This is a genomic window from Pseudomonas sp. CROZ-RG-20F-R04-15 (assembly GCF_022662375.1).
In the GTDB taxonomy this organism is placed as follows: domain Bacteria; phylum Pseudomonadota; class Gammaproteobacteria; order Pseudomonadales; family Pseudomonadaceae; genus Aquipseudomonas.
In genome coordinates this window covers 1-56,240 of record NZ_JAKNQL010000024.1, presented here as the reverse complement: position 1 = coordinate 56,240, position 56,240 = coordinate 1, and the positions used below count along the sequence as shown (strand labels likewise).

At 59.4% G+C, this 56,240-nt stretch carries 54 protein-coding genes; 24 read left to right on the top strand and 30 right to left on the bottom strand.

Annotation, left to right across the window (positions count from 1 at the left end):
* Window positions 1-19: 19 nt before the first annotated feature.
* Window positions 20-790 (bottom strand): alpha/beta fold hydrolase, encoded by a 771-nt coding sequence (locus L8H52_RS25270; protein ID WP_242209250.1) that lies wholly within the window; start codon window positions 788-790, stop codon window positions 20-22.
* Window positions 791-902: 112 nt separating this feature from the next.
* On the opposite strand from L8H52_RS25270, the gene L8H52_RS25265 reads away from it, so the two are divergent.
* Window positions 903-1,847, top strand: a complete 945-nt coding sequence (locus L8H52_RS25265; protein ID WP_242209249.1) for an aldo/keto reductase — start codon at window positions 903-905, stop codon at window positions 1,845-1,847.
* 19 nt (window positions 1,848-1,866) lie between these two features.
* On the opposite strand, the gene L8H52_RS25260 is transcribed toward L8H52_RS25265, so the two are convergent.
* The gene (locus tag L8H52_RS25260) at window positions 1,867-2,760 is read right to left on the bottom strand and encodes a LysR family transcriptional regulator (protein WP_242209248.1); all 894 of its coding nucleotides are present in this window, start codon (window positions 2,758-2,760) and stop codon (window positions 1,867-1,869) included.
* A gap of 97 nt (window positions 2,761-2,857) precedes the next feature.
* Here L8H52_RS25260 and L8H52_RS25255 point away from each other — a divergent pair, with 97 nt between their 5' ends.
* Window positions 2,858-3,334: a cupin domain-containing protein gene (locus L8H52_RS25255; protein ID WP_242209247.1), complete on the top strand. Its 477-nt coding sequence runs from the start codon at window positions 2,858-2,860 to the stop codon at window positions 3,332-3,334.
* Between the two features lie 510 nt (window positions 3,335-3,844).
* On the opposite strand, the gene paoC is transcribed toward L8H52_RS25255, so the two are convergent.
* The 4 genes from paoC to L8H52_RS25235 form a co-directional block, all read right to left on the bottom strand.
* Window positions 3,845-6,043 (bottom strand): aldehyde oxidoreductase molybdenum-binding subunit PaoC, encoded by a 2,199-nt coding sequence (gene paoC / locus L8H52_RS25250; protein ID WP_242209246.1) that lies wholly within the window; start codon window positions 6,041-6,043, stop codon window positions 3,845-3,847.
* Entirely contained in the window at window positions 6,040-6,996 is a 957-nt protein-coding gene (locus L8H52_RS25245) for a xanthine dehydrogenase family protein subunit M (RefSeq protein ID WP_242209245.1), read from the bottom strand. Before L8H52_RS25245 ends, paoC begins: the two co-directional genes overlap by 4 nt.
* Window positions 6,993-7,616, bottom strand: coding sequence for an aldehyde dehydrogenase iron-sulfur subunit PaoA (paoA, locus tag L8H52_RS25240; protein ID WP_242209244.1), 624 nt, complete (start codon window positions 7,614-7,616; stop codon window positions 6,993-6,995). Before paoA ends, L8H52_RS25245 begins: the two co-directional genes overlap by 4 nt.
* A 290-nt stretch (window positions 7,617-7,906) precedes the next feature.
* The gene (locus tag L8H52_RS25235; protein WP_242209243.1) at window positions 7,907-9,661 is read right to left on the bottom strand and encodes an L-lactate permease; all 1,755 of its coding nucleotides are present in this window, start codon (window positions 9,659-9,661) and stop codon (window positions 7,907-7,909) included.
* A gap of 243 nt (window positions 9,662-9,904) precedes the next feature.
* On the opposite strand from L8H52_RS25235, the gene L8H52_RS25230 reads away from it, so the two are divergent.
* The gene (locus L8H52_RS25230; protein WP_064120858.1) at window positions 9,905-10,108 is read left to right on the top strand and encodes a hypothetical protein; all 204 of its coding nucleotides are present in this window, start codon (window positions 9,905-9,907) and stop codon (window positions 10,106-10,108) included.
* A 109-nt stretch (window positions 10,109-10,217) separates the two neighbouring features.
* Window positions 10,218-11,282: a hypothetical protein gene (locus tag L8H52_RS25225; protein WP_242209242.1), complete on the top strand. Its 1,065-nt coding sequence runs from the start codon at window positions 10,218-10,220 to the stop codon at window positions 11,280-11,282.
* A gap of 71 nt (window positions 11,283-11,353) precedes the next feature.
* On the opposite strand, the gene L8H52_RS25220 is transcribed toward L8H52_RS25225, so the two are convergent.
* Complete coding sequence (locus L8H52_RS25220; protein ID WP_242209241.1) at window positions 11,354-11,629, bottom strand: hypothetical protein; 276 nt, start codon at window positions 11,627-11,629, stop codon at window positions 11,354-11,356.
* A gap of 286 nt (window positions 11,630-11,915) precedes the next feature.
* Between L8H52_RS25220 and L8H52_RS25215 the strand changes: the two genes are divergently transcribed.
* Window positions 11,916-12,998, top strand: a complete 1,083-nt coding sequence (locus tag L8H52_RS25215; RefSeq protein ID WP_242209240.1) for a hypothetical protein — start codon at window positions 11,916-11,918, stop codon at window positions 12,996-12,998.
* Window positions 12,999-13,000: 2 nt separating this feature from the next.
* A complete protein-coding gene (locus L8H52_RS25210) occupies window positions 13,001-13,354 on the top strand; it encodes a DUF1428 domain-containing protein (protein WP_242209239.1) in 354 nt (117 codons plus the stop codon).
* A 162-nt stretch (window positions 13,355-13,516) separates the two neighbouring features.
* Here L8H52_RS25210 and L8H52_RS25205 read toward each other — a convergent pair whose 3' ends face one another.
* Window positions 13,517-13,711 carry a hypothetical protein gene (locus L8H52_RS25205; RefSeq protein WP_242209238.1) on the bottom strand — a complete coding sequence of 65 codons (195 nt, stop codon included), beginning with the start codon at window positions 13,709-13,711 and terminating at the stop codon, window positions 13,517-13,519.
* Between the two features lie 108 nt (window positions 13,712-13,819).
* On the opposite strand from L8H52_RS25205, the gene thpR reads away from it, so the two are divergent.
* A complete protein-coding gene (thpR, locus tag L8H52_RS25200; protein WP_242209237.1) occupies window positions 13,820-14,341 on the top strand; it encodes an RNA 2',3'-cyclic phosphodiesterase in 522 nt (173 codons plus the stop codon).
* A 244-nt stretch (window positions 14,342-14,585) separates the two neighbouring features.
* On the opposite strand, the gene L8H52_RS25195 is transcribed toward thpR, so the two are convergent.
* The 5 genes from L8H52_RS25195 to L8H52_RS25175 form a co-directional block, all read right to left on the bottom strand.
* The gene (locus tag L8H52_RS25195) at window positions 14,586-15,683 is read right to left on the bottom strand and encodes a polyamine ABC transporter substrate-binding protein (RefSeq protein ID WP_123594281.1); all 1,098 of its coding nucleotides are present in this window, start codon (window positions 15,681-15,683) and stop codon (window positions 14,586-14,588) included.
* Between the two features lie 181 nt (window positions 15,684-15,864).
* Window positions 15,865-16,740, bottom strand: coding sequence for an ABC transporter permease subunit (locus L8H52_RS25190; protein WP_034155531.1), 876 nt, complete (start codon window positions 16,738-16,740; stop codon window positions 15,865-15,867).
* Window positions 16,737-17,651, bottom strand: coding sequence for an ABC transporter permease subunit (locus tag L8H52_RS25185; protein ID WP_034155532.1), 915 nt, complete (start codon window positions 17,649-17,651; stop codon window positions 16,737-16,739). The genes L8H52_RS25190 and L8H52_RS25185 overlap by 4 nt, the downstream gene beginning before the upstream one ends.
* Complete coding sequence (potA, locus tag L8H52_RS25180) at window positions 17,648-18,790, bottom strand: polyamine ABC transporter ATP-binding protein (protein ID WP_077572275.1); 1,143 nt, start codon at window positions 18,788-18,790, stop codon at window positions 17,648-17,650. The genes L8H52_RS25185 and potA overlap by 4 nt, the downstream gene beginning before the upstream one ends.
* Before the next feature lie 365 nt (window positions 18,791-19,155).
* Window positions 19,156-19,917 carry a gamma-glutamyl-gamma-aminobutyrate hydrolase family protein gene (locus L8H52_RS25175; RefSeq protein ID WP_242209236.1) on the bottom strand — a complete coding sequence of 254 codons (762 nt, stop codon included), beginning with the start codon at window positions 19,915-19,917 and terminating at the stop codon, window positions 19,156-19,158.
* Window positions 19,918-20,199: 282 nt separating this feature from the next.
* Here L8H52_RS25175 and L8H52_RS25170 point away from each other — a divergent pair, with 282 nt between their 5' ends.
* The 6 genes from L8H52_RS25170 to L8H52_RS25145 all read left to right on the top strand — a co-directional run bounded on the left by L8H52_RS25170 (window position 20,200) and on the right by L8H52_RS25145 (window position 27,867).
* Window positions 20,200-21,576 (top strand): glutamine synthetase family protein, encoded by a 1,377-nt coding sequence (locus tag L8H52_RS25170; RefSeq protein WP_007918694.1) that lies wholly within the window; start codon window positions 20,200-20,202, stop codon window positions 21,574-21,576.
* A gap of 282 nt (window positions 21,577-21,858) precedes the next feature.
* Window positions 21,859-23,349, top strand: coding sequence for an aldehyde dehydrogenase (locus tag L8H52_RS25165; RefSeq protein WP_064389317.1), 1,491 nt, complete (start codon window positions 21,859-21,861; stop codon window positions 23,347-23,349).
* 49 nt (window positions 23,350-23,398) lie between these two features.
* Window positions 23,399-24,682 carry an FAD-binding oxidoreductase gene (locus tag L8H52_RS25160; protein WP_242209235.1) on the top strand — a complete coding sequence of 428 codons (1,284 nt, stop codon included), beginning with the start codon at window positions 23,399-23,401 and terminating at the stop codon, window positions 24,680-24,682.
* A 414-nt stretch (window positions 24,683-25,096) separates the two neighbouring features.
* On the top strand, window positions 25,097-25,645 hold the full coding sequence (locus tag L8H52_RS25155; RefSeq protein WP_007950154.1) for a cupin domain-containing protein: 549 nt from the start codon (window positions 25,097-25,099) through the stop codon (window positions 25,643-25,645).
* 408 nt (window positions 25,646-26,053) lie between these two features.
* Window positions 26,054-26,320 (top strand): hypothetical protein, encoded by a 267-nt coding sequence (locus L8H52_RS25150; protein WP_242209234.1) that lies wholly within the window; start codon window positions 26,054-26,056, stop codon window positions 26,318-26,320.
* Window positions 26,317-27,867 (top strand): glycosyltransferase, encoded by a 1,551-nt coding sequence (locus tag L8H52_RS25145; protein WP_242209233.1) that lies wholly within the window; start codon window positions 26,317-26,319, stop codon window positions 27,865-27,867. Before L8H52_RS25150 ends, L8H52_RS25145 begins: the two co-directional genes overlap by 4 nt.
* 86 nt (window positions 27,868-27,953) lie before the next feature.
* Here L8H52_RS25145 and L8H52_RS25140 read toward each other — a convergent pair whose 3' ends face one another.
* A complete protein-coding gene (locus tag L8H52_RS25140; protein ID WP_242209232.1) occupies window positions 27,954-28,244 on the bottom strand; it encodes a fructose-bisphosphate aldolase in 291 nt (96 codons plus the stop codon).
* A gap of 567 nt (window positions 28,245-28,811) precedes the next feature.
* Between L8H52_RS25140 and L8H52_RS25135 the strand changes: the two genes are divergently transcribed.
* Window positions 28,812-29,096, top strand: a complete 285-nt coding sequence (locus L8H52_RS25135; protein WP_038365626.1) for a hypothetical protein — start codon at window positions 28,812-28,814, stop codon at window positions 29,094-29,096.
* Window positions 29,097-29,174: 78 nt separating this feature from the next.
* Here L8H52_RS25135 and L8H52_RS25130 read toward each other — a convergent pair whose 3' ends face one another.
* The gene (locus L8H52_RS25130; RefSeq protein WP_242209231.1) at window positions 29,175-29,606 is read right to left on the bottom strand and encodes a hypothetical protein; all 432 of its coding nucleotides are present in this window, start codon (window positions 29,604-29,606) and stop codon (window positions 29,175-29,177) included.
* 165 nt (window positions 29,607-29,771) lie between these two features.
* On the opposite strand from L8H52_RS25130, the gene L8H52_RS25125 reads away from it, so the two are divergent.
* The 3 genes from L8H52_RS25125 (at window position 29,772) to L8H52_RS25115 (ending at window position 31,780) form a co-directional block, all read left to right on the top strand.
* Window positions 29,772-30,161: a hypothetical protein gene (locus tag L8H52_RS25125; protein ID WP_242209230.1), complete on the top strand. Its 390-nt coding sequence runs from the start codon at window positions 29,772-29,774 to the stop codon at window positions 30,159-30,161.
* A 15-nt stretch (window positions 30,162-30,176) separates the two neighbouring features.
* Window positions 30,177-30,599: an HD domain-containing protein gene (locus L8H52_RS25120; protein WP_242209229.1), complete on the top strand. Its 423-nt coding sequence runs from the start codon at window positions 30,177-30,179 to the stop codon at window positions 30,597-30,599.
* Window positions 30,600-30,757: 158 nt separating this feature from the next.
* Window positions 30,758-31,780, top strand: coding sequence for an AbrB family transcriptional regulator (locus tag L8H52_RS25115; RefSeq protein WP_242209228.1), 1,023 nt, complete (start codon window positions 30,758-30,760; stop codon window positions 31,778-31,780).
* 280 nt (window positions 31,781-32,060) lie between these two features.
* Here the strand turns inward: L8H52_RS25115 and L8H52_RS25110 are convergent, their stop codons facing one another.
* Complete coding sequence (locus L8H52_RS25110; protein WP_242209227.1) at window positions 32,061-32,837, bottom strand: NAD(P)H-dependent oxidoreductase; 777 nt, start codon at window positions 32,835-32,837, stop codon at window positions 32,061-32,063.
* Between the two features lie 85 nt (window positions 32,838-32,922).
* On the opposite strand from L8H52_RS25110, the gene L8H52_RS25105 reads away from it, so the two are divergent.
* Complete coding sequence (locus L8H52_RS25105; RefSeq protein ID WP_242209226.1) at window positions 32,923-33,816, top strand: LysR family transcriptional regulator; 894 nt, start codon at window positions 32,923-32,925, stop codon at window positions 33,814-33,816.
* A gap of 255 nt (window positions 33,817-34,071) precedes the next feature.
* On the top strand, window positions 34,072-34,857 hold the full coding sequence (locus L8H52_RS25100) for a DeoR/GlpR family DNA-binding transcription regulator (RefSeq protein ID WP_242209225.1): 786 nt from the start codon (window positions 34,072-34,074) through the stop codon (window positions 34,855-34,857).
* Between the two features lie 132 nt (window positions 34,858-34,989).
* Here the strand turns inward: L8H52_RS25100 and L8H52_RS25095 are convergent, their stop codons facing one another.
* From L8H52_RS25095 to L8H52_RS25080, 4 genes are all read right to left on the bottom strand, one after another.
* Window positions 34,990-36,273 carry an FAD-binding oxidoreductase gene (locus tag L8H52_RS25095; protein ID WP_242209224.1) on the bottom strand — a complete coding sequence of 428 codons (1,284 nt, stop codon included), beginning with the start codon at window positions 36,271-36,273 and terminating at the stop codon, window positions 34,990-34,992.
* A 148-nt stretch (window positions 36,274-36,421) separates the two neighbouring features.
* Window positions 36,422-37,786: a glutamine synthetase family protein gene (locus L8H52_RS25090; protein ID WP_242209223.1), complete on the bottom strand. Its 1,365-nt coding sequence runs from the start codon at window positions 37,784-37,786 to the stop codon at window positions 36,422-36,424.
* Between the two features lie 408 nt (window positions 37,787-38,194).
* Window positions 38,195-39,538 (bottom strand): chromate efflux transporter, encoded by a 1,344-nt coding sequence (chrA, locus tag L8H52_RS25085; RefSeq protein WP_242209222.1) that lies wholly within the window; start codon window positions 39,536-39,538, stop codon window positions 38,195-38,197.
* A 473-nt stretch (window positions 39,539-40,011) separates the two neighbouring features.
* Window positions 40,012-40,947 carry a LysR family transcriptional regulator gene (locus L8H52_RS25080; RefSeq protein WP_242209221.1) on the bottom strand — a complete coding sequence of 312 codons (936 nt, stop codon included), beginning with the start codon at window positions 40,945-40,947 and terminating at the stop codon, window positions 40,012-40,014.
* A gap of 286 nt (window positions 40,948-41,233) precedes the next feature.
* On the opposite strand from L8H52_RS25080, the gene moaB reads away from it, so the two are divergent.
* Entirely contained in the window at window positions 41,234-41,773 is a 540-nt protein-coding gene (gene moaB / locus L8H52_RS25075; RefSeq protein WP_242209220.1) for a molybdenum cofactor biosynthesis protein B, read from the top strand.
* Window positions 41,770-42,975, top strand: a complete 1,206-nt coding sequence (gene glp, locus L8H52_RS25070; RefSeq protein WP_242209219.1) for a gephyrin-like molybdotransferase Glp — start codon at window positions 41,770-41,772, stop codon at window positions 42,973-42,975. Before moaB ends, glp begins: the two co-directional genes overlap by 4 nt.
* Before the next feature lie 134 nt (window positions 42,976-43,109).
* On the opposite strand, the gene L8H52_RS25065 is transcribed toward glp, so the two are convergent.
* The 3 genes from L8H52_RS25065 to L8H52_RS25055 form a co-directional block, all read right to left on the bottom strand.
* Entirely contained in the window at window positions 43,110-44,006 is an 897-nt protein-coding gene (locus tag L8H52_RS25065; RefSeq protein WP_242209218.1) for a bestrophin family protein, read from the bottom strand.
* A 36-nt stretch (window positions 44,007-44,042) separates the two neighbouring features.
* Window positions 44,043-45,041: a GTP 3',8-cyclase MoaA gene (moaA, locus tag L8H52_RS25060; protein ID WP_242209217.1), complete on the bottom strand. Its 999-nt coding sequence runs from the start codon at window positions 45,039-45,041 to the stop codon at window positions 44,043-44,045.
* A 323-nt stretch (window positions 45,042-45,364) separates the two neighbouring features.
* Window positions 45,365-46,216 carry a CAP domain-containing protein gene (locus tag L8H52_RS25055; RefSeq protein WP_242209216.1) on the bottom strand — a complete coding sequence of 284 codons (852 nt, stop codon included), beginning with the start codon at window positions 46,214-46,216 and terminating at the stop codon, window positions 45,365-45,367.
* Window positions 46,217-46,415: 199 nt separating this feature from the next.
* On the opposite strand from L8H52_RS25055, the gene L8H52_RS25050 reads away from it, so the two are divergent.
* The gene (locus tag L8H52_RS25050) at window positions 46,416-47,036 is read left to right on the top strand and encodes a cell wall hydrolase (RefSeq protein ID WP_242209215.1); all 621 of its coding nucleotides are present in this window, start codon (window positions 46,416-46,418) and stop codon (window positions 47,034-47,036) included.
* On the opposite strand, the gene L8H52_RS25045 is transcribed toward L8H52_RS25050, so the two are convergent.
* Complete coding sequence (locus tag L8H52_RS25045; protein ID WP_242209214.1) at window positions 47,033-47,920, bottom strand: LysR family transcriptional regulator; 888 nt, start codon at window positions 47,918-47,920, stop codon at window positions 47,033-47,035. The two genes, L8H52_RS25050 and L8H52_RS25045, sit on opposite strands and share 4 nt — an antisense overlap.
* Before the next feature lie 103 nt (window positions 47,921-48,023).
* Between L8H52_RS25045 and L8H52_RS25040 the strand changes: the two genes are divergently transcribed.
* Window positions 48,024-49,436 (top strand): MFS transporter, encoded by a 1,413-nt coding sequence (locus L8H52_RS25040; RefSeq protein WP_242209213.1) that lies wholly within the window; start codon window positions 48,024-48,026, stop codon window positions 49,434-49,436.
* A gap of 47 nt (window positions 49,437-49,483) precedes the next feature.
* On the opposite strand, the gene L8H52_RS25035 is transcribed toward L8H52_RS25040, so the two are convergent.
* From L8H52_RS25035 to L8H52_RS25015, 5 genes are all read right to left on the bottom strand, one after another.
* Window positions 49,484-50,161, bottom strand: coding sequence for a hypothetical protein (locus L8H52_RS25035; RefSeq protein WP_242209212.1), 678 nt, complete (start codon window positions 50,159-50,161; stop codon window positions 49,484-49,486).
* Between the two features lie 53 nt (window positions 50,162-50,214).
* Window positions 50,215-51,618 carry a heavy metal sensor histidine kinase gene (locus tag L8H52_RS25030; RefSeq protein WP_242209211.1) on the bottom strand — a complete coding sequence of 468 codons (1,404 nt, stop codon included), beginning with the start codon at window positions 51,616-51,618 and terminating at the stop codon, window positions 50,215-50,217.
* Entirely contained in the window at window positions 51,615-52,286 is a 672-nt protein-coding gene (locus L8H52_RS25025) for a heavy metal response regulator transcription factor (protein WP_064119333.1), read from the bottom strand. The genes L8H52_RS25030 and L8H52_RS25025 overlap by 4 nt, the downstream gene beginning before the upstream one ends.
* Before the next feature lie 9 nt (window positions 52,287-52,295).
* Window positions 52,296-52,553: a DUF2790 domain-containing protein gene (locus L8H52_RS25020; protein WP_242209210.1), complete on the bottom strand. Its 258-nt coding sequence runs from the start codon at window positions 52,551-52,553 to the stop codon at window positions 52,296-52,298.
* Between the two features lie 260 nt (window positions 52,554-52,813).
* A complete protein-coding gene (locus L8H52_RS25015) occupies window positions 52,814-53,527 on the bottom strand; it encodes a murein L,D-transpeptidase catalytic domain family protein (protein WP_186625430.1) in 714 nt (237 codons plus the stop codon).
* Between the two features lie 151 nt (window positions 53,528-53,678).
* Here L8H52_RS25015 and L8H52_RS25010 point away from each other — a divergent pair, with 151 nt between their 5' ends.
* Window positions 53,679-55,295, top strand: a complete 1,617-nt coding sequence (locus tag L8H52_RS25010) for a L,D-transpeptidase family protein (RefSeq protein WP_242209209.1) — start codon at window positions 53,679-53,681, stop codon at window positions 55,293-55,295.
* 3 nt (window positions 55,296-55,298) lie between these two features.
* Here L8H52_RS25010 and L8H52_RS25005 read toward each other — a convergent pair whose 3' ends face one another.
* Window positions 55,299-55,814, bottom strand: a complete 516-nt coding sequence (locus L8H52_RS25005; RefSeq protein WP_242209208.1) for a DoxX family protein — start codon at window positions 55,812-55,814, stop codon at window positions 55,299-55,301.
* Between the last annotated feature and the right edge of the window lie 426 nt (window positions 55,815-56,240).

Below are 56,240 nucleotides of genomic sequence, written 5' to 3'. Positions count from 1 at the left end.
TGGGCTTTTTCGACTTGGTTCAGCGATTCAACACATTCCCCATCCACTGCAAATACTGCGCACGGTCGGAAATCGAGTTATGCCCCGAATCCGGCACCACTTTGAGCAGTGCCACGCCTTGCGGGAAATTCTCCAGCAAGCGCAGCGTGCTGGCGCGTGGAATCACCTCGTCGTCGCTGGCCGCGAGCAGCAGCGTCGGCACACGGATATGCGCGGCGTACTTGCCCGATTCAAAGCGATCCTTGAGCAACCACTTCACCGGCACCCACGGGTATTGCCGTGCTGCGATTTCTTCGAGGCTGTTGTAAGGCGTCACCAGAATCAGATTTTGCACTGGCCGTTGGCTGGCCAGACGCACGGCGACGCCCGATCCCAGGCTGCGGCCAATCAGCGAAACCTGCGGGTGACTGGCATACACCTGGTCGAACAGCGCCAGCGCATCCTCGGCAATCGCTTCCTCGGACGGTGAGCCACCGCTGCCACCAAAGCCGCGATAGTTGAGCAGATACACCGCGTATTCAGGAAACGCCTCGGCAAACTCCGGCAGATTGCGCGATACGTCCTCGGCATTGCCGCCGAAATAGATCAGCGCCCGCGGCCCGACGTGCTCGCGGGTGATCACTGAAACCCGCGCGTCCGGCATCGACAGGATCAGTTGTGAGTCGCTGCTGCTGACAGCATTGGGCTGCGGAAAATAGATCAGCGAGCGCTGAAAAAAGAACAGCGCCGCGCACAGCACCAGGTACACGGCAACGATCAATGCGACGAGTGACATCAGGGTTCGGGACATTCGGCTACTTTTAACGGTGTGTGAAGGATCGCTGTCGCAGTGTAGTTCAGCCCTGCAACCGGGCCGCTCGCCCACACAACATGCAACAGATCCACGCAGCAGGGGAACCAGCATGAGCCACACTGAGGGTTACTCCCGTCGCCGATTGCTCACGCTGGCTGCCGGGGTTTCGGCGGTCTTCACCCTTGATCGGGCGCTGGCCTCTGCCACGACACCCGCGACCACCGGAGGCCACGCCATGCAGACCCGCGCCATCCCGTCCAGCTCCGAATTGCTACCCATCGTGGGCTTGGGCACCTATCGCGGTTTCGATGTCGCCCCCGGTGATCCGGCCTATCGGCAATTGCCGGCGGTGCTCGATGAGCTGTTCAAAAAGGGCGGAACGCTGATCGACAGTTCACCGATGTATGGCCGGGCAGAGGAAACCACCGGTGAACTGTTGTCGATCCACGAACCGCGTTCGCCGGCGTTTCTGGCGACCAAAGTGTGGACGCGCGGACGCGAGGAGGGCATCGCGCAGATGGAGCAATCGTTCAGTCTGCTGCGCACCGAACGCATCGACCTGATGCAGATCCACAACCTGCTCGACTGGCAAACCCATCTGCCGATCTTGCGTGAATGGAAAGCCCAGGGACGGATCCGTTACATCGGCATCACCCATTACACGCCCTCGGCCTACGAAGAAGTCGAAGCGGTGCTGAAGGCCGAGCCACTGGATTTTCTGCAAATCAATTACGCCCTTGATGACCGAGGCGTGGAAAAACGTATCCTGCCGTTGTGTCGCGAGCGTGGTGTGGCGGTGATCTGTAATCGACCTTTTGGTGGCGGTGGTTTGCTCGCCCGACTCAAAGGCAAACCGTTGCCAGGCTGGGTTTCCGACGTGCAGGTCAACAGTTGGCCGCAACTGGCGCTGAAGTTTCTGCTCTCGCATTCGGCGGTGACGTGCGTGATTCCCGGTACAGGCAATCCGCACTACATGGCTGATAACGCAAAGGCCGGGTTCGGGCCGATGCTCACCGATGCGCAGCGGCATCAGTTGATTGCGTTGCTGGGTTAAACGATCGCTTAGACGGCGCTCAGCCGCGATAGCGCAACGCCTCCAGCAACAACGCAAACGCCGGCGCAGCCTGACGCCGGCTCGGGTAATACAGGTGATAACCGGAAAATGTAGGGCACCAATCCTCCAGCACTTGCCGCAAACGACCGTCGGCCAGATACGGCGCGACGATGTTTTCCGGGATGTAGCTCAGACCGAAACCGTCCAGCGCGGCGTCGAGCAGCGGGTAGACGCCGTTCAGGGTGATCTGCCCGGAGACCCGCACTTTCAGGCTTTCGCCATCCTTCTCGAATTCCCAGCTGTACAACCCACCATTAGTGGGCAGGCGCAGGTTGTTGCAGGCGTGATCGGTCAGATCGCGTGGCGTTTGCGGCGCGGTTCGTTTGGTGAAATAGGCGGGTGAGCCGACCACCGCCATGCGCATGTCGGGGCCGATGCGGGTGGCGATCATGCCTTGCGCGACGTCCTCGCCCAAACGTACGCCGGCGTCGAAACCTTGCCCGGCGATGTCGACGAAACCATAGTCGCAGCTCACCTCGACACTGATGTCCGGGTACTTCGGCAGAAAGTCCTTGAGCACCGGGCGCAGCAACCAGTCCAGCGAATGATCGGTAGCGTTGAGGCGGATCTTGCCCGCCGGGGTGTCGCGCAAGTTGCTCAGAGCGGCGAGTTCCACTTCGATTTCTTCGAAGCGTGGACCGATGGTTTGCAGCAGGTGCTCGCCGGCCTCGGTCGGCGAAACGCTGCGGGTAGTGCGAGTCAGCAGACGCAGGCCCAGACGGGCTTCGAGGGCGCGGATGGTATGGCTCAACGCCGATTGCGAAACACCCAGTTTGGCAGCAGCTTTGGTGAAACTGCGCTCGCGGGCGACGGCGAGGAAGGCGAGCAGGTCGGTGGCATTTTCACGCAGCATTGATGAGTGTCCTGCATAAGTTTTTTTGAATTCTAGACGATTATCGGAACAGTTCGGCTCGGTAAAGTACTGGCATTGATTATCTGGAGGAATTGCCATGAACCCGATTGCCGCTTCTGCGTTGACCCTTTCCCTGTTGGCGGGTGAGGTGCAGGCCAGTGAAATCCCACGTGTGACAGTCACACCGAATGGTTCGCAACCTTCGGCCAAAGGCCCAGCGGACTGGTTTATCGGCACGGTACGCGTCGATGCGCCGTTCAAAGGCACAGACGAGGCGCGGGTCAGTGGTGCTACGGTGACGTTTGAGCCGGGCGCGCGTACCGCGTGGCATACGCACCCGTTGGGGCAGACATTGATCGTCACGGCCGGTTCCGGGTTTGTGCAAGAGTGGGGGCAGCCGGTTCGTGAGATTCGTCCAGGCGATACGGTGTGGATTGCGCCGGGGGCCAAGCATTGGCATGGGGCGGCTGCGACCACGGCGATGACCCATATCGCTATTGCTGAAGTACTGGATGGCAAGGTTGCGGATTGGATGGAGCAGGTGAGTGATGAGCAGTATCCGCGATCCGAGTGAAGCGCTTCCCTCACCCCAGCCCTCTCCCGGAGGGAGAGGGGGCAGACCGAGGTGTCTGGCGTCACACATCGACCTGAAATGGCTGTGTCGATTATGGATTCACAGCAGGACGTTCAAGTCGGTGAAATTCTCCAGTTTCCCTCACCCCAGCCCTCTCCCGGAGGGAGAGGGGGCAGACCGAGGTGTCTGGCGTCATCCATCGACCTGAGAGACCGAGTCGATTATGGATTCACAGCCGATCCTTCAGGTCGATGAGACTATCCAATTTCCCTCACCCCAGCCCTCTCCCGGAGGGAGAGGGGGTCGACCGAGGTGTCTGGCGTCATACATCGACCTGAGAGACCGAGTGGATTATGGACTCATAGCAATGCGTCATACATCGACCTGAAATGGCTGTGTCGATTATGGATTCACAGCAGGACGTTCACGTCGGTGCAGCCCTCAAATATCCCCGGATCAGTCCCCTCTCCCTCTGGGAGAGGGCTAGGGTGAGGGGCTCTTTTCAGGTGTTCAGATCATCTCCGGCAGTGAAGAGAGGATTTTATCGAGGGTGATCGGATACTCGCGCACCCGCGCCCCCGTGGCGTTGTAGATCGCATTCGCCACCGCCGCACTGACCCCGCAAATCCCCAGCTCCCCGACACCCTTGGCCTTCATCGGCGAGGAAACCGGATCGGTCTCATCAAGGAAAATCACTTCCTGATGCGGTATGTCGGCATGCACCGGCACCTCATACCCGGCCAGATCATGATTGACGAAAAACCCAAGCTTTTTGTCCACCGCCAACTCTTCCATCAACGCCGCACCGACGCCCATGGTCATCGCACCGATCACCTGACTGCGCGCGGCTGTCGGGTTGAGAATCCGCCCGGCCGCGCACACCGCCAACATGCGCCGCACGCGCACTTCACCGGTGGCAGCGTCGACGGCGACTTCGACAAAATGCGCGCCGAAGGTCGACTGCTGATACTGCTCGGCCAGGTCGGCAAATTCGATGCTGTCCTCAGCCACCACAACGCCGTCCTGCGAAGCGTTGCGCATCGGCACGCTCTTGTCGCCGAGCCGCACCTGACCGTCGACAAACTCCGCCTGATCCGCCGCCATGCCCAGTTTGCCAGCCACCGCCTCACGCAGTTTCATGCACGCGGCATACACCCCGGCGGTCGAGCAGTTGGCGCCGAATTGCCCACCGGAGCCTGCCGACACCGGAAAGCTCGAATCACCCAGATGCACCGTGACATCCTTCAAACCGACGCCCATCATCTCGGCCGCCGTCTGCGCAATGATCGTGTAGCTGCCGGTGCCGATATCGGTCATGTCGGTTTCCACCGTGACCTTGCCATCGCGCTCCAGCCGCACCCGCGCGCCCGACTTGACCAGCAGGTTGTTGCGGATCGCCGCCGCGACCCCCATGCCAATCAGCCAGCGACCTTCGCGACGTGTACCCGGCTGCGCATTGCGCTGGCTCCAGCCGAACTTGTCGGCGCCGGTCTGAAGGCACTCGATCAGACGCCGCTGCGAAAACGGCCGTTCGGTTTTTACTGGATCGACCTGCGTGTCGTTGAGAATCCGGAACTGGACCGGATCAAGCTTGAGCTGTTCGGCCATTTCGTCCATGGCAACTTCCAGCACCATCAGCCCCGGGGTTTCACCGGGTGCGCGCATGGCGTTGCCTTCGGGCAGATCCAACGGCGCGAGGCGCATGCTCACCCGACGATTTTCAGCGGCGTACAACAACTGACTCGGCTGCGCCGCAACCTCGACTTTGCCTTCCGCCAGATTGCCCGACCAGCCTTCGTGAGCGATCGCGGTGAGTTTGCCGTCCGCCGTCGCGCCCATGCGAATGCGCTGAATCGTCGCCGGGCGGTGAGTGGTGTTGTTGGCGATCTGCGGGCGGGCGAGGGCGACTTTCACCGGCCTGCCGGCCATCCGTGCACCGAGGGCGGCAAGGATCGCATCGGCGCGCACGAACAGTTTGCCGCCGAAGCCGCCGCCAATGTACGGCGAAATCAGCCGGACTTTTTCTTTCGGCAAACCAAGCGTTGTGGCGATGTCACCGACGCTCCAGGCAATCATCTGATTGGAGGTCCACAGGGTCAGCTGATCGCCTTTCCAAGCCGCCAGTGTCGCGTGCGGTTCCATCATCGCGTGGGACTGATCCGGGGTGGTGTAAGTCTGATCGAACTGCACCGGCGCGGCGGCGAACGCCTTGTCGAAATCACCGTGGCTGACGTCGGGCAGTTCCTCTTTCGGTTCGACGCCTTTGTCGCGCACGCTGGCCAGATCGAACTCGCCCTTGGCCGCGACGTAATCAACTTTGACCATCTGCGCAGCCGCACGGGCCTGCTCGAACGTCTCGGCAACCACCAGCGCGACGGCCTGGTGGTAGTGCTGAATCTCCGGCCCGGCCAATAAATGGGCGGCGTTGTATTTGCCCTTGCCGAGTTTGCCGGCGTTGGCGGCGGTGACGATGGCCAGTACACCGGGCGCGGCTTTCGCTGCTTCGAGATCGATATTGTTGATGCGACCCTTGGCGATGGCCGAGCCGACCATAAAGCCGTAAGCCTGATTGGCCACCGCCTCATGCTGCTCATAGGCGTAAGGCGCCTGACCGCTGGTTTTCAGTGGGCCTTCGATGCGTTCGGTGGGTTGGCCGATGACTTTCAATTGGTCGATCGGATTGGTGGTGGCGGGCGTGTCGAATTTCATGCTTTTTCCCTCGCTTGCGCCAACACCGAGCCGAGTGTGCGCTCGACCAGCGTCAGTTTGAATTGGTTGTCGTGGGTCGGCGTGGCGCCGTCGAGCAGGCGTTCGCTGACGGCTTTGGCGCCCTTGGGCAGCAGCGCTTCGGCGGCTTCGACCCGCCATGGTTTCGGTGCAATACCGCCGACGGCGATGCGGCCGCTGCCGTCCTTTTGCAGAATCAGACCGACCGATACCAACGCAAATGCGTAAGAGGAGCGATCACGCACCTTGTGATAGATGTGGGTGCCGCCGAGCGGTGCGGGCAGTGTCACTGAAGTGATGAATTCGCCGGGGGTGAGGCTGGTTTCGATGTTCGGCGTGGTGCCGGGCAACTGATGGAAATCGGCCATGGCGATGCTGCGGGTCGTGCCGTCGGGTTTCACCGTTTCAATCTGCGCATCGAGGGCACGCATGGCAATCGCCATGTCGCTCGGGTGGGTGGCGATGCACGCGTCGCTGACGCCGATAATCCCCAATTGCCGACTGACTCCGCCAATCGCTGCACAACCGCTGCCGGGTTGGCGTTTGCTGCACGCCTGATTCGTGTCGTAGAAGTACGGGCAGCGCGTGCGTTGCAGTAGGTTGCCAGCGGTGCTCGCCATGTTGCGCAACTGTCCGGAAGCCCCGGCGAGCAAGGCGCGGGAGAGCAGGGCGTAGTCTTTTCTGATGCGCGCGTCGGCGGCCAGGTCGGTGTTGCGCACCAGCGCGCCGATGCGCAAGCCGCCGTCGGGCGTGGCTTCGATCTGATCCAGGCCGAGGTGGTTGACGTCGATCAAATGCAGCGGGGTTTCGATGTCGAGTTTCATCAGGTCGAGCAGGTTGGTGCCGCCGGCAATGAATCGCGCACCTTCGACTTGCGCAGCTTGTGCGGCGGCTGCGGCGGGGGAGTCGGCACGGCTGTAATTGAACGTTCTCATGCCGGCACCTCCGCGACTTCAGTGATGGCTTCGATGATGTTCGAGTAGGCGCCGCAGCGGCAGATATTGCCGCTCATGCGTTCCTGAAATTCGCTGGCGATCAACTGCGGCGCTTCGGTGAGGCTTTCACTGACGTGGCTGGGAATACCGTCGCGGATTTCCTTGATCACCGCCACCGCCGAACAGATCTGCCCCGGTGTGCAATAACCGCACTGATAGCCGTCGTGCTTGATGAACGCGGCTTGCATCGGGTGCAGCTTGTCAGGCATGCCGAGGCCTTCAATGGTGGTGACTTCGCTGCCTTCGTGCATCACCGCCAACGTCAGGCAGGAATTGATTCGCCGGCCATCGACGATCACCGTGCAGGCGCCGCACTGGCCGTGGTCGCAGCCTTTTTTAGTGCCGGTCAGTTGCAGGTGTTCGCGCAGGCCATCGAGCAGGGTGGTACGGGTGTCGACATCCAGCGCACGCGGCTGGCCGTTGACGTTGATCGTCACTTTGTTCATGGCCGGTTGCTCCAGAGTGGCCGCATAGGCCTTGAGGCTGATAAACGGTGGCATCGCGAAAGCGGTGGCGGTCACGGCGCCGAGGATCAGAAATCTGCGTCGGGAAATCGTCATGGTTCGATTCCTTTTCTCTCTTCATCAGGGCAGCGGGGGTGCGAATGGCCCAAACGGGCAGCCAGCGTGATCGCCGGTCTCGTTAAGGAGTGACTGCCGGAAAGAGGAAAAGGTTTTTGCGGATTTTCGCTATAGAGTTATGCGCACAGTTCATCAATGGTGTGAGCAACACAAACCATTGTGGGAGCGAGCCTGCTCGCGAAGAGGCCGGCACAGCCAACATCTTCATTGGCAGACCGGACGCCTTCGCGAGCAGGCTCGCTCCCACATTGGATGTGTGTCTGGCCGCCCTAATGCCCGCCCACCACCATCGAGGTAAACGGCGCCACATACGCCTGCAACGTCACCAGCCCGCCGACCAGAATCGCCAGCACAATCGAGTGGAAGAACACGTAGCGCAGAATCTCGCCCTCATGCCCGTACCAGCGTGTCGCCGTGGAGGCGACCACAATCGATTGTGCATCGACCATTTTGCCCATCACCCCACCGGAACTGTTCGCCGCTGCCATCAGGATCGGACTGATGCCGAGCTGTTCCGAGGTGACCCGCTGCAAACCACCAAACAACACGTTCGACGCGGTATCCGAACCGGTCAACGCGACACCCAGCCAACCGAGCAACGTACCGAACATCGGATAGAAAATCCCCGTCGCCGCAAATGCCAGACCCATGGTCGCGTCGAGCCCCGAGTAGCGCGTGAGAAACCCCAGCGCCAACATCGCGGCAATGGTGATCAGCGAAAACCGCACCACCCACAACGTGCGCAGGTATTGCTTGATCAGTTGCGGAATCGAGTAGCCCATCAGCAGACCACCGACAATCGCCGCCAGCAAAATCCCGCTGCCAGTGGCGGTGAACCAGGTGAATTTGTACACCGCTTCCTCGGCTTTCGGCGCGGCCACCACGGGCGGGACTTTTTCGATCTGTAGGTGCAGGGTGGTGAAGGTCACCGCCGGCGCGAAGATCGGATTAGCTTCATTCAGCGGTTTGCCTGTGGGGTCGAGTTTGGCCGAGTGTGTGACCGGATCGATCGCCGGGCGCACATCAAAAATGTTCTTGAAGCCCTGCGTGCCCCAGGCAAACACGAACACGGTGAGGATGATCCACGGCATCCACGCACGCATGACTGCCGGGCGCGCCTGATCGCTGAACGCGGCGCTGGCGGTGACTTTTTCTTCTTCGACTTTGGAATTGTCGACCCGCCCTGACAGCGCGGCAGAAGTGTGAATGGTCGCCGGTTTCCACACTTTCAAAAACAGCGTCAGACAGGCCATGGAAATCAGCGCGGCGATCACGTCCACCAGCATCGGCCCGTGGTAGTTCGACACCAGAAACTGCGGCACAGCGAAGCTCACCCCGGCCACCAGAATCGCCGGCCAGATCTCGAGCATCTTGCGCCACCCGGCAAACGCCCAGATTAGCCAGAACGGCACCAGCACCGAGAAGAACGGCAACTGTCGACCGACCATCATCGACAGCTCCATTTCATCCAGCCCGGTGACTTTAGCCAGGGTGATGATCGGCGTACCGAGTGCGCCGAATGCGACTGGCGCGGTGTTGGCAATCAGCGCCAGACCCGACGCGGCCAGCGGCGAAAAACCGAGACCGATCAGAATCGCCCCGGTCACCGCCACCGGCGTACCGAACCCCGCCGCGCCTTCGAAAAATGCACCAAAGCAGAAGGCGATCAGCAGCAACTGCAGACGTCGGTCATCGGTGATGCGTGCGAGAGAATCCTGCAGCACTTTGAACGAGCCGTTCTCGGTGGTCAGGCGATGCAGAAAGATGATGTTGAGGACGATCCAGCCGATCGGCAACAAACCATTCGCTGCACCAAACAACGCGGCGGAACCCGCCATATTCGCCGGCATGCCAAAGGCAAAGATCGAGATCAGTAGCGCCGATGCCAGCGCCAGCAACGCCGCGAGATGCGCCTTGACGTGAAAGAACGCCAGTGCCGCAAGCATCACCACCACTGGCACGGCGGCCATGAGCGTGGAGATCACCGGGTTGCCGAACGGGTCGTAGATTTGCTGCCAGACCATGGTCCACCTCTGCTTGTTGTTATTGAGGGCGCAGATCCATTGCGTGGGGCTTGGTTGCAAGGAGTATAGGTGGCATTTCGCCGCCGTTCGGACAGCGCGAACAGGGCGACAAACGGTCGATAGTGGCCACTGAATCAACACGGTTTTGCCCGGTCGTATCTGCGGCTGCGCGCACCGCGTCCTGAAGGCGAGGGCAGCGTGGCCGATTCCGTCGTCAAGACCTTGGTTTTAGGGAAGTGTTGAATGAAGCGCGCAACAACGATGCTGCTGACCGTGACCGCCGCCGTGATGCTCGGTGGCTGTGTCGCGGACTTTGATGATGACCACCGCCACGGCCGGCATTACGACCGCGACCATGGTCGCAATTACGACCATGACCGGCGCTGGGATGACCGCGACGACCGCCGTGACGGGCGTCGTTACTACCGTGATCGGGATGATGATTGATTGAATCTGCAGCCCAGGGACGGGCTAATGTTGATTTGCTACGGGGATGGACGCAGTGATGGCAATTTAGTAGCATTCGCGCCTTTTTAATGCCTCGTCAAGGAAGATCATGTCCTTTGCTTCTCCGCTACGCCTCGCGATGACACTGGCGGGCACGGTACTGTCCTGCACGTTGCTGTCGGGTTGCAGTATCACCGGCACTTACCCGGATGCAACCGATCCAGACGCCGCCAAAGTGCGGTTTGTCGCTAATACCGATAACGCCACGATGAACTATTTTGACGCGCAGCACTGCGATGGGCTGACCACCGGCATCCTCAACAATCTGCTTCTTCGCGACAGCAATCGGCGCGTGGGGATGATCGTTGCGCCGCCGGAAGAGGCTCGTGGTTATCTTGAGTTCAAGCTCAAACCGGAGCAGGAAGCGTATCTGAACGTCAATACACAGGTCGGCTACGCGGTTTGCGGTTCAAGCTTTTCCTTTACCCCCAAGCGTGGCAATGAATACGAAGTCACCCTTGATGTCACCAAGTCCCAGTGCATCACATCGTTGCGTCATCTGGAGCGCATCGGCGGTAAGGATGTGCGCACGGTCATCCCGTTGAATCACAACCCACCGGCAGCGTGTGTGGGGCTTAGTCCGCTCTTTCCAAAGCCGCTGGAATCGCTGCCGGACACGCCGGAGCGCACGATGATGATCGACCGCATTGTCGATGCGAGTCTCTATGTGGCGATGAAGTCTGATCCTCAGAAGCCGACGTCGGCGAGTGTTAACGCGGATAAAATCGATGCATTGGTCCGCGAGCGCAAGGCCAAAATAGGCTTTGACATGCCGGATGAGTATTGGACGCTTTACCGCCAGAACATGCTTGAATTCGACAATGAAACCGACGCTGTTGCCAGCGAGGCGATGACCCGTTCCAGCGCCGAGTACCGCAAGCGCTTGCGCACTGTCGACGACAAGCGCTTGAAGGAATGGTCCACCCTCGACGGTACCTCCGGTAAACGCGGCAATACCGCGCCGACCGAAATGGAGACCGCCATGATTCAGTTCTATTTGCAGTCGTCCAAGGATGCCATGCGCGAAGCCGTCCGGCGCCATTTCGATCGTTTGGCCGAAATGGATGCGCAGTACAACGTCTGCTCGCGTTTCGCCGAGTGCTGGAAGCCCTGAGCGCCGCCGTCCTGATGTGAAAAAGCCCACTGCGCGGAAATGGCCAGTGGGCTTTTTTGTGCGTGTTGCAATTAAAAGTGAGCGCTCGCCCGGACGCCGGATCGCGCAGGCACGGAGGCCTCGATGTCCAGCAAATGGGTGGCGAGAATGTCGCTCAGAAAACGGAACTGATCGTTGAGGCCGACCACTTCATTGCTGAAATGATTAGTCGCGGCGGGCATCAGCAGATCTTCGAAATCTTCGTTGAACACCAGTGCCTGCGCTTTGTGCGACACGACGTGCTGGTCGTAATAGTTGCTGCCGAACACCGGGAAACTCACGGAGAGTGTGACGTGGGTGTGAATCATGCTGTGAACTCCTCGTTGTGTTTCGGATGAGCCAATCGTGCCTTTGATGAGCAGTGGGCGGAAGGCAATCGTGGCGATGGTGAATATCGATGGCAGTGATGGTTCGGGTTTTTGGGGTGTTGCAGATGGCCCCTTCGCGAGCAGGCTCGCTCCCACTTTGAAACGCATTCCCCTGTGGGAGCGAGCCTGCTCGCGAAGAGGCCAGTCCAGCCAAAACCGGACAAGCGGCCTTGCACCCACACCTATACTCAAATCTGCTTCCGCCCTTTAAAAGGAAATCTCAACCGTGAACCCGCGTGCGCTGCTTGTCGCCGCACTCTTGTTGCTGGCCGGCTGCGCCACTTCGGCGCGGGCTCCGGTGTCAGCGCCGCAAGCCGTGTTTGTCTCACCGGCCACGTGGCAGCAGATCGACCGGGAAATTGTCAGCGCTTCGCAGCAGTCCACCGAGCAAGTCAAAGTCTTTGCCCGTGGCTCGATGGAACATTGGCGCACTCGCGTCTATCAGCAAACTGAAGAAAATTTCATCCCGTGGTTCAGCAGCTACTGGACCCAGGAATGGCTGTCGATGAAGGTCAGTTGGTACACGATCAATGCCGGCGGCGAGCAGGACGCCTCGGCCAAGCGGCTGGCGGCGTATCTGCTTGAGCAATATCAGGAAAGGGTGCTGGCGCCAGTGGCGGTGGAAATCGATCCGGATGCGATCCTCGGCCAGGCGACGGCGTTCTACGCGCAACTGATGGCGCAGCAGATGCCGCTCATCGCCCAACGCCATGGTGTGCCCGTTGGTCAGCTCAACGCACGCTTGCAGAAAGTCCCGGCCATTGCGCTTGGCCCGCCACCGGCGCGCGATGCTTCGCTGTTTCAGGTCATCAGTACCGAGCCGTTGAACACCTTGCCGGCCTATGCCGCGCTGATCGACAAGATCCACACCGATGGTGGCGCCAAGGGTATTGCCTCGACCGATGCCGGCATGGCGCCGGTGGCCAAGCGCGCCAGCCAACGCATGGAAGCGGAAATGGCCCCGCGCGGTGCAGCCAGTGCGGTGGCCGCTGCTGCCGGGAAACTTGCCGGTGGCTTGATCTCGGTCGGTGTGGCGGGGATTCGCGCGATCATCCAGGCCAATGACCGGCCCGACAGTGAAGCGTTGATCCGCAGCAGCCTGGGCAGCACCTTCGACAAGGCCTGGCTGAAACTGGTGCAAAACCCGACAACCGGGGTGATGGCCGGCACGCTGCACATGGCCGCACAGGTCGAGCGCAATCTGGGTGCGGGCAATGAACCGTCGGTCGGGTTGGGCGCGAATCGTGTCGAATGGCAACCGCCGCAATCGACCAATCAGCAGATAGAACCCAACGTGCAAGGAGAGTGATCATGGCTTACATCGATATTTTCGTAGCACCGGTGCCGACTGCCAATCTTGAGCAGTACAAAAAGCACTGCGCAATCGCGGCGAAATTGTTCAAGGAATACGGTGCACAGGATGTGATTCAGTGCTGGGGTGATGACGTGCCGGATGGCAAGGTCACCTCATTTCCGATGGCGGTAAAACTCAAGGAAGGCGAAACGGTTTCGGCTGGCTGGCTGATCTGGCCCGACAAAGCCACCCGTGATGCCGGCATGGCAAAAATGATGGACGACCCGCGCATGCAACCGGACGTCAACCCGATGGGGTTTGATGGCCAGCGGATGATCTTTGGTGGCTTTAAAAATATCCTCGAACCTTGAGCCCCAGCCAATTGCGGAATGGGCAAAATTCATGCTTCACCACAAAACCCTGTGGGAGCGAGCCTGCTCGCGAATGCAGTGTGTCAGTCAACTAAAAGGTCACTGATACGCCGCTTTCGCGAGCAGGCTCGCTCCCACAGGGTTAGTGCTCACTGGCTGTGTTCATTCGGCTGTGGGGGTGATGCGGCAACTTTTGCGGTTGCGAATCTGCTCGTCCGTCGGGCGCTCACGGACGAATTCGAAACGCGGCTCACCCTCGCTGTAATGCACCAGCCAGCCCCATTCCAGTTCCTTCTCATCCTGCCCGGGATTTGGCGGGCGGGCCCACCAGGGTTCTTTGCTGAGGATCTCGCGCATGGCGGCCTCCGGTTTGATGGCAATCCTTGAACTATAGCTGCCTGTCGCGAGTCGTCAGATCAGGCTGTGTAGAATCCGGCGGATCACGATGAACAGGGGAGCAGGGCCATGACCGATGAAACAAAGCGACTGTTTTTCGCCCTCGATTGCCCGTCTGCGCAGCGCAAGGCGATTGCTCAATGGCGAGGGGAGTTGGGTTTGCGCACCGGTAAGCCGGTGCCTGCGGACAACTTTCATCTGACGTTGCTGTTCCTTGGCGCGGTGCCATTGGCCCAGATCAATGAAGTCTGCGAGGCGGCCGGGCAAGTGCGGACGCCGGGTGAGGTATTGAAAATTTCGCTGGATCGCTTGCAGGTCTGGCATCGCGCCGGGGTGTTGTCGCTGGCGCCGGAGCAGGCGCCGCAGGCGTTGCTGCGACTGGTTTATGCGCTGGAGCAGGCGATGTTGCCGTTTGGCTTTGAAGAGGCGCCACGCGAGTTTCGCCCGCACCTGACGCTGGCCCGTGAGTACCGTGCGCCGGAGCCGGAATCCGCTACGCCGCCGGAGTTCTTTCTGCGCGCTGAACGCTTCTCCTTGTTCGAATCACACAAGGGGCGCTATCGGGTTCTGCAAGACTGGCCACTGATCTGACGGCACAAAAAAAGGCGCCCGAGGGCGCCTGAGAATTCACCTGAGCCGAGGGAGCCAGGTGAGGCCGTTCATAGCAGGGTGCAGCGGTGGTAAGGCGCTGCGTGAACGGGAAATTTTCAGCACTGCATTGCATTACTGTGGGAGCGAGCCTGCTCGCGAAGGCGTCGGCTCATTCAACATCTGCATAGCCTGACCTACCGCTTTCGCGAGCAGGCTCGCTCCCACATTTGGATTTGCGCTTGTCCTATTTACCGAGTTTCACCCGGGTCCAGCCTCGGGTCATGATTCGCTGCGTGGCAATCGGCTGATCCGGCACCGCATACAGTGTCGCCATCACCGCTTGCGACGGGTACGAACCCGGGTCGTTGCGGATCGCTTCGTCCACCAATGGCGTGGCCGCCGCGTTGGCGTTGCTGTAGCCGTTGCTGTTGGTGATCTCGGCAATAATGTCCGGACGCATCAGAAAGTCCATGAACAGGTAGGCGTTCTCGACGTTCGCCGCATCGCGCGGGATCGCGACCATGTCGTAGAAGCTGCCGGCGCCTTCCTTGGGAATGCTGTAATCGATCACCACGTTGTTGCCCGATTCCACCGCGCGGGCCTTGGCCTGCAGCACGTCACCGGAGTATCCGACCGCCACGCAAATATTGCCGTTGGCCAGATCGGAGATGTACTTCGAGGAATGGAAATACGCCACGTTCGGGCGGATCTTCATGAACAGCGCCTCGGCTTCCTTGATGTGCGCGGTGTCCCTGTCGTTCACCGGGTAACCCAGATAGTGCAGGGCGGCCGGGATCATTTCCGTCGGCGAATCGAGGAAACTGATGCCGCAGGCTTTGAGCTTTTCAGCGTTTTCCGGCTTGAACAGCAAGTCCCAGGAGTTGGTCGGGGCGTTGGCGCCGAGCACTTCCTTGACCTTGGCCGGGTTGAAACCGATGCCGATCGAGCCCCACATGTACGGGAACGCGTGGGCGTTGTCCGGATCACTGGCGGCGGCGTTTTTCAGCAGCACCGGGTTGAGATTCTTCCAGTTCGGCAGCTTCGATTTGTCCAGCGTCTGATAGACGCCAGCCTTGATCTGCTTGGCCAGGAAACTGTTCGACGGCACGACCAGGTCGTAACCGGATTTGCCCGCCAGCAAGCGCGCCTCAAGGGTCTCGTTGCTGTCGAAGACGTCGTAGGTCACGCGGATGCCGGTCTCGTCTTCGAACTTCTTGACGGTGTCCGGCGCGATGTAATCGGACCAGTTGTAAACACGCAGCACCTTGTCGTTGGCCTGGGCGCCCATGACCATTGCGCCCATTAAGGACAGTGTCAGCAGAGTCCTGCCAAACATTTTCATCGGTACAACTCCATTCTTTTTATTCACGTTACGCAAAGCTCCCTCACCCTAACCCTCTCCCAGAGGGAGAGGGGACTGACCGAGGGGCTGTCTACATGTTTGTAGGAGCTGCGGCACACTGCGATCTTTTGATCTGCAAAAACAACGTCAAAAGATCGCAGCGTGCCGCAGCTCCTACCGGTCAAGCGGTGGCGGCTTGTTGCGGTTGCTGCCACGACTCATTTGCGGTCTGATCCATCGCTTCCTGAATCGCTCGTTTGCGGTTGGCTTCTGCCTTGCGGCCGAAGTACCAGACCAGGAAGGTCACCAGCGACACCGCCAGCAGAATCAGGCTGGCCACGGCGTTGATTTCAGGTTTCACACCCAGACGCACCGCCGAGAACACTTCCATCGGCAACGTGGTCGAACCCGGCCCGGAGACGAAGCTGGCCAACACCAGGTCATCCAGCGACAAGGCGAACGACATCATCCCGCCCGCCGCCAGCGACGGCGCGATCATTGGAATGGTGATCAGGAAAAACACCTTGAACGGCTTCGCCCCGAGATCCATCGCCGCTTCTTCGATCGACAAATCCAGCTCACGAAGGCGGGCGGAGACTACCACCGCCACATAGGCTGCACAAAACGTGGTGTGGGCGATCCAGATCGTGACGATGCCACGCTCCTGCGGCCAGCCGATCAACTGCGCCATGGCCACGAACAGCAGCAACAGCGACAGGCCGGTGATCACCTCAGGCATCACCAGCGGCGCGGTGACCAGACCGCCAAACAGCGTGCGACCCTTGAAGCGCGTCACTCGAGTCAGCACGAAAGCGGCGAGGGTGCCCAGTGCGACGGCGGCAATCGCGGTGTAGCAGGCGATTTCCAGCGAGCGCACCACTGAGCCCATCAGTTGCGTGTTGTCGAGCAGGCCGACGTACCACTTCACCGACCAGCCGCCCCACACCGTCACCAGTTTGGATGCATTGAACGAGTAGATCACCAGAATCAGCATCGGCAGATAAATGAACATCAGACCGAAGATCAGCATGAACTTGGAAAAACCGAAGCGTTTCATCCCCGTGCCTCCATCTCTTTGGCCTGGCTGCGGTTGAACAGCAGAATCGGCACAATCAGGATCAACAGCATCACCACCGCCAGCGCAGACGCCACCGGCCAGTCGCGGTTATTGAAGAACTCTTGCCACAGCACGCGACCGATCATCAGCGTCTCCGGGCCACCCAACAGTTCTGGAATCACGAACTCGCCAACCACCGGAATGAACACCAGCATGCAGCCGGCAATAATGCCGTTCTTGGCCAGCGGCACGGTGATTTTCCAGAAGTTGTTGAAGTTGCTCGAACCCAGATCCTGCGCGGCTTCCAGCAGGCTGCCATCGTGCTTGACGAGGTTGGCGTACAGCGGCAGCACCATGAACGGCAGGTAGGCGTAAACCACACCGATATACACGGCGGTGTTGGTGTTGAGGATCTCGATCGGGTGATCGGTCAGTCCCGTCCACATCAGAAACGCATTGAGCAAACCGTTGTTGCTGAGGATGCCCATCCACGCGTAAACGCGGATCAGGATCGCGGTCCAGGTTGGCATCATGATCAACAGCAGCAGGACGTTTTGCGTTTCCTTGCCGGTCTTGGTGATCGCGTAGGCCATCGGGAAACCGATCAGCAGGCACATCATCGTGCTCAGCGCCGCGACCTTCAGCGAACCGAGGTACGCCGACAGGTACAGCTCGTCTTCGCCGAGCATGGTGTAGTTGCCGATGTTGAGCATCAGCTGGAATTTCTGTTCGGCGTAGGTGTAGATCTCCGAGTACGGCGGGATCGACAGCGCGGCTTCCGAGAAGCTGATCTTCATCACCAGGAAAAACGGCAGCATGAAGAACAGGAACAGCCAGATGAACGGAATACCGATCACCAGTTTTCGCCCGCTGGGCACCAGGCGCAGGAATTGCTGATTGAAGGTTCTCATGAGCGCAGTACCACGCCGCTGTCGTCTTCCCACCACACGTAGACCTTGTCGTCCCAGGTCGGACGCGCGCCACGGCGTTCGGCGTTGGCCATGAACGACTGGACGATTTTGCCGCCGGGCAATTCGACGTAGAACACCGAGTGACCGCCGAGGTAGGCGATGTCATGCACCTTGCCTTCGGACCAGTTGTAGCGGAACTCCGGCTTGGTCGTGCTGACGAGCATTTTTTCCGGACGGATTGCGTAGGTGACCGACTTGTCCTGCACCGAAGTGCTGACGCCGTGGCCGACGTAGATCTTCTGTTGCAGGTCCGGGCTGTGGATGATCGCGTGACCTTCAAGGTCTTCCACCACGGTGCCGTCGAAGGCATTCACGTTGCCGATGAATTCGCAGACCATGCGGCTGACCGGCGCTTCATAGATGTCGACCGGGCTGCCGATTTGGGCGATCCAGCCGAGGTGCATGATCGCGATGCGCTCGGCCATGGTCATGGCCTCTTCCTGGTCGTGGGTCACCATCACGCATGTCACGCCGACGCGTTCGATGATCTGCACCAGTTCCAGTTGCATCTGCGAACGCAGCTTTTTATCCAGCGCACCCATCGGCTCGTCGAGCAGCAACAGCTTCGGACGCTTGGCCAGCGAACGGGCGAGGGCGACGCGCTGACGCTGACCGCCGGACAACTGATGCGGACGGCGTTTGGCGTATTGGGTCATGTGCACCAGGCGCAGCATTTCATCGACACGGGCGTCGATTTCGCTGGCGGGCAAACGGTCCTGCTTCAAGCCGAAGGCAATGTTCTGCGCGACGGTCATGTGTGGGAACAGCGCATAGGACTGGAACATCATGTTGATCGGCCGCTCGTACGGCGGCATGTCGGTGATGTCCACGCCGTCGAGCAGAATCCGCCCTTCAGTCGGGCGCTCGAAACCGGCGAGCATGCGCAGCAGGGTCGATTTGCCCGAACCGGAGCCACCGAGCAGGGCGAAGATTTCGCCCTGATGGATCTCCAGGGACACATCGTCCACTGCCACGGTTTCGTCGAACTTCTTGGTGACACGGTCGACTTTCACCAGAACCTTTTTCGGTTGCTGATGACCTTCAAGTGCCTTCCTGTAAGTGCTGGAGGCGTTTGCCATGTGAAACTCCCAACAGGTTTCGTTCGCCTGGCCAATGTGGCCGGGCTTAAGTGGATTGCAAGCCTGCAGGTGCATTCCCGGTCGGATCACATCCCCCTGTGGGAGCGAGCTTGCTCGCGAATACGTCGTGTCAGTCGACGTCGTTGTTGCCTGACACTCCGCTTTCGCGAGCAAGCTCGCTCCCACAGGGTTTTGCATTGATCTGAAGGTCTTGCTCCTGCCGTCCGGCTTGGTCGGCGCCGCCGTCCTGGCTGCCTGGGTCGTACTTGTTGTTATTACGGGTGTTGCTATTCACGGATGACGGATGTGCGCAGGCACACCCGACGTCCGTGGGGGCAGTAAATCGTTGTAATCTTCGGGGTGTGTCAGCGCTGGTTGCGCCGCGCCGCCCGTTGTCGGCAAGCCGCGCCGAATGCCTGGAAAATCTTCAGGTAGTTCGGGTTGTCGAGCACTTGCCATTCCGGGTGCCATTGCACGCCGAGGGCGAAGGTCGGGCTGTGCTCGACCGAAACCGCCTCGATCAGACCGTCCGGCGCCACCGCTTCGGCGCGCAGGCCGGGGGCGAGGCGGTCTATGCCCTGGCTGTGAATCGAGTTCACCTGAAACTCGCTCGGCAGTTCCAGCGCCTCGAACACGCCGCCAGCGAGCACGGTCACCGCATGCGCCGGTGCATATTGCACGGCCACATCCGGGCTATCGGCTTCGCGGTGATCGAGCATGCCCGGCAGCTCATGCACCTTCTGATGCAGGCTGCCGCCGAACGCCACGTTCATTTCCTGGAAACCACGGCAAATGCCGAGCACCGGAACGCCCGCCGCGATGGCTGCACGCAATAGAGGAAGGGTGGTGGCATCCCGCGCCGGATCATGATCCGTGCCGGGAGCGCTGGCCGGGCCTTGATAGTGGAAAGGTTCCACGTTCGAGGGCGAGCCGGTCAGCAGCAGACCATCGAGTTGACCGAGCAGGTCTTCGATTTCAGTCAGGTTGCCAAGGGAAGGAATGACCACTGGCAACCCTTCAGCGCCAACGCTGACAGCACGTAAGTACTTGTCGCCGCTGATGTGATAGGGGTGCAGGCCAATCTGTTTGACGCACGCAGTAACGCCGATCAATGGCTTGAATGCCATTTTTATTCACCTCGAAGTTTGACACTTGAACGAGCTTTTCCGGAGCTTAGCCTCGTTGATTTTAATTAACAACTGCCATGTAAAAAATTCTAAACGCCGTTCATCATATCTTCATGATTCTCGGGGCTGTGGCGCCTGTATTGGCACGCGGGTGTTAAAAAAAGCCCGAAAAATAAACCCTGAGCGGCCATCTGTTCGCTATTGACTTCACTTTGCCGTTCGGGTTGACTGGCTCGGCGAAACAGCAGTGAACATAATAATTAACAGCTAAATAGGTGCATCATGTCGGTCCCTCTGCGTACCGTTCAACTCAACGAAGCAAACGCATTCCTTAAGAAATATCCTGAGGTTTTGTACGTCGACCTTCTGATTGCGGATATGAACGGTGTGGTGCGCGGCAAGCGCATCGAACGCACCAGTCTTCATAAGGTTTACGAGAAAGGCATCAACCTGCCGGCCTCGCTTTTCGCGCTCGACATCAATGGCTCCACGGTGGAAAGCACCGGCCTGGGTCTGGACATCGGCGACGCTGACCGTATTTGCTATCCGATCCCCGGCACCCTGAGCATCGAGCCGTGGCAGAAGCGCCCAACCGCACAACTCCTGATGACCATGCACGAGATCGAAGGCCAGCCGTTCTTCGCTGACCCGCGTGAAGTGCTGGCCAACGTCGTGCGCAAATTCGACGACCTCGGTCTGACTATCTGCGCGGCGTTCGAACTCGAGTTCTACCTGATCGATCAGGACAACGTGAACGGCCGTCCGCAATCGCCACGTTCGCCGGTGTCCGGCAAGCGTCCAGTGTCGACTCAGGTCTATCTGATCGACGACCTCGATGAATACGTCGATTGTCTGCAAGACATCCTCGAAGGCGCGAAAGAGCAGGGCATCCCGGCTGACGCGATCGTCAAGGAAAGCGCCCCGGCGCAGTTCGAAGTCAACCTGCATCACGTCTCCGACCCGATCAAGGCGTGCGACTACGCCGTCCTGCTCAAGCGTCTGGTGAAGAACATCGCCTACGACCACGAGATGGACACCACCTTCATGGCCAAGCCGTATCCGGGCCAGGCGGGCAACGGTCTGCACGTGCACATTTCGATCCTGGACAAAGAAGGCAACAACATCTTCGCCAGCGAGGATCCCGAGCAGAACGCCGCACTGCGTCACGCGATCGGCGGTGTGCTGGAGACCCTGCCTGCGCAAATGGCGTTCCTCTGCCCGAACGTCAACTCGTACCGCCGCTTTGGCGCGCAATTCTACGTACCGAATTCGCCGAGCTGGGGCATCGACAACCGCACCGTTGCGGTTCGTGTGCCAACCGGTTCGGCCGACGCTGTTCGTATCGAGCATCGCGTTGCCGGCGCTGACGCCAACCCGTACCTGCTGATGGCTTCGGTACTGGCCGGCATTCACCACGGTCTGACCAATCAGATCGAGCCGGGCGCCCCGGTGGAAGGCAACAGCTACGAGCAGAACGAGCAGAGCCTGCCGAACAACCTGCGCGACGCACTGCGCGAGCTGGACGACAGCGAAGTCATGGCCCGCTATATCGACCCGATGTACATCGACGTGTTTGTCGCGTGCAAGGAAAGCGAGCTGGCCGAGTTCGAGAACTCGATTTCTGACCTTGAGTACAACTGGTATCTGCATACGGTGTGATTGGCTGAGGCCCTCAAAAGCTGAAGAGCCCCTCACCCTAACCCTCTCCCGGAGGGAGAGGGGACTGATTCGGGGATGCTCGGGCAATCCGCCGACCTGAACGATTTTTGCCGAATCCATATTCGACTCGGTCGTTCAGGTCGGTGCAGATCCCGAGACACTTCGGTCGGTCCCCTCTACCTCCGGGAGAGGGCTAGGGTGAGGGCAGCCATCTCAAGACAGACACAGCAAGCCAGACACAACACCCCGACACCCCCAATCCCCCCTTGTCGAGCCACAACAATGACAACGACCCGCAACGACTGGGAACAACGCTTCCAGTCCCTGACCATCGAAGCCCGCGCGTTCATCAACGGTGAATACCGCCCGGCCATCAGTGGCGACACCTTCGAATGCCTGAGCCCCGTCGACGGCCGTTTCCTCGCCTCCGTGGCCAGCACCGATGAAGCCGACGCCAACCTCGCCGTTGAAGTCGCGCGCCAGTCTTTTGAATCCGGCGTGTGGGCGAAAAAAGCCCCGGCCGAGCGCAAGCGCATCCTGATCCGCTTCGCCGATCTGATCCTGCAGAACCAGGAAGAACTGGCGCTGCTGGAAACCCTCGACATGGGTAAACCGATCAGCGATTCGATGAGCATCGACATCCCGGCGACCGCCAACGCGATCCGCTGGAGCGCCGAAGCCATCGACAAGATCTACGACGAAGTCGCCGCCACCCCGCACGATCAACTCGGCCTCGTCACCCGCGAGCCATCCGGCGTGGTCGCGGCCATCGTGCCGTGGAACTTCCCGCTGATCATGGCCAGCTGGAAGTTCGCTCCAGCGCTGGCAGCAGGCAACTCGTTCATTCTCAAACCTTCGGAAAAATCGCCGCTGACGGCGATCCGCATCGCGCAGTTGGCGCTGGATGCCGGCATTCCGAAAGGCGTGTTCAACGTCTTGCCAGGCTTCGGCCACACCGTCGGCAAGGCGCTGGCGTTGCACATGGACGTCGACGTGCTGGCCTTCACCGGCTCCACGGCGATTGCCAAGCAACTGATGATTTATGCCGGCCAAAGCAACATGAAACGCGTCTGGCTCGAAGCAGGGGGCAAGAGCCCGAACGTGGTGTTTGCCGACGCACCGGACTTGCGTGCGGCAGCACAAGCAGCGGCCGGCGCCATTGCTTTCAACCAGGGCGAAGTGTGCACCGCCGGTTCGCGCTTGCTGGTCGAGCGTTCGATCCGCGAGCAATTCATTCCGCTGTTGGTGGAAGCGCTGCAAGCGTGGAAACCGGGTCATTCACTCGATCCGGCGACCACCGTCGGCGCCGTGGTCGATCAGCGTCAACTCGACAACGTGCTGCGCTACATCAGCATCGGTCGCGAGCAGGGCGCCGAGCTGATCGCGGGCGGCCAACGCACCCTCGAAGAAACCGGTGGCCTCTATGTGCAACCGGCGCTGTTCGACGGCGTGACCAATGCGATGACCATCGCCCAGGAAGAAATCTTCGGCCCAGTGCTGTCGCTGATCACCTTCGACACCGCTGAAGAAGCGCTGCAGATCGCCAACGACAGCATCTTCGGCCTCGCCGCCGGCGTCTGGACCAGCAACCTCAGCAAGGCGCACACCTTCGCCCGTGGCCTGCGTGCCGGCAGCGTCTGGGTCAACCAGTACGACGGCGGCGACATGACCGCACCGTTCGGTGGTTTCAAACAGTCGGGCAACGGCCGCGATAAATCGCTGCACGCGTTCGACAAGTACACCGAGCTGAAAGCGACCTGGATCAAGCTCTGACTCTATTACAGCGGTGGTCGCCGTTTATTGGCGACCCTCGGAGAAACGTATGAAACAGCAACACGTAAACAGCTACTACGCCGCCACCCGCAACGAAGTCATCGACTTTCCGGTTCTGGAAGAGTCGGTCGAGTGCGATGTCTGCATCATCGGCGCCGGCTACACCGGCCTGTCCTCGGCGCTGTTCCTCACCGAAGCCGGCTATAAAGTGACGGTGCTGGAAGCGGCGAAAGTCGGCTACGGCGCCAGCGGTCGCAACGGCGGTCAACTGGTCAACTCGTACAGCCGCGACGTCGACGTGATCGAAGAGCGCTACGGCGACAAGACTGCAGAAATTCTTGGCAGCATGATCTTCGAAGGCGCCGACATCATCCGTTCGCGTATCAAGGAATACGACATCCAATGCGACTACCGCCCGGGCGGCATCTTCGCAGCGATGAACAAGAAACAACTCAACGGTCTGGCTGAGCAGAAGCGTGGCTGGGAACGTTACGGCAATAACAATCTGAAGATGCTCGATGCGGCTGAGATTCGTCGCGAAGTCGGTTCCGACGCTTACGTCGGTGGCCTGCTCGACATGCAGGGCGGCCACGTTCATCCGTTGAACCTGGCGCTCGGTGAAGCTGCGGCGATTACGCGTTTGGGTGGCAAAATCTACGAGCAGTCGGCTGCCGTGGAAATCAAATACGGCGAGCCCAACGTCGTGCGCACCGCCAAAGGCCAGGTCCGCGCCAAGTACCTTCTGATCGCCGGCAACGCCTACCTTCCGCAAGGCCTCGACAACCGCGTGACCGCGAAAAGCATGCCGTGCGGCTCGCAGATCGTCGTCACCGAACCGCTGACCGAGAAGCAGGCGCGCAGCCTGATCACCAACAACTACTGCGTCGAAGACTGCAACTACCTGCTGGATTACTACCGCCTGACGGCCGACAACCGTTTGCTTTACGGCGGCGGCGTGGTCTACGGCGCACGCGAACCGGACGACATCGAACAACTGATCCGCCCGAAGATCCTCAAGACCTTCCCGCAGCTCAAGGACGTGAAAATCGACTACCGCTGGACCGGCAATTTCCTGCTGACCATGTCACGCATGCCGCAATTCGGTCGCGTCGAGAAAAACGCCTACTACATGCAAGGCTACAGCGGCCACGGCGTCACGTGCTCGCACCTCGCCGGCAAACTGATCTCGGAAATGATCCGTGGCGACGCCGAACGTTTCGATGCCTTCGCCTCCTTGCCGCACATGCCAATGCTCGGTGGCCGCACGTTCTCCGCGCCACTCACCGCCCTCGGCGCCGTCTACTACTCACTGCGCGACCGCTTCGGCGTCTAAGTTACCTCCCCGGCGGTGGCCCCAAGACCCCGCCGGTTTTTTACCTGACACACCAAATATCAAAATGTAGGAGTGAGCCTGCTCGCGATGAGGCCAGCCCAGCCACCATCCCTCCCACAGAAACACCACAAACCCTGTGGGAGCGAGCTTGCTCGCGAAGGCGGTTATCCAGTCAAAAATAATGGTGAATGTGCCGCCCAATCGCGAGCAGGCTCACTCCTACAGGTCCGTATTACCAAGGCCAGAAGGACTTTTTCCCCACCGTCCATCGAACCTGCTGAGCAACACCGGCAAACGTGATTTAATAGCCGCCTTTCACGGTTCCGGGACACGGGAGCAACGTGATCCGCGCCCTCGGCGCGTCACCCGCCACCCACCCCCATCGCCCTTAAGTCGTTCTCACATAAGGCAGTCATGGATACGGGTTCTCGACTCAAACTAGTACGCGAAAGCTACAAACTCTCCCAGCGCGAGCTGGCCCGACGTAGCGGCGTGACCAATGCCACCATCTCCCTGATCGAACAGAATCGCGTCAGCCCCTCCGTCAGCTCCCTGAAAAAGCTGCTCGAAGGCATACCGATGTCCCTGGCCGACTTCTTCACCTTCGACCAACCCCCGCGCGAACATCAATATGTCTTCCGCGCCAACGAACAACCCGACCTCGGCCGCCACGGCCTCCGCCTGCTGCTGATCGGCGCCTCCGTGCCGAGCCGCCAGATGCGCTTGCTGCGCGAGCAATACGCACCGGGTGCGAGTTCCGGGGAAGAGCCGATCGTTCACGCCGAGGGCGAGGAGTGTGGGCTTGTCACCCGTGGCACGGTTGAGTTGACGGTGGATGGGTCGGTGAGTGTGTTGAATGCGGGGGATGGGTATTACTTTCCGACGACGCTGCCGCATAAGTTTCGGAATATCGGGGCGGATGAGGCTGAGATTATTAGTGCGAATACGCCGGCGAATTTTTAATACTAGATACTTGAGTTGCTTGCTCAATTGAACTCTCGTTGTACATTTGAAAAATCCGATGCCATTTTGGTGTCGGATTTTTTTTGCGATTTATTGAAGTGCATTCTGTTCGAAGATGGCTGCGAAGAGGGCGCGTAAATAATTTTTTGAGCTTTTAATGGCAGCAGAAAATCTAGTTCTGGCTCGTATAAAAAAGTAGTTATTAATTGCGAAATGTTATTGCGGCCTGTCAGTTGTGACAGGTGTGCACGGTCGTAAATTTAAATAGCATTAGTCCACTCCTTGCTATTGATGCCGGGGTCGGTGTTTTGAAGTGGATGGAGTTGATTTGTTGGCTGTTGAGTTTTACGATCAAGAATTTTTCTCGGGAAGAATTGTTTATCGGTGACTGCTGAGCAGGAGCAATATATGAATAGTATTGAATTTGTCCAGAGAGCGGTTGACCTGCAAGGGTTGATGGCATTAACTAAAAAAAACTATCGTTTTTATGAAAAAGAAACGCCGCTGGAAAATCTATCTGATTTTGAGGTGCTTGCCATAAGATGCTCTTTAAATGCTGTGGAAGTTGATGATGTGATTGCCTATCTTGAAAAAAGCATGGGTGTGCGAATAGTGGATCCATCAAGTCTTTGTTGTCGCTCTCAGTCTTGTACGGGGCGGATCAGTTTTTGGTGAAACTGATTTACCATCCGTTATTTGAAATTGCCCCTGAGTACGTAGATTTGCTTGTCGATTTGGTTTTTGGTTTGATGGAGCGGGGGGAAACTGATTGCCCTAGGTCGTTAATTAAGTATCTAGTAGCGGTTTGCCCATTTAATCTGAAATTAAAAGCGTTGGAAGTCAGGCTGGCTTTAGAGGTTGAAAGCGAGGAAGCGGTGGAAGAATTATTCTCGCAGCTAACTCTTCAGGATTTTATGATGGAACCTAGCCTTGCTAGTGTCAGGATTGATTTTCTCTGTGAGAAAAATAGACTTGATTGCGCGGGTGAGTTGATTGCTTTTTATACCGGATATTGTTTTTTGCCATGTTGTCTATTAAGTTCAATTATTTATTATTATATTGAGGTAGGAGATCTCGTCACTGGAAGAAAGTTATTGAGATATCTAATTCGCTCTGAGTTTTGCTATCACAGGCAAATGCAAGCCGTATTGCGGATGATCGACAGCGAAAGAAGTGCACAAGAAGTCGTTGAATATATCGAGGATGTTGAGGGGTGGTACCGTCTTCCTGATTTGATGGCTTGCAGAGCAGCGGTCTCTTCTCTCTATCACAAGGGAGATGATGTTAGAGGATTATCGCCTGTCTCGTGTATCGACTTAAGTGGAGTTGATCTATCATCGAAAATTCCAGTTGCGAAAAACGTCATTCTACTCTGCGTGGATAAGTCATACCGAATTCCGGCTTTAGTTGCTATTTTTGATGTGGTCAGAGAAATGAATCAATGTTCGGTCAAACCGGTTTTTGCATTGTTTCTACCCGAATCGGAAATATCATTTTGGGAAATGATATCTGGAAAAGTTTCCCAGTTTGCGGGGCTGCCAGAGTTTCTTTTAATTCACGAGAACATGCCGGAGATCAGTAAGTGTCGTGAGCGTTACGGGTATCATACTGTCAGAACACTTTCGTCTATGGCGTATGGTAGATTGTTTGCGATAAAGATGCTGTGTGGTATGGGGTTTGGTAAGTTGATCTATTTGGATGCGGATATAGTTGTGGTCAACGATCTGATGCCAATGTTTGCTGTCGATCAGATGGGGTTTCCGGTGTCCGGTGTAGTCGATCGGAAAATAGATAAAGTTGTGCGAGCAATGAAGCTTCACGGTATATCAAATCAGAAATACCTGAACTCAGGTGTGATGCTATTTGATTTGAAGCACCCTGCTACCGAAGTTATTCTTCAGAAAGCTATAGGTTATGTGTTGGATCCAGAAGTGGAGTTGATATATCACGATCAGTGTGCAATTAATAAGGCGTTGAAAGGGCATTTTCATCCTCTATCTGCGAAGTACAATTCTTTTCTGTTTCCAGGAGATATAAATTATCTCGAGCGTGACAGTGTGGTATGGCATTTTCTTGATTCCCCAAAGCCTTGGCAGATCTCTCATCGTGGTGGAAGCGGTCCCAATCTATGGCACAAACACTTTTTGCTTGCTCAGGCGGATTTGAGAAAGCTCGGTATTCACGACTTGGAGGCGCTCCGAGACGGAGTGGAGTTGGTTTAGTAGTTGGCTATTGGTTTTCGGGACCTCTGGCACTCGCCACCGCTTGAAAATAAAAACCGCACTTATGCGGTTTTTATAAGAGGATATTATATTTTTAAAGTATCAAACCCCCGCTGCTCAATCACTCGAAACACATCACTCACATCCTGCACCATGATCCTGGCGATGTTGGTGACGGTGTTGATGTCATGGACGGCGTGGTCGGGGAGGCGGATGCAGGCAATGAGATCGAGGTATTTGAGGACGGCGTTGAGGCGTTCAGCGGCGCAGGCATGGAGGTCACCTAGTGGTGCGTTGGCATCGATAAGGAGGACGGGGTGATCGGTGGCGGGGTGCGACATGTGGACGTAGTGGTGGAGCGGTTTTTTGATCGTCATAGCAAAGGCCTCTCAGTAAAAATGAGCCACCGTTTTGCTGCGAAACAAGATGGGTGGCGGTTGTGAGCGGGTTCGCAGACCGAGGAGAAACCAGACTCGGCAGACTCGAAAGTCTCCCGCACACAACCGCCATAAAACGTAATGCTGGCGAATTTTGCCAGAATTGTCGCTAGACGGTGTTAGCCAATTTCTCGTTAGGGCTGCGAAACCCGTCGCTGACTGTGGTCAGCGACGGAGTCACTCTAGGCAGCAATTTCACCAGCCACAACCGACCTGTAGGACGTGAAACCCGTACCCGTAGCAAGGCAGCGTGCTCCCGCTCGGCGACGCAGTCGTCGTAATTCGGGGCCCGCGCTATGTCTGGCAGAAACGGACTATCCGGTTTCGGGTCAGCTTCGCAGCCCAGCGGGAACAAGCTCCCTCGCCACATGGGGTGTTTTCCTACGAAGTTTTCAGACATTGAAATTGCGCGAGCCTTTTGGGCGATAACCATTCGTCCGACACACCGCACGTTCGCCGCACACCTTCTTCCAATGCTGTAACTCACCCAGCAAAGGAAGAGCCACCATGCTGAACCATAAAATCGCGGTGCTTACGCTCGCGGCGTTGCTGTCCGGCAGTTCGCTTTATGCGATCGCGGCCGGCGAGACGTCCACCCCAACGGCAAACGACGGCACCAGCCAGACGCGTGACCCGGCGTCCCCTGCCACCAATGCCGACCCGGATGCCAATTCTCTACCCAAGGGCGGTGATGGTGGCAAGACCGACAATGGGCCGGTGCCTTCTGCCTCCAAGCCCAGCCCTGCGGGTCAACCGTCCGGTAGCAGCAGTGGTGGTAACGGCGGTGGTTAATGGAATTCGCGCACTAAAAAGCCCGGTCTTTTTGAGCCGGGCTTTTCTTTTCCTGTCGCGAACGCAGATATCAGTCGTTCACTTCGCCTTCCACTGCCCGCCACCATTCTCACAATCAATCCGCGCCTGGGCCAAATGCTCCACGTCGTAGTAATACGTGGTCACTTGCGCGTTGTCGGGGATGTTCAACGCTTTGGCGTTTTTATCTTTGCTGGTTGAATGCGGGTTGGCGAGGGATTCCTGGGTGATCGTGGCGATACATGTGGCCTGATAGTGATCGGCGCAATGTTCGACTTTGTTCTTGGTGCTGCTGAGCATGTCTTTGCTTTCGTTGCTGCACGACCAGTCGATTGAGTTGACCGGCATGCCTTCGTATTCATAACAACTGTGGCTTTCGACCGACGGCACTGAGGCGCTGGAGGATTGGGTCTGGACGTCGCAGCCTTCGGCCATGACGCAGGTGGGGATGATGGCGAAGGTGGCGATCAGAAGCAGGAAGCGAATGTTCATCGGGGTTTCCTCTTCAAAGGCGCCGTGTCTGATCGATGATTTGGCGCTGATACAGTTTCGAGATTGTGCGGAGGAGGGAGGTTCCATCGGGTTTTTGATTTGCTCCTGTCGCGTACACTGCGAAACAATCGGAAACATTAGCGCCCAAGGAATGGAACATTGCCCATGATCGAAATCGGCAGCCGCAATAACGCCCCCACGTCGCAGCATTCAACCCACGACGTCTACATTTTCAACATCGACCTGTCCCGACCGGCCACGCCTTTGTGTTTCGAACAGTCGACGGCCGGAGGGCATGGTGGGCAGGGCGGTGCGCGCTGGTTGGCGCTGGATGAGCTGGAAGCCTGGCCCGGTGAGTGGCGTGAGCACTTGAAGAAGTCTGATTGTGCCTGGGTCGCTGAGTTGATTGACGCGCATCCTAGTGCGGATCAAGTGACATTGGTGTCGATGATTCTCAAGCGTCACGCCGAGCTGGCGAAGCCTGTCGGTCGCTTGAAGGCCATGGGCGCTTGGCTCAAACGCAACATCCACGTCGGCGGCCGCTACGGCGTTTAACCCACGGAGACTCCCATGACCCAGACCCTCGAACGCGCTATCGCCATCGCCGCCACGGCCCACGCCGGGCAGGTCGACAAGGGCGGTGCGCCGTACATTTTGCATCCGCTGAAAGTCATGTTGCGCATGAGCACGCTGGAAGAACGCATCGTTGCCGTGCTGCATGACGTGGTTGAGGACTGTGGTGTCAGCCTCGATGATTTGCGCAGGGAAGGCTTCAGCGAGGAAGTTTTGAGCGCTATCGAATCCGTGACCAAAGTGCCGGGCGAATCCTATGAAGACTTCGTCGAGCGCGCCGCGCAGAACCCGATCGGGCGGGTGGTGAAATTGGCGGATCTGGAAGAGAACAGCGACCTGTCGCGGATTGCATCGCCGAGTTGGGAAGATCTCGAACGAGTCGAAAAATACCGCCGCGCGATTGCACGGCTGCGTATGTAATAGAAACGACCTCCTTGTGGGAGCGAGCCTGCTCGCGAAGGCGTCAGGTCAGTTACCTATCTGCGACTGGCACGACGCTTTCGCGAGCAGGCTCGCTCCCACAGTGACAAGTGATTATTCGAAGATGTTGGGTCAGGTTATTAGCCAGGAAGGCGACTATGAAATCCATTCTCTGTTTGTTGATTGCTGCCGGTTTCGGCGCACTGTTGCAGTTCGAAGGCGTGCCCCACGGTTTGTTGTTGGGCTCGATTGTCGTCACTGCATTGTTCGCCAGTAAAACCGGTATCGCCCCGGCAACCCCCTATGGACTTGGTTACATACAGATCACGCTGGGCATCGCCACCGGGCTGATGTTCGAAGCGTGGGACAGCGAGACGGCCTCGACAATGTTGCCTAGCCTCGGCGTGTTGCTGATTTGCCTGACGGTGCAGATCGCGCTGGCCGGGTGGTGGCTGACCCGCGGCGCAGGCTGGAATCGCACTGATGCGCTGTTGGCGGTTTATCCCGGTGCGCTGGCAGCGGTGTTCGATTTGCTCGAGTCGGAGAAAGCGTCGAGCAAAGTCATCATCGTGCACTTGATGCGCTTGCTGCTCATCACTGTGCTGGTGAGTTTCCTGATTCCCGGCCAAGCCGCTGCGGTGGCGGTTGCCGACGGTGATCCTTTGACGACAGGCATGGCGCTGACCGCGCTTTCGGTGATCGCATTGAGCGTGCTTATCGGGCGTTTGCTGCTGGTGATCGGCGTCCCGGCGCCGTTCATGCTCACGGCGATCATTATCACGGCGGTGTTTGTGAAATCGGGATGGCTGCACGGGTTTCACATGCCGGACTGGAGTTTGAATCTAGCGGCGCTGATTCTCGGCGTGCGGATCGGCTCAAGGTTTCAGGGGCTTGGCTTCGCGGACCTGGGACGTCATGGCCGCACCGCGTTGGTCTCGGTTGGGTTGATGATCGTGGTGGCGGCGGTGTTTGCGGAAGTGGCGGCGCGCTGGTTGGGCAGTGATCCGCTGTCGCTGTGGCTGGCGTACATGCCGGGAGCGATTGAAACGATTGCGATTGTCGCGTTTGGTGGTGGGCTGAATGTGGTGTTTATCCTGACTCATCATTTGAGCCGGATGGTGTTGCTGCACTTTGCCCCGGCGTTGTTGGTGCAGGTGCGGCGGGCGCGGGAGGAAGCCTGACTCGAGCTGACGCCAATGTGTTGCGGTGTGTCAGTTAGATCCGTCCCCCTCACCCCAGCCCTCTCCCCCCAGGGGGGCGAGGGGGAAAGGGAGCCGATCTTCATGTCATTCAAAGCCTGAGTTCGACTCGGGTATCTCACGTCACGGGGAAGCTTTCAAAACCTGAGTTCGACTCGGTGTTTCAGGTCGGCGTACCTCTTCCAAACACCTCGGTCAGTCCCCTCTCCCTCTGGGAGAGGGTTAGGGTGAGGGGCTTTTGCTCTACGTCGTTGATGCGGCGCTAGCGGATGTGTGCGTCGAAGCCTTCGCTATCCGGCGCGATATCGCTCTTCAACGTCAAAGCAGGAATCTCATACTCCCCCCCATTCTGCTGCCGAAACCCAATCGGCCGCGCACTCCACAACTCATCCAGTCGCCGCCCCAATTCCTCGCAAGTCTCGGCATACCGCGCCGCATCCATCCGACTCGTCCGATACACCACAAACGGTGGCACCACTTCAAAACCGGGGTAATACAAAATCCCGTGCTGAATCGGAAAAAGTAAATCATCCATCGGCCCGTTGATCCCACGCGCCGCGTAATGCGACTCCCAGCCACCCGTGGTGACCATCAACATCGCTCGTTTGCCTTTCATTTTTCCTTCGCCATATCGCTCACCCCAACGGCTGTCGGAGTGTTCGCCGACGCCGTAGGCAAAGCCATAGGCATACACCCGATCAACCCAACCTTTGAGAATCGCCGGCATGGTGAACCACCACAGCGGAAACTGCAGAATCAGCGCGTCGGCCCACAACAGTTTCTCCTGCTCGCGAGCGATGTCGGCGGCTTGAGTGCCTTCGGCGTAAGCGATTTTCGAGTCGAGCGAAGCGTGAAAAGGTTTCGTCGCATCGCGCTGCGGGGCGTCATCGGCGTCCAGCGTGGCTTTCCAGTTCATCGCATAGTGGTCGGAGACCTGCACGGTGTGGCCGGCGGCTTGCAGGCGCTGGACGCTGAAGTCGCGCAGCGAGCCGTTGAGGGAAGTCGGTTCCGGGTGCGCGTAGACGAGTAAGACGTTCATGTTGAAGCTCCGTTAGCTGAGTGACTGCAGGATCGGCGTTCAACCGGTATATTGGAAATGAATGTCTGATATGTCTGGTATAGCCATGAATAATTTGAGACGGTTGGATATCAATCTGCTGCTGACCCTCGATGTGTTGCTGTCGGAGCACAACGTCACCCGCGCCGCGCAGCGCTTGAACCTGTCGCAGCCTTCGGTGAGTGTGCATCTGGCCAAGTTGCGCGACATCTTTGGCGATCCGTTGCTGTTACCCGGACCTCGGGGCATGCGCCCGACGGCGCGCGCCGATGAATTGCGTGAGCCGTTGCGCGAGGCGCTGGAGGCGTTGGAGAGGGCGGTGGCGCCGGCCAGTGCGTTCGATCCGGCGCTGGCGACGCACACCTGGAAAATCGCCGCGACCGATTACGGCGAGTCGACGGTGGTGTTGCCGGCGCTGAGCAGCTTGCGCGAACAGGCGCCGGGCACGCGGCTGGCGGTGATCGATCTGACGCCGGCGCATCTGGTCAAACAGGCCGAGCAGGGCGTCTTCGATCTGGCGCTGCACATCAGCGAAGACGCACCGCCGGAGCTGCATCGGCGACCACTGTTTACTGAGCGTTATGTGCTCGCCGGTCGAGTCGGGCATCCGCGATTAAAGTCTGCGCCCACGCGTAAACAGTTCTGCGCGCTGGAACATGTGATGGTGTCGCGAGAGGGCGGGGGCTTTTTCGGGGTGACTGACCGGGCGTTGGCCGATGTCGGGCTGATGCGCAAAGTGGCGTTGTCGGTGCCGCACTTTCTGATGGCAATGTCGGTGTTGGCCAGTACCGATCTGGTGGCGATGCTGCCGTCACGCCTGGTGCGTGGCAACCCGGCCTTGCAAGTGGTCGACGCGCCGCTGGAGGTGCCTGGTTACGAGATGGCGATGTTCTGGGGTGAGCGTTCGCATCGCGACCCGGCACACAAATGGCTGCGTGAGCAGCTGCTGGCGTCGGTCTGAGGCGCTGTCAGGCGTGGCCCAAGGCAATCGCAAACGACACGACGATCATGCACGCAAACGCAAAATTGAGATTCATGAGGTGTTCATCCTGAGCCTTTTAGAAGTGGGGCCATTCTGAACAGGCTGAAAGCAAAGAAAAAATTCGCCTTGTTGATTCCAATGATCGAAACAATTGATACCTGCCGATTTGTGTTTGCGCGGAGCTTTGGTTAGTCTCGCAGAAACCTGCAATTACAAGCATAAACAGGCATAACCATGCGCGATCATTCTTCGGCAGAACTGCCGTCCCTGCGTCGACAGAAAATCCTTTTGCTCCTCGAACGTGACGGTAAAGTCATGGCGTCCGACTTGAGCCAGCACTTCGCAGTCTCCGAAGACACCATCCGCCGCGACCTCGCCGAACTGGACAACGCCGGACTGGTGCAGCGCGTGCACGGCGGGGCGTTGCCGCGTCCGAAGGACTCCGGCAAGAATTACTTCACGCGGCTGGACGAGACGGATGAGGTGAAAATTCGCCTGGCGCAACGGGCGGCGCAGGAGATTGAGGACGGGCAGATTGTGTTGTTCGACTCCGGCTCGACCACGCTGCAAGTGGCGCGCTCGTTACGTGCAGATATCAGCATCACGGCGGTGACCGCTTCACCGATGACGGCGATTGCCTTGTCCGAATTCAAGGGTGTGAAAGTGATTCTCGCCGGTGGCCAGTTGAATCCGAGAACGATGGCGGCGGGTGGGCATGAGGCGCTGCGGCTGCTGGCCGGGATCAGGGCGGATCTGGCGATTACTGGCGTGTGTGCGATTCATCCGGAGGTGGGCATCACTTCGCTGCATTTCGATGAAGTGCCGGTGAAGCAGGCGATGCTGGAGGGCGCGGCGCGGGTGATTGCGGTGACCACGGCGGACAAGCTCGGGGCGGTGGAGCCGTTTGTGGTGGCGCCGTGCACGCGCCTGCATACGCTGATTACCGAAAGGCATGTGGCGTCGGGGAGTGTCGAGGATTATCGGCGGTTGGGGATTGTGGTCGAGCAGTTGCCGGATTGAATTTTTTGGTGGGTTTGAGGGCCTCTTCGCGAGCAGGCTCGCTCCCACAGGTCACCGATATCTAGCTCATGAACGCGGTCGAATGTGGGAGCGAGCTTGCTCGCGAAGGGGCCGGTACATTCACCCCATCTTTCAGCGCAGGCGCTCAAGCATCTGGTAGTACCACATCCCCGCCGCCAACAACGGATTACCGAGCAAATCCCCCATCGGCACACGAATATGCTGGCACGCGGCAAACGTATCAAACTGCTCCATCTGCCCGGTAATCGCCCGGCTCATGATTTCGCCCATGATGTGCGTCGTCGCAATGCCGTGCCCCGAGTAGCCTTGGCAGTACCAGACGTTGTCCGAGAGCTTGCCCAGTTGCGGGATGCGGTTGATGACGATGCCCATCGCGCAGCTCCACTGGTAATCGATCTGCACACCTTTGAGCGCCGGGAAGGTTTGCTCGATGCACGGGCGCAGTTCGGCGGCGATGTCGCGTGAATCCTTGCCGCTGTAGTTGGCGCCACCGCCGAACAACAAACGGCCGTCGGCGGTGAGGCGGTAGTAGTCGAGGACGAAACGGCAGTCATACACCGCAAGGTCTTCGGGGTTGATCTGTTTCGCCAGGTCGCCGAGCGGCGCCGTGGTAACGATGCCGCCCATGGCCGGGAAAATCTTGCCCTTGAGTTGCCCCGGTTCGAGCTTGTGATAGACGTCGCCAGCGAGCATTACCTGATTAGCGTCGATCTGTCCGTGAGCCGTGCGCACACCCGGTGTAGCGCCGTGAATGATCTCCAGCACTTCGCTGTTCTCGAAGATCAGCGCCCCTAGACTTTCCGCCGCCCGCGCCTCACCGATGCACAGATTGAGCGGGTGCAGATGCATGTTGCGGGTGTTCTTGATTGCGCCGTGGTAGAGCTCGCTTTGCAGCAGATCGCGCACCTGACTGCGGTCGAGCAGGCTGACCTCATCGGCCAATCCGCGCCGTACGGCTTCTTCATAATCCTTGCGCAGGTCGGTCATGTGACTGGGCTTGTACGCCGCGTGCAAATGGCCGTGTTTGAGGTCGCATTGAATGCCGTACTTCTCGACGCGTTGCTGGATGATTTCGTGCCCGCGCCAGCGCAGGTGCCAGATGAAATCATCGACATCGTCGCCGAGTTTCGCGCGCATCTGTTTGCGCATCGCACCGTCGCCAGAGAGGCTGCCGGTGACTTGGCCGCCATTACGGCCAGTGGCGCCCCAGCCGATCTTGTGGCTTTCGACGATGGCGACTTTCAGGCCTTTTTCGGCGAGTTCGACGGCAGTGGCGACGCCGGTGAACCCGCCGCCGATGATCACCACGTCGACGGTGTGCCGGCCTTGCAGGGTCGGGTAGTCGGTGTCCTGGTTGAGGGTGGCGGTGTAGTAGGAATTGCAGCGTTCGGTCATGTCAGTGTCCACACAAATTCGGGAGTCGGAGTGCAGTCCCCTGTGGGAGCGAGCTTGCTCGCGAAAGCGGTGTGTCAGTCACCCAAAATGTTGAATGTGACGACGCCTTCGCGAGCAGGCTCGCTCCCACAGGTTCGGTGTCGGATCGTTAAGCTTCGGTGAGATACCAGCGCCAATCCTGCTCACCCACCTCGGCCATGAACTGCCGATACTCGGCACGTTTCACCGCCAGATACACCCCGAGAAATTCCTGCCCTAACGCATCCCGCGCCCACACCGAACTCTCCAGCGCCTGCAGCGAAGTCAGCCAATCGGTCGGCAGCAATTCCTTCGCCTGCGCATAGCCATTGCCTTCCACCGGCGCACCCGGATCAAGGTCTTCACGAATGCCGCGATGAATCCCGGCAAGGATCGCTGCCGCTGCCAGATACGGGTTGGCGTCGGCACCGCAGATGCGGTGTTCGATGTGCCGAGTGTTGGCCGGGCCGCCCGGAACGCGCAGGCTCACGGTGCGATTGTCGACGCCCCAGGTCGGCGCCAGCGGTGCATAGCTGTTGGCCTGAAAGCGCCGGTACGAGTTGGCGTTCGGGCAGAACAGCAGCAACGAATCGAGTAGCGAGGCGAGCATGCCGCCAATCGCCGTGCGCAGCAGCGGCGTGCCGGCCGGGTCTTCCGAGGCGAACAGATTATGTCCCGCGCCATCGGCCAGACTGACGTGCATGTGCATGCCGGTGCCGGCCAGATCATCGAACGGCTTGGCCATGAACGTCGCCTGCATGCCGTGCTTGTGGGCAATGGCTTTGACCAGACGTTTGTAGCGCACCGCCTGATCCATGGCCTCCAGTGCATCGCCATGTTCAAGGGTGATTTCCACCTGGCCCGGCGCGTATTCGGAAATCGCCGTGCGCGCCGGAATACCGTGCAGTTTGCAGGCGCTGTAGAGGTCGGCGAGGAACGGTTCGATCTGTTCCAGCTCACGCAAACCGTAGACCTGAGTGTGTCGCGGTCGGCCTCCGTCAGCATCCAGCGCCGGTTGCGGACGGCCGTTGTGATCGCGTTTGGCGTCGAGCAGATAGAACTCCAACTCGCAGGCCATCACCGGGTAATAACCCTCGGCCTTGAGGCCGTCGATGACCTTGATCAGCAAGTGCCGAGGGTCAGCGATGCTGGCGGGCATGCCCTCGGTCGGGTGCATGCTGACCTGCACGGCGGCGGTCGGAATCTGCCGCCACGGCAGGCGCACCAGACTGCCTTCCAGTGGATAGGCGCGGCAGTCGATATCGCCGACGTCCCAGACCAGACCGGAGTTCTCGACGTCTTCACCTTGCACGGTCAAACCAAGGATGGTGCTCGGCAGGGGGCGACCGCTTTGGTACACGGCGAGCAGTTCTTCACGGTGCAACAGCTTGCCGCGTGGCACGCCGTTGGCGTCGAGGATGAACAGTTCGATCATGTCGATATCGGGGTTCTGTTCAAGGAACAGACGTGCGTCTTCGATGGCTGCGAATTTCATAATCAATCACTCACGATGGCGCCGCACAGGCGCGCAGATTCGGGCCGGACACGACGCGGCAATAGGCGTGGCTGTCCTGGCAGGGATATCAAGAAGTTGGGGGCTGTCGCGGTTCTTTAACGGACGCGATCAGACAGACCGGGCGATATCCGGCGGGCGTGCGGAGTGACGCAGCTTGGAACGGCGCAGGGCCATGGGGAGATTGACGATACGATTCATACGCCGCCCCTGTGAGAGAGGGCGCGCAGGGTAGAGACGTTCAACGATTCTGCTTGTTGTAGTGACGTACTCATAACGCGTGTTTCCGTTGGCGGAAAACGTCGGTGGCGGGCTGACCCGCCGACCGGTGTGCCCGGATAGTAAGGGGGAATTCGCGGGCGTGTAAACGGGAGATTCACAGGCCAGGGTTCAGCGCATCAGGTGAAAGCCCAGCCCGGCGAGGGCGCAAACGATCAACACACTGATCACGCCGCGTTTGAAAACGAACAGCGCCAGCGCCGACGCAACTGCCAGCATCAGTGAAAACACATCCAGCGCCCCGGCAAAACCGTTTGGCCACAACACGTGATAAGCGAAGAAACACGCCAGATTCACAATCACACCGACCACGGCGGCAGTGATTGCCGTCAGCGGTGCGGTGAACTTCAGTTCGTTGTGCGTCGACTCCACCAGCGGCCCGCCGGCGAGGATGAACAGAAACGAAGGCAGGAAGGTGAACCAGGTCACCAGTGTTGCCGCCAGCGCCCCGGCGGCAAAGGCATGTTCTGGGCCAAACGTCGGTTGCACATAGGCACCGACGAAACCGACAAACGCCACCACCATGATCAGCGGGCCCGGGGTGGTTTCGCCGAGCGCGAGGCCGTCGATCATCTGCGCCGGCGTCAACCAGCCGTAATGCCCGACGGCGCCCTGATAGACGTAAGGCAGCACGGCGTAGGCGCCGCCAAACGTGAGCAGCGCGGCTTTGGTGAAGAACCAGGCCATTTGCGTGAACGTGCCGTTCCAGCCGAACAACGCCGTCAATAACGCCATGGGCAAACACCAGAGCACTGCGCCGATCAACGCCAGACGCAGCAGCTTCGCCAGGCTGAAACGGGCGTGTTCGGGCGCCGGGGTATCGTCGTTGATCAGCGCCGGGCCGAAGGATTTTTCGCTATTGCGTTGACCGCCATGGCTGAACCGCTGTGGCGCGAATCGTCCGCCCAGATAGCCGATCAACGCGGCCCCAAGGACGATCAAGGGGAAGGGCACATTGAAGGCGAAAATCGCCACGAACGATGCCCCGGCAATCGCCCATAGCCACGCATTCTTCAATGCACGCGAGCCGATGCGATGCGCGGCGTGCAACACAATTGCGGTGATCGCCGGTTTGATTCCGTAAAACACCCCGGCCACTGCTGGCACATCACCGAAAGCGACGTATAGCCAGGACAAGGCGATCAGAATGAACAACGACGGCAGCACAAACAGCGTGCCGGCGATGACTCCGCCCCAGGTGCGATGCAGCAGCCAGCCGATGTAAGTCGCCAATTGCTGGGCCTCGGGGCCGGGCAGCAACATGCAGTAGTTGAGTGCGTGCAGGAAACGCTTTTCGGAGATCCAGCGCCGACGCTCGACCAACTCCTGATGCATGATCGCGATCTGCCCGGCCGGGCCGCCGAAACCGATGCAGCCGAGTTTCAGCCAGAAACGCCAGGCCTGGCGCAGGGTGACGGGGTCGGGACGGGGCAGGTTGTTCGGCGCTGTGCTCAAGCGTGACTCCGGGGGCGAATCCTGGCGGAGCGGCTATCTAATCAGACTTTCAACCCTCACCCCAGCCCTCTCCCAGAGGGAGAGGGGGCCGACCGAGGTGTCTGGCGTTATCCATCGACCTGAAAGATCGAGTCGATTATGGATTTGGTTATCAGCTAAGGGGCAAAGGGAGAGGGGGCCGACCGGGGTGTCTGGCGTTATCCATCGACCTGGAAGATCGGGGTGATTATGGATTGGGTTATCAGCGAAGGGTCAGAGGGAGAGGGGGCCGACCGGGGTGTCTGGCGTTATCCATCGACCTGGAAGATCGGGTCGATTATGGATTTGGTTATCAGCCGCAGGGGCTGACGCAGGCGTCTGGCATCGTCCATCGATCTGACAGATCCCATCGATTATGGATTCACCTCCGCCATTTCAGGTCGGCGTACTTCTGCAATATCCCCCAATCAGTCCCCTCTCCCTCGGGGAGAGGGCTAGGGTGAGGGGCTTTTGCTTTTCAGGTATGCGCCAGACTCCAGCGCGACGCCACACCCAAACAACTTCCGCGCCTCGGCAAAACACTTCTCGGCAATCGCCGAACGCGGCTCGGTCTTGCGCATCACCAGCCCCAGCGGCGCCAGCACACTGGCATCCGGCAGTTGCATGAACGACAGGTATTCGATCGGCTCTTCCAGGCCACTGTCCAGCGGCATGATCGCGCAGCAGAAACCTTGGTGAATCGCCTGCAACAACTGATAGGTCGAATCGCTTTCCATGATCGGCTGCGGACTGAGCCCACGGCTGCGAAAGCTCAAGTCAATGGATTTGCGGTAATGCATGCCGGCGGTGATCATTCCCAGCGGCAATTCGGCGGCGTCTTCCCAGCTCATGTCCGTGCCTTCGAAATGGAAGTGGCGGTTGTCGTAGAGCAGGCCGACACGGGTTTCGCCGATCTCGAAGAATTCGAAATAGCTCGGGTTGACGTGGTCCAGGTAGCACACGCCCAGATCGAGTTGATTGTTGCCCAGCCTGGCGATGATCTCGTCGGAACTGAGCGACGACAGACTGAACTTCAACTCTGGATAAGTGCCGGACAAACCCTGAATGTAATTGACCGGATTGAAGCTACTGAGCGGCACCAGACCCAGACGCAAACTACCCACCAGCTGCCCGCGACACGCTGCGGCTTCGGCGAACAGACCGTCATGCGCCGCCAGCAACGTGCGCGCCCAGGCCAGCACGCGCTCGCCGGCCTGGGTGAAACCCTCAAAGCGCTGGCCACGGTTGACCAGCACCAGATCCAGTTCGTCCTCCAGATTGCGCAGGCGCATCGACAACGTCGGTTGGGTGATGTGGCAGCGTGCGGCGGCCTGGCCGAAGTGTCGGGTTTCGTCCAGTGCGATCAGGAACTTGAGTTGTTTGATGTCCACGATGGCACCTGCTTGATGGAAAATTTTTGATTGGGTATTGACGCAGATGCGCGAGACGCACGAAAGCGCAGGGTGCGACGATCTCACTTGAACGGTTATCCGTCCAATCGGAAGTGTTCAAGTGACTATCGATCGGCTCTATCAGCCACGGTTTTGCTGGCTCTGAACACTGTGAAAGGCACCGATAGAGCCGCTCGATAATGTGGTTGGCCAGAGTGATTAGACAGTACTCATAAGTGGCACTTAGGCTGCTCGGCAATCTGATTAATTACTGCCGGAGAGTGCCATGAGCGCCAAAGCGGATGCCCTGTTTGTCCCCCTGAATATTGCCGTGCTGACGGTCAGCGATACCCGCGATTACGCCAGCGATACCTCGGGCCAGTTGCTGGTCAGTCGCTTGCTGGAGGCCGGTCATACGTTGAGCGAGCGCAACTTGCTCAAGGACGATCTGTACAAGATCCGCGCACAGGTGGCGAACTGGATTGCCGACGACACCGTTCAAGTGGTGCTGATTACTGGCGGCACTGGCTTCACCGGTCGCGACAGCACGCCGGAAGCGGTGGCCTGCTTGTTTGATAAGCAAATTGACGGGTTTGGCGAACTGTTCCGCGCGATCTCGATTCTGGATATTGGCACCTCCACCGTACAAAGCCGCGCGTTGGCCGGGCTGTCGAACGGCACGCTGGTGTGCTGCCTGCCGGGCTCGACCGGTGCTTGCCGTACGGCGTGGGAAGGCATTCTGGCCGAGCAACTGGATAACCGTCATCGCCCGTGCAACTTCGTTCCGCACCTGAAAGCGATGCAAGCCTGCGGAACACGTGGATGAATCGTTCACCCTTGATGCCGGTCGACGACGCACTCGACCAGTTGTTGCGCATGGCTGTTCAGCAAACGTTGGCAGACAGCGAAGTGCTGGCGCTGGATGACGCGCGGGGCCGGGTGCTGGCCAGTGATCTGGTGGCGACTCTCGATTTGCCGCCCTGGCCGAACAGCGCCATGGACGGTTATGCGCTCAATCTTGCCGATCTGCACCGACAGCCGCTGAAGGTCTCGCAAAAGGCTTACGCCGGGCTGGCGCCGGACACGTTGCTGCCCGGCACCTGCGCACGAATTTTTACCGGCGCGCCGCTGCCGCCCGGCGCCACCTGCGTCGAGATGCAGGAGAACGTCGAAGTGCTGGAGGACGGTCGCGTGCGCTTCTTGCAGCCGCTGAAAGCGGGGCAGAACATCCGCGCGCAAGGTCAGGAAAATCGCGTCGGCGACATCCTGCTGCGGGCCGGCAAGCGCCTTGGGCCGTTCGAACTGGCGGTCGCCGCCGGGCAAGGGCTGGCGCACCTGCACGTGGTGCGGCGCCCGCGTGTGGCGCTGCTGTCGACCGGTGATGAACTGGTCGAACCGGGTCAGCCGTTGCGCCCCGGCAGCATCTACAACAGCAACCGCGTATTGCTCGGCCACTGGTTGCGTGAGTTGGGCTGCGAGGTGATCGACGCCGGCATCCTCCCGGATCGCCCGGCGCAGACGCGGCTCAAACTTGAGCAACTGCAAGTGAGCGCGGATCTGATTCTGACTACGGGCGGCGTGTCTGCCGGTGATGCCGATTGCCTCGGGCAAGTGCTGCGTGACAGCGGTAAACCGTTGTTGTGGAAACTGGCGATCAAGCCTGGAAAACCGCTGACAGTCGGGCATTTCGGTACGGTGCCGGTGATTGGCCTGCCGGGTAATCCGACCTCGGCACTGGTGACGTTCGGGTTGTTGGCGCGGCCGTATTTGCTGCGCATACAAGGTGTCGAAGACGTCATGCCGCTGAGTTTTACGGTCTGCGCGGGCTTCGACTGGCACAAGGCTGGCGGCCGCCGTGAATACCTGCGGGTGAAACTGGAGGCGGGGCGAGCGGTGCTTTATCCGAATCAAAGCTCCGGCGTTCTGCTCGGCGCAACCTGGGCCGACGGCCTGGTGGAAATCCCTGAGAACAGCACGCACAACCTCGGCGACCCGCTGCGCTTCATCCCCTTCAACGAACTCTTCTGACCTAACACAAATTCAACCTGTGGGAGCGAGCCTGCTCGCGAAGAGGCCGGCACATTCAACACAGTGTTGTCTGACCTGACGCCTTCGCGAGCAAGCTCGCTCCCACAGGGTTTCGGGGTGTCTGGAGAGAAGGCTCAGCTCAGCACATAGTCCACCGGCTTCAACGCTGGCGGTACCTCTGCGCCAAGCTCGGCGAGGATGTCGCGCTCGATGGTGCGCACCAGCGCATCGGTCGGCAGGTCGTTTTCGTCGCGGCCAAACGGGTCTTCAAGTTCATCGGCAATCGCATCCAGGCCAAAAAATGTGTAGCTGACAATCGCCGTAAACAGCGGCGTCAGCCAGCCCAGCGGTTCAGCCATGGCAAACGGCAGCAGGATGCAGAACAGATAAATCGTCCGGTGCAGCAATAGCGTGTAAGGAAACGGCAGTGGCGTGGTCTTGATCCGCTCACACACTGCTTGCGCCTGAGTCAGGCTGGTCAGGTGATTGGCCAGCAACATGTAGCGCCACTCCGTCAGCTCACCGTTTTGATGCAGATCGGAGCACTGCTGACCAACCGTTTGCAGAATCCGCCCGCTGTAATCCGGCGTCTGCGGATCAGGTTTGGGCGTAATCCATTGGCTGCTGGCGTCCGCTTCGCTTTCCTTGCGCAGCCGCGCGTTCAACGCATGAGCAAAGCCACACAGATTTAGCAGCAACGGCTTGCGCTCAGCCGACTCACGAATCACATGGGTTTCACGAATCACCGAACGAATGTGCACGATCACCTCGCCCCAGGCCTTGCGCGCCTCATACCAGCGGTCATAACAGGCGTTGTTGCGAAAACTCATGAAGATCGACAGTGACAAACCGAGCAAGGTAAACGGCGTGGCATTGACCTTGGTGAAGTTGCTCGGATGAAGGATTTCCACCAGCACGATGGCCGAGGCGAGCAGGGTGACCATCAACGTGCGCATGGCGATGCGCTTGGCAATCGAACCCTTGAGGGTGAAGAGGATGGCGAACTGGCTGACCTTGGGTCTGATGATCATGCTGTGCGGTTCCGATAACCGATGAAACTGGCGGGATCAGCCGCCGGTCATGTTCATGAAGCGCACGACCTGAACATCATCGTTCACTTCGAAATTGTGCCGATACGGCTTGAGTTTCATCGCCTCGACGATGGCTTTCTCCAGCCGCTGCGGTTGCCCCGGGTGCGCACGCAGCACCGCTTTGAGATCCACCGAATGCTCGTTACCCAGACACAGTAGCAGGCGCCCTTCGACGGTGAGGCGCACACGGTAGCAGGTGCCACAAAAGTTGTGGCTGTGCGGTGAGATAAAACCCAGGCGAATCTCCGGCGCCTCGGCCAGCCGCCAGTAGCGCGACGGGCCTTGAGTCGACTCGGCAGAGTCAATCAGGGTATAGCGCTCGGCGATTTTTTCGCGCACCTGCGCGCTGGAGAAAAACGACTCGGCGCGGCTGTGTTCGCTGATGATCCCCAGCGGCATCTCTTCGATGAAAGAGACGTCGAGCTGACGGTCGATCGCAAAGCGGACCAGATCGTTGATCTCCTGATCATTGCGGCCCTGCATCACCACAACGTTGAGTTTAGTGCGGGTAAAACCGGCCTTGCGTGCGGCATCGATGCCGTTGATCACCTGCGCCAGATCGCCGGTGCGGGTCATCTGTTTGAAGCGCTGCGGATCGAGGCTGTCGAGGCTGATGTTCAGGCGTTTGACCCCGGCATCGAACAGCGGCGCGGCCAGTTTGCCCAGTTGCGAGCCATTGGTGGTCATGCACAACTCGCGCAGGCCGGGCAGGGCGGCGATCTGCTCGCACAACTTGACCACGCCCGGACGGATCAGCGGCTCGCCACCGGTGAGGCGAATCTTGCGTGTGCCGAGCGCCACGAAGCTCTGCGCCAGTTGATAGATCTCTTCCAGGGTGAGGATTTTTTGCCGTGGCAGAAACTGCATGTCTTCGGCCATGCAATAGACGCAGCGGAAGTCGCAGCGGTCGGTCACCGACATGCGCAGATAGTCGACGCGGCGGTTGTAACCATCGATCAAGACGCGCTCTGACAAGGAAGCCTCGCAGGAATGAAAACCGCTGTGGAAAGCGTGGGGGCAACGTAGGTTATGGGCAACGTTCCATGGCGTCCAATCACTGTGAGTGACTGATCGATTGACGCCATCGATGACCCGATTCTTGAGTATCACAGATCATGGATACACCGCTTGGCACTGAGGGAGCTGTGTTGGCCAAGAATGACGGGGATTGCACCGATCACTGTGGGAGCGAGCCTGCTCGCGAAGGCGTCAGGTCAGACAACGTTGATGTTGAATGTACTGGCCTCTTCGCGAGCAAGCTCGCTCCCACAGGGGAGGGTGGTGAACTTGAGAGCGGGTTACTGCGCGCCGAACATTGCGGTCCAGTAGATCCCCGCGCTGCTTTTCGGGTCGGTCGCGTAAGCGGCGCCGAGTTCCTGGTATTGCGGGTTCATCAGGTTGGCGCAATGGCCGGGGCTGGCGAGCCAGCCTTCGACGACTTTGTGCACGGTGTCTTGCCCGGCGGCGATGTTTTCGCCGACCTGTTGGCCGCTGTAACCGGCGAGTTCCGCGCGATCGCCCGGGGTACGGCCGTCGCGGTCCTTGTGGTCGAAGTAATTGTTGTTGGCCATGTCGCGGCTGTGATCCTGGGCGATCGTGCCCAGTGTCGCGTTCCAGGCCAGCGGTGCGGCAGCGGCGAAAGCCTGGCCGCCACACTGCCGCGCCTGGCTGCGGGCAACGTTGAGTTCACTGAGCAATTTCTGCCCCTCACTTTGCGCATCGCCCAACTTGGCCGACAGCAGCGGCCGCGCCAGCACGATGCGCCAGTCACGGTCATCACGGCTGACACCGACATCGACAAACTGCGGATCAAGCACCACCTGACAGAAGCTTTCCTTGATCGCCTGCATCGCCGACGCCGCATCGCGCGGGCCGTTAAGGGTGATCGCCTGCACATTGACCATCGGGTAACTGGCGCTGGCCATGGCTTGCTGCAGATCGACGGCACCGGTGGCGCGTAATCTCAGCCGTGGATCAGCCGACAACGGTGGCAGTTCATTCGACGCCTGCGAACCGCAACGCTGTGGTTGGCTACGGTAGCTGTTGATCGACTCGATCAATTGCGACTCATCGCCGGCCATGGCCGGAATGGCAAACATAACGCCCACGGACAACGCGGCAAGACGCAAAACGGATGGCATGAAGCGCATGGAAATCTCCCTTGAGCTGAATGCGCCCATGATGCGCGAAACGACCCCGGTGAGTGCAATGTCTTTTTTCTTCATCCAGCCGTTTTTCTGCGCAACTTTGCATTTGTATTTGCCGTCTACACTCACCGAAGACCCCGGAAACCGGGTGTCTCCCCGACGTAACACCTTGCCCGACTCGGGCGCTGCCGGAAGAACAGACATGGGATTGAAAGGCTGGGCGGGTTGTCTCGTATTCACCCTGTTGGCAGGCTCTGCATGGGCCACCGATCAGGCTCCGATCAAAGCGAAGGCTGAAGAAAAAGCACAAGTGCTGGAAGAGAAAGCGGCGGACAAAGTCAGCGCCGCGCCGGCGCCGAAAGCCGAAGCGATCACCCCGACCGAAGTGCAAGCGGTCGACCCGGCCGGCGCGGCGCCGCTGGACGATCCGATCACCTGTCTGGCGCGCAGTATCTATTGGGAAGCCAAAGGCAAAGACACCCCGGAAATGGAAGCCGTGGCCAGTGTGGTGATGAATCGCCTCGGTCACGAGGGCTTCCCGGACACGGTCTGCGCTGTCGTCAAACAAGGTTCGGAAACCAAGAGCTGCCAGTTTTCCTGGTGGTGCGACGGCAAACCGGATCAGGTCAAGGAAGATGCCGAATACACGCTGGCCAAGGATATCGCCCGCAAAGCACTGAATCGCCAACTCAAGGATCGCACCAACGGCGCGCTGTATTTCCACGACCGCAACGTGCATCCGAGCTGGGCCAAGGAGTACCGCAAGACTGCCGAAACCGGGAAATTTCTCTTCTACAAACCGGCCGGTGGTGACGCGCGTTAAGCGCAGACCTGCCGGACACAATCGCGCAGCCAGCGATGCGCCGGGTCTGCATCCATGCGCGGGTGCCAGAGCATCGACACGCTGATGTCCGGCATCGTGAAGGGCAGGGCGAAACTGTGCAGGCCGGTGCGCAGTTTGCTGGTATGACGTTGGGGAACGGTGGCGATCAGGTCTGATTCGCGTACCAGCGTCAGCGCTGCCGAGAATCCGCCGAATGAGGTGACGATATCCCGCGTCAGGCCGAGCGTGAGTAGCGCTTCGTCGACCGGGCCGCTGCTGCGCCCGCGTCGTGAAATGAGAATGTGCTCGCCGCCGGCAAAGCGCTTGCTGGTGATTTTTCCCGTGCTCAAGGCATGCCCCTCACGCACCACACCAATCCACTGATCCTGAAACAGGATGCGGCTGTGCAGCGTCGGGTCGGTGCTGTCATCGACCACGCCGGTTTCCAGATCGACGCGGCCTTCGCGCAGCGGCGTGCTGTCCTTGTCGGCCTTCTGCACAAAGCGCAAGCGCACGCCGGGCGCCTCTTCAGCGATGCGCGCGAGCAGGGCGGCGGCGAAGGTTTCGACAAAACCATCGGTGTTGCGCAGGGTGAAGGTGCGTTGCAAACGGCCGGGATCGAGCACTTCGGCAGGTCGTAACACCGCCTCGGCGTCTTGCACCAGATGACTGACCCGTTCGCGCAATTCCAGTGCGCGCGGCGTTGGCACCAAACCTCGACCCGCGCGCACCAATAACGGATCCCCGGTGGTTTCGCGCAAACGGGCGAGGGCGCGACTCATGGCCGATGGGCTCAGCCGCAGACATTTGGCGGCACGGGCGACGCTGCCTTCGCGCAGCAAGACGTCGAGGGTGATCAGCAGGTTCAGGTCCGGCGCAGTCATGACATGGCGTTCCGTGCAGGTATTGAGTGCAAAGCATGCGTCTTGCGCCGTGTCTTGTCGAGGCTCAGGCTATGGCGGGTCACCTTTGCATTGTGAGCCCGCCATGTCCCACGAATCCCTGAGCACACCTGCCCGCTGGGCGCTGACCAGTCTGGCCTTGTCAATGTTGATGCCGTCACTGGACACCAGCGTCGCCAACGCCGGGTTGCCGATTCTGGCGTCGGCGTTTGCGGCGACCTTTCAACAGGTGCAGTGGATCGTTCTGGCGTATTTGCTGGCGATCACCACGTTGATTGTCAGCGTCGGGCGTCTGGGCGATGGTTTTGGTCGGCGGCGATTGCTGCTGATCGGGATCGGCATTTTCACCAGCGCCTCGTTGGCTTGCGCGTTGGCTCCGGGACTGGGCTGGCTGATTGGCGCGCGGGCGGTGCAAGGCGTTGGCGCGGCGATCATGTTCGCCTTGACGGTGGCCCTGGTGTCAGAAGCCGTGCCCAAATCGCGGGCGGGCAGCGCGATGGGGTTGCTGGCAACGATGTCGGCGACCGGCACCAGTCTTGGGCCGTCGCTGGGCGGGCTGTTGATGACGCATGTCGGTTGGCAGGCGATATTTCTGCTCAACCTGCCGTTGGGGTTGCTCAATATTTGGCTGGTGTACCGCTTTTTGCCAGCGGATCGGGCAACAGGGCCGCGTGCAGCGTTCGATTATTCTGGCAGCACAGTCTTGGTGCTGACGCTGGCGGCCTATGCGCTGGCAATGACGCTTGAAGGTTTGATGTTGCCATTGCTGCTGGCCAGCCTGTGCGGCGCAGGATTGTTCATCGTGGTCGAGATGAAGGCCAAGTCGCCGCTGATTCGTTTGTCGCTGTTTCGCGACGTGCGACTGAGCAGCAGTCTGGCGCTGACGTTGCTGGTGACGACGGTGATGATGACCACGCTGGTGGTCGGTCCATTTTACCTGCACCGGGGTTTGGGCCTTAGCAGCACAATGGTCGGAGTGGCGTTATCGATCGGACCATTGTTGTCGGCGTTGAGTGGAGTACCCGCGGGACGTTTGGTGGATCGCTTCGGCGCGCGACGGATCGTGCCGGGCGCGTTGCTCGGGATGGCCGGCGGCTGCAGCTTGCTGGCACTCCTGCCCATGAGTCTGGGACTGCCCGCGTACGTAATGCCGATCATGGTGATTGCCGCCAGTTACGCGTTGTTCCAGGCGGCCAACAACACCGGATTGATGGCGGGGGTCAGTCAGCAGCAGCGTGGCGTGGTCTCGGCGATGCTCGGGTTGGCGCGCAACCTCGGTTTGATCACTGGCGCGGCGGTGATGGGCGCGGTGTTTGCGCTGGCAGCGGGCGATCCAACGCAGGCGCCGGCAACGGCGATTGCCAGCGGCTTGCACATCACTTTTGGCGTAGCGGTGGCGTTGATGCTCATGGCGTTGATCATCAGCCGAGCACAGTTCAACTGTAGGCGCGAGCCTGCTCGCGAAGAGGCCGGCACGGCCAATATCTCCGGTGACTGACACACCGCTTTCGCGAGCAGGCTCGCTCCCACAGGGGGTCGGGTTGATCAGTGGATTTTCGGCCGCACCGAGATCAAATGTGGGATCGGGTTGATCAGTAGATCTTCGGCCGAATCGAGATCAAATGTGGGAGCGAGCTTGCTCGCGAAGAGGTCGGCACAGCCAATATCACCAGAGACTGACACTCCGCTTTCGCGAGCAGGCTCGCTCCCACAGGGGACAGGGTTGATTAGTGGGTTTTCCGCCGAACCGAGATCAAATATAGGAGTGAGCCTGCTCGCGAAGAGGTCGGCACAGGCAATATCACCAGAGACTGACACTGCGCTTTCGCGAGCAAGCTCGCTCCCACAGGGGATTGGGTTGATCAGTGGATTTTCGGCCGCACCGAGATCAAATGTGGGAGCGAGCCTGCTCGCGAAGAGGCCGGCACAGCCAATATCTCCAGAGACTGACACACCGCTTTCGCGAGCAGGCTCGCTCCCACAGGGGATTGGGTTGATCAGTGGATTTTCGGCCGAATCGAGATCAAATGTGGGAGCGAGCTTGCTCGCGAAGAGGCCAGCACAGCCAATATCTCCAGAGACTGACACACCGCTTTCGCGAGCAAGCTCGCTCCCACAGGGGATCGGGTTGATCGGTAGATCTTCGGCCAAACCGAGATCAAATGTGGGAGCGAGCCTGCTCGCGAAGAGGCCGGCACAGGCAATATCTTCAGAGACTGACACACCGCTTTCGCGAGCAAGCTCGCTCCCACAGGGATTTGTGGTGTTTCGGCGATTTATGTTGATTGCCGGGCGGGGAAGAACAGTTCGAAGCAGGTGATGCCATTGGCACTGCTGGCGCTGTAGCGGCCCTGATGCAACTGCATGATGGTTGCCACGATCGACAGGCCCAGCCCATTCGATTGTGCTGAACGCTCACGGGACTGATCAACGCGGTAGAAGCGTTCGAACAGTCGCGTCAGATGTTCAGGGGCAATGGTTGCGCCTTGGTTGCTCACCCGCAAGTAACTGCCGTCCACCTCGGCAATCGCCTCCACCTGCACCGTCGAATCCGCCGCGCCGTACTTGATCGCATTGGCGCACAGGTTGGCCAGCGCGCGGCGCAGCAGCATCGGCTCGGCCCAGATCACACCGCTGCCGCGCGCCTCGATGCTCACCCCGACATCCGCCGCCAGCCCTTCAAAATAATCGGCAATGCGCTGCATCTCATCCGCCGCGTCCAGCTCCTGGCGTTGGCTCAAGGCGCTGGCCGGATCGGTGCGGGCGAGAAACAGCATGTTGTCGAGCATGCGCGTCAAACGTTCGAGCTCTTCGACGTTGGAGGCGAGCAATTGCTGATAGGCCTCGACACTGCGGTTCTGCTGCAGCGCAACCTGGGTTTCGCCGAGCAGATTGTTGATCGGTGTGCGCAACTCGTGGGCCATGTCGGTGGACACCTGACTCAGTTGTGCGAAGCCCTTGGCGAGCCGATCGAGCATGGCATTGAAAGCTTCGATCATCGGCTGCAATTCTCGCGGGGAACCGTGACTGTCGAGACGTTCGCCAAGGTTGCCGACGCCGATACCGTGGGCGTGTTTCGCCAGGCGCCGCAACGGCAGCAAACCGCGATACACCAACAGGCAACCCACCACCGCCAGCAGCAGCGCCGCCAGCGAGGCGAGGCCATAAACGCTCAAACGGTAATTGGCGAGCATTGCGGTGCGCTCGCTCATCAGGCGCCCGGTGGTGACTTGCAGATTGCCCAGTTCGCCGGAGTCGATACTCGCCGCCACCGCCGAAAACGGCACACCGTCGACGCTCGGCAGGTGCTGCACGTCTTTGAGCGTCATCGCCTGGTCGATGGGCACCGCCGGCAACGTCGGCGGCTTCAGATTACCCGGGTTGACCACCAGCAGCGGCGGTTGCCCCGGCGTGCCGATGGTCAGCAGCGCTTCGCGGTTGCCGAGCATGTTCTGGAACAGCGCGGGTTTGTTCTTGATCAGTTCCAGGGTGTTGCTGTCGTTGAGGAACGTGCGCAGTTGATCGACGCGGCTGACCAGTGAGATGTCGTCGCGGCGAGTCAGTTGTTCTTCCAGTTCGCCATACAGCGCGGCGCCGAGGCCGGCCAGCGAAGCGAAGGCGAGCAGGGCGAAGGCCAGCGCCAGGCGCAGGGTCAGGGAATACGGACGAGGGCTATTCATGGCTGCGTATCGAAGCGATAGCCGATGCCACGCACGCTGTGGATCAGCTTGAGCTGGAACGGATCATCGATTTTCGCCCGCAAGCGGCGCACGGCGACATCGACCACATTGGTGTCGCTGTCGAAATTCATGTCCCAGACCCGCGAGGCGATCAGCGAACGGGCCAGCACCTGCCCGGTATGGCTGGCGAACAATTGCAGCAACGCGAACTCCTTGTTGGTCAAGGTGATGCGCACACCGGCGCGGCTCACGCGGCGTTTCAGCACGTCAATCTGCAGATCGGCGACTTGCAATTGTTCGTCTTCATGAATCGGCCCGCGGCGGGTCAGGGTGCGCAGGCGCGCCACCAGTTCAGCGAAGGAAAACGGCTTGATCAGATAATCATCGGCGCCCAGTTCGAGGCCTTTGACGCGGTCGGCGATGTCATCGCGGGCGGTGAGGAACAGCACCGGCGTGTCAGCTTCCTTGCGCAACCGGCGCAGGACTTCCCAGCCATCCATCCTGGGCATCATCACATCGAGCACAATCACGTCGAAACTGTGTTCCAGCGCCAGGTGCAAGCCGTCGGCACCGTCGCGGGCGAGGCTGACGCTGTAACCCAGTTCCTGCAAACCGTTGAGCAGGTAATTGCCTGCCTTGGGTTCGTCTTCGACAACCAGAATATTCATCGATCAGTCTCAATGGTCATTGATGCAGCCGCTGCCTTGTACGTCATAGTTCAGCACATGCTCGCGGCCCTGATGGTCGAGGTAATTCAATTGCGCCGGGACCACGCCACACGCTTGTGAAATATCGGTGCTGGACAGGACTTTGTCGACATCCAGATTGACGTAGAAACCGGATTTGTCATGAATCACGGCGGTGTCGGGCATGTTCGCGGCGAACGCGCTGCCGGTGGCGAGGAGGGCGGTGAAGGCGAGCAGAAGGGTTTTCATGGTCAGTCACTCAGTGGTCGGAGTTGATCGGCATTGGCGCCGGGACAACTTCAGGCTACCGAGCGATCCGCACGGCAAACCGACAGCGGAATGACAAAGTTGTAATGAAACGGTGTGTGAAGATTTTCCAGGCTAAACGCTAACCCTGTGGGAGCGAGCTTGCTCGCGAAGGCGTCAGGTCAGGCGACATACATGTTGAATGTGCCGACCTCTTCGCGAGCAAGCTCGCTCCCACAGTGGGTTGTGTGAAGTTGAGATCTTCAGCTCGCATGCGTGTTCAGGATGCTCGCCACTTGCTGCGGCTGGCAGTTCAGATACGGCGAGGATTTCAACCAGCGCTGATCCGGGTACCACGAAAACATGAACTGGCCATTCTTCAACCGGTCGATCACCTGCTTGGCAATCTGCGGCCGAACTGCCGGGCAACCCTGGCTGCGACCGATGCGCCCCTGTTTCTTGCTCCACAACGGGTTCACATAACTGGCGGCGTGAATGACGATCGCGCGATCACGGGCCATGTCATTGAAACCCGGCTCCAGACCGTCCATGCGCAGCGAATAACCGTGGGTGCCTTCGTAGCTTTCCTGTGTACGGAACAGGCCAAGGCTGGATTGATAGCTGCCTTCGACATTGGAAAACTGCGTGGCGAAATTTTCCCCGGAGTTGGAGCCGTGGGCAACCAGATCGCGTAGCACCAATTTTCGTTTGCTCAGGTCGAAAATCCATAGACGGCGTTCGGTGGATGGTTGCGAATAATCGATGATCGCCAGATGACGGGACGGTTTCGCACCGCTGTTGACCGCGCATTGCATGGCGTTCAGGGCACCTTTCAGCGCCTGGGGATTGAGTTCTGGCGCGGCGTGCGCGAGGCTGGTGTAGAGAACCGGCGATGGTTTGCCGGCGGCAAAAACGGGACTGGACACGGCGACAAGGGTCGCGGTGGTCAACAGAAGTCGGCGCAAAAACGTCAACATTTTATAAAGTGTCCTCACTTGCTACTTATTTGGCACTTTGGCTCCTGACTCCCAGTCAATACCCGCAAGCCCGTCGATCGAGCCTGACTGTTCAGCGCACCTGATGTAAGGTTGGCCATCATCAAGACGGCCATGGATTGGAGTAAAGCAGTTGTTCAAAAAGTACGCATGCTACTTGAGCATTTGTTTGCTCGCTGCGCCGTTTGTCGCTTGTGCCGATGAACCGCTGCCGCCGCTGGAGACCTTGCCGACGCCGCCGGCGGAAATGCCGGTCGAGCCACAAAGTCCGTTGCAGGCTGTGTTGATCAGCCTGCCACAGTCATGCCCGGCGATTGCCGCACAGCTCAACGGCCCGGCGCTGACGCAGTTGCAAGCGTTCTATGAACAGCAGGACTGGATGCCGGTATGGGCCAGAGAAACCGCACGATTGCAGACGTTACACGGTCAATTGCAGCTCTTGGCTGACGATGGTCTGAATCCGAAACGCTACCCGGTCGCACTGACAGCGCCGCAGGATGGCGAGTTGTGCGCCGACATCGACATCAGTCGCCACTACCTGCAAGCGCTGCAGGATTTGCATTACGGTCGCCTGCTGCAATCGCACTTCGAACCGCTGTGGCATTCCGACGACACCCCGCGTGACCGTCAGGCGGAATTGTTGGCCATCGCCGTACCGGGCATGCACGACATTCCTGCCGCGTTCGACCTGGCGCGTCCGCGCCTGGCGCAATATCAGGACTTGCGTCAGCTCTATGCGGCGCAACGGCTCAAAGCCTTGCCGCAGTGGCAAGCGGTGGGCAACGGGCCGCTGCTGCGCCCGGCCATGGAAGACAAACGCGTACCGGAACTGGCCCAGCGCTTGTACAGCGAGGGCTATCTGGCCCACGCCATCGGTACACCGGGCAACGCCTATGACGGTGTGCTGGTCGACGCCGTGAAGAGTTTTCAGGCCAATCATTCCCTTCAGGCTGACGGTGTAGTCGGGCCGGGGACGATTGCCGAACTCAACATCAGTCCGCTGACCCGCCGCGAACAACTGCGCGTCAACCTTGAACGTTTCCGCTGGATGGCTCAGGACATGGAGCCCAATGGCCTGCTGGTCAACGTCGCCGCCGCTGAGCTGACGTTGTATCAGGGCGGCGTGCCGGTGTGGCAGACGCGTACTCAGGTGGGCCGCGCCGAACGCCAGACGCCGCTGCTGAAATCGCGGGTGACGCGCCTGACCCTGAACCCGACCTGGACCGTGCCGCCAACCATCTGGAAAGAAGACAAACTGCCGGAAATCCGCAAGGACCAGACCTTCCTTAGCCGGCAGAACCTGCAAGTGCTCGACGCCAATGGTCAGCCGCTGGCGGCAGCGGATATCGACTGGGACAACCCCGGCAATATTCTTCTGCGCCAGGACGCCGGGCCGCGCAATCCGTTGGGGCAAATGGTCATCCGCTTTCCCAACCCGTTCTCGGTGTACCTGCACGACACGCCGAGCAAGGCGCTGTTCGAAAAAGGCCCGCGTGCTTTCAGTTCGGGCTGCGTGCGGGTCGAGCATCCGATGCAACTGCGCGATCTGCTCCTGACCCCGGCGGAAAAGGCTCGCACCGAAACCTTGCTGGCCACCGGCACCACCCACGAATTTCGCCTGTCGGCGCCGGTGCCGATCCTGATGACCTACTGGACGGCGCAGGTCGACAGCAGTGGCCGGGTGCGTTACTCGCCGGACATCTACAGCCGTGACAGCGCCTTGCTCGCCGGACTCGACCGGGCGCACTGAGCCTCAGCGGGTGCTTCTGTTCCAGAACACCCGCGCCAGCCACGCATCGACACTCAACTTGCCAGCCCCGGCGAACACCAGCGGCAGCAGCGCGGCGAGGTAAATCGCCGGCAGCTTGAAGTTGCCGAAGCCTTTGTTGGTGATCGCATAACCCTGCGCCAGTTCACTCAACGACGACCAATCGGCCGGCCAGTGCACGGCGGCGGTGGCGACGACGGTTACCACGATCAGCGAAATCGCTGAGATTCGCGTACCGAAACCCACCAGAATCGCCAGCGCGCAGATCAGCTCGGCCCACATCGACAGTTCCCAGTTCAGCGTTGCCGGCAGTTGATCGAAGGGGAAGGGGAATCTGTCCTGAATGTCTTCGAACCAGTTCTGCCCGTTGAATTTCTCCAGCCCGGATTCGAAGAATTCCCAGGCGATGAACAGGCGCAGCGTCAGCGGGGCAAGCCAGCTGCCGGCGCGGTCGAGGTTCAGGTGCAGATGTTTGACGGCGGTGGAAAGGGTGGTGGTCATGGTGCAGCTCCGGTGAATTGAATGAAATCTACCGGGGCATTTCAGCGTCGGGGTGTATCGGGGATGTGTCGGCGGGGTGGCGGATTGTGCTTTTGGTGTGTCTGCGGCTTCGGGGTATACAGTGCGATACAGTCAAAAGCCCCTCACCCTAACCCTCTCCCAGAGGGAGAGGGGACTGACCGCGGGATATTGAAGAGGTACGCCGACGTGAGAGTTTTCTTCTGAATCCATAATCGACTCAGTCTTTCAGGTCGATGGATTACGCCAGACACCTCGGTCGGCTCCCTCATCCTAACCCTCTCCCGGAGGGAGAGGGGACTGACCGCGGGATATTGAAGAGGTACGCCGACGTGAGCGTTCCTCGTTGAATCCATAATCGACTCGGATTTTCAGGTTGATGGATGACGCCAGACACCTCGGTCGGCT

Excerpts from the sequence above, each read along its gene's own strand:
- L8H52_RS25190 (WP_034155531.1), bottom strand. The coding sequence starts at position 16,740 with ATGAAACGCTTCGGTTTTTCCAAGTTCATGCTGATCTTCGGTCTGATG.
- L8H52_RS25090 (WP_242209223.1), bottom strand. The coding sequence starts at position 37,786 with ATGAAATTCGCAGCCATCGAAGACGCACGTCTGTTCCTTGAACAGAAC.
- L8H52_RS25100 (WP_242209225.1), top strand. The coding sequence starts at position 34,072 with ATGCGCGATCATTCTTCGGCAGAACTGCCGTCCCTGCGTCGACAGAAA.
- L8H52_RS25020 (WP_242209210.1), bottom strand. The coding sequence starts at position 52,553 with ATGAAAACCCTTCTGCTCGCCTTCACCGCCCTCCTCGCCACCGGCAGC.
- L8H52_RS25165 (WP_064389317.1), top strand. The coding sequence starts at position 21,859 with ATGACAACGACCCGCAACGACTGGGAACAACGCTTCCAGTCCCTGACC.
- L8H52_RS25245 (WP_242209245.1), bottom strand. The coding sequence starts at position 6,996 with ATGAGAACGTTCAATTACAGCCGTGCCGACTCCCCCGCCGCAGCCGCC.
- L8H52_RS25125 (WP_242209230.1), top strand. The coding sequence starts at position 29,772 with ATGATCGAAATCGGCAGCCGCAATAACGCCCCCACGTCGCAGCATTCA.
- L8H52_RS25160 (WP_242209235.1), top strand. The coding sequence starts at position 23,399 with ATGAAACAGCAACACGTAAACAGCTACTACGCCGCCACCCGCAACGAA.
- L8H52_RS25230 (WP_064120858.1), top strand. The coding sequence starts at position 9,905 with ATGAAGCGCGCAACAACGATGCTGCTGACCGTGACCGCCGCCGTGATG.
- glp (WP_242209219.1), top strand. The coding sequence starts at position 41,770 with ATGAATCGTTCACCCTTGATGCCGGTCGACGACGCACTCGACCAGTTG.
- L8H52_RS25030 (WP_242209211.1), bottom strand. The coding sequence starts at position 51,618 with ATGAATAGCCCTCGTCCGTATTCCCTGACCCTGCGCCTGGCGCTGGCC.
- L8H52_RS25095 (WP_242209224.1), bottom strand. The coding sequence starts at position 36,273 with ATGACCGAACGCTGCAATTCCTACTACACCGCCACCCTCAACCAGGAC.
- thpR (WP_242209237.1), top strand. The coding sequence starts at position 13,820 with ATGACCGATGAAACAAAGCGACTGTTTTTCGCCCTCGATTGCCCGTCT.
- L8H52_RS25265 (WP_242209249.1), top strand. The coding sequence starts at position 903 with ATGAGCCACACTGAGGGTTACTCCCGTCGCCGATTGCTCACGCTGGCT.
- L8H52_RS25050 (WP_242209215.1), top strand. The coding sequence starts at position 46,416 with ATGGGATTGAAAGGCTGGGCGGGTTGTCTCGTATTCACCCTGTTGGCA.
- L8H52_RS25045 (WP_242209214.1), bottom strand. The coding sequence starts at position 47,920 with ATGACTGCGCCGGACCTGAACCTGCTGATCACCCTCGACGTCTTGCTG.
- potA (WP_077572275.1), bottom strand. The coding sequence starts at position 18,790 with ATGGCAAACGCCTCCAGCACTTACAGGAAGGCACTTGAAGGTCATCAG.
- L8H52_RS25040 (WP_242209213.1), top strand. The coding sequence starts at position 48,024 with ATGTCCCACGAATCCCTGAGCACACCTGCCCGCTGGGCGCTGACCAGT.
- L8H52_RS25150 (WP_242209234.1), top strand. The coding sequence starts at position 26,054 with ATGAATAGTATTGAATTTGTCCAGAGAGCGGTTGACCTGCAAGGGTTG.
- L8H52_RS25260 (WP_242209248.1), bottom strand. The coding sequence starts at position 2,760 with ATGCTGCGTGAAAATGCCACCGACCTGCTCGCCTTCCTCGCCGTCGCC.
- L8H52_RS25255 (WP_242209247.1), top strand. The coding sequence starts at position 2,858 with ATGAACCCGATTGCCGCTTCTGCGTTGACCCTTTCCCTGTTGGCGGGT.
- L8H52_RS25135 (WP_038365626.1), top strand. The coding sequence starts at position 28,812 with ATGCTGAACCATAAAATCGCGGTGCTTACGCTCGCGGCGTTGCTGTCC.
- L8H52_RS25055 (WP_242209216.1), bottom strand. The coding sequence starts at position 46,216 with ATGCGCTTCATGCCATCCGTTTTGCGTCTTGCCGCGTTGTCCGTGGGC.
- L8H52_RS25115 (WP_242209228.1), top strand. The coding sequence starts at position 30,758 with ATGAAATCCATTCTCTGTTTGTTGATTGCTGCCGGTTTCGGCGCACTG.
- L8H52_RS25185 (WP_034155532.1), bottom strand. The coding sequence starts at position 17,651 with ATGAGAACCTTCAATCAGCAATTCCTGCGCCTGGTGCCCAGCGGGCGA.
- L8H52_RS25205 (WP_242209238.1), bottom strand. The coding sequence starts at position 13,711 with ATGCGCGAGATCCTCAGCAAAGAACCCTGGTGGGCCCGCCCGCCAAAT.
- L8H52_RS25105 (WP_242209226.1), top strand. The coding sequence starts at position 32,923 with ATGAATAATTTGAGACGGTTGGATATCAATCTGCTGCTGACCCTCGAT.
- L8H52_RS25155 (WP_007950154.1), top strand. The coding sequence starts at position 25,097 with ATGGATACGGGTTCTCGACTCAAACTAGTACGCGAAAGCTACAAACTC.
- L8H52_RS25110 (WP_242209227.1), bottom strand. The coding sequence starts at position 32,837 with ATGAACGTCTTACTCGTCTACGCGCACCCGGAACCGACTTCCCTCAAC.
- L8H52_RS25210 (WP_242209239.1), top strand. The coding sequence starts at position 13,001 with ATGGCTTACATCGATATTTTCGTAGCACCGGTGCCGACTGCCAATCTT.
- L8H52_RS25225 (WP_242209242.1), top strand. The coding sequence starts at position 10,218 with ATGTCCTTTGCTTCTCCGCTACGCCTCGCGATGACACTGGCGGGCACG.
- L8H52_RS25005 (WP_242209208.1), bottom strand. The coding sequence starts at position 55,814 with ATGACCACCACCCTTTCCACCGCCGTCAAACATCTGCACCTGAACCTC.
- paoA (WP_242209244.1), bottom strand. The coding sequence starts at position 7,616 with ATGACGATTTCCCGACGCAGATTTCTGATCCTCGGCGCCGTGACCGCC.
- L8H52_RS25220 (WP_242209241.1), bottom strand. The coding sequence starts at position 11,629 with ATGATTCACACCCACGTCACACTCTCCGTGAGTTTCCCGGTGTTCGGC.
- L8H52_RS25120 (WP_242209229.1), top strand. The coding sequence starts at position 30,177 with ATGACCCAGACCCTCGAACGCGCTATCGCCATCGCCGCCACGGCCCAC.
- L8H52_RS25065 (WP_242209218.1), bottom strand. The coding sequence starts at position 44,006 with ATGATCATCAGACCCAAGGTCAGCCAGTTCGCCATCCTCTTCACCCTC.
- L8H52_RS25140 (WP_242209232.1), bottom strand. The coding sequence starts at position 28,244 with ATGACGATCAAAAAACCGCTCCACCACTACGTCCACATGTCGCACCCC.
- L8H52_RS25195 (WP_123594281.1), bottom strand. The coding sequence starts at position 15,683 with ATGAAAATGTTTGGCAGGACTCTGCTGACACTGTCCTTAATGGGCGCA.
- L8H52_RS25015 (WP_186625430.1), bottom strand. The coding sequence starts at position 53,527 with ATGTTGACGTTTTTGCGCCGACTTCTGTTGACCACCGCGACCCTTGTC.
- moaB (WP_242209220.1), top strand. The coding sequence starts at position 41,234 with ATGAGCGCCAAAGCGGATGCCCTGTTTGTCCCCCTGAATATTGCCGTG.
- L8H52_RS25130 (WP_242209231.1), bottom strand. The coding sequence starts at position 29,606 with ATGAACATTCGCTTCCTGCTTCTGATCGCCACCTTCGCCATCATCCCC.
- L8H52_RS25235 (WP_242209243.1), bottom strand. The coding sequence starts at position 9,661 with ATGGTCTGGCAGCAAATCTACGACCCGTTCGGCAACCCGGTGATCTCC.
- L8H52_RS25270 (WP_242209250.1), bottom strand. The coding sequence starts at position 790 with ATGTCCCGAACCCTGATGTCACTCGTCGCATTGATCGTTGCCGTGTAC.
- L8H52_RS25025 (WP_064119333.1), bottom strand. The coding sequence starts at position 52,286 with ATGAATATTCTGGTTGTCGAAGACGAACCCAAGGCAGGCAATTACCTG.
- paoC (WP_242209246.1), bottom strand. The coding sequence starts at position 6,043 with ATGAAATTCGACACGCCCGCCACCACCAATCCGATCGACCAATTGAAA.
- L8H52_RS25170 (WP_007918694.1), top strand. The coding sequence starts at position 20,200 with ATGTCGGTCCCTCTGCGTACCGTTCAACTCAACGAAGCAAACGCATTC.
- L8H52_RS25175 (WP_242209236.1), bottom strand. The coding sequence starts at position 19,917 with ATGGCATTCAAGCCATTGATCGGCGTTACTGCGTGCGTCAAACAGATT.